64 protein-coding genes and 2 pseudogenes (1 of these 66 only partly in view) are annotated in these 57,361 nt (G+C 34.4%); 44 read left to right on the top strand and 22 right to left on the bottom strand.

Features of this window, described 5'->3' with window-relative positions; all coding sequences use genetic code 11:
- Window positions 1–310: 310 nt before the first annotated feature.
- A complete protein-coding gene (locus SCI76_RS05600; protein WP_221833608.1) occupies window positions 311–1,741 on the bottom strand; it encodes a sorbosone dehydrogenase family protein in 1,431 nt (476 codons plus the stop codon).
- A gap of 306 nt (window positions 1,742–2,047) precedes the next feature.
- Here SCI76_RS05600 and SCI76_RS05595 point away from each other — a divergent pair, with 306 nt between their 5' ends.
- Together SCI76_RS05595 and SCI76_RS05590 are read left to right on the top strand one after the other, a co-directional pair.
- On the top strand, window positions 2,048–2,422 hold the full coding sequence (locus SCI76_RS05595; protein WP_221833606.1) for a cupredoxin domain-containing protein: 375 nt from the start codon (window positions 2,048–2,050) through the stop codon (window positions 2,420–2,422).
- A gap of 252 nt (window positions 2,423–2,674) precedes the next feature.
- Window positions 2,675–2,836, top strand: coding sequence for a hypothetical protein (locus SCI76_RS05590; protein ID WP_328174761.1), 162 nt, complete (start codon window positions 2,675–2,677; stop codon window positions 2,834–2,836).
- Window positions 2,837–3,171: 335 nt separating this feature from the next.
- Here SCI76_RS05590 and SCI76_RS05585 read toward each other — a convergent pair whose 3' ends face one another.
- Entirely contained in the window at window positions 3,172–3,576 is a 405-nt protein-coding gene (locus SCI76_RS05585; protein ID WP_328174762.1) for a hypothetical protein, read from the bottom strand.
- Between the two features lie 254 nt (window positions 3,577–3,830).
- On the opposite strand from SCI76_RS05585, the gene SCI76_RS05580 reads away from it, so the two are divergent.
- The 7 genes from SCI76_RS05580 (at window position 3,831) to SCI76_RS05550 (ending at window position 9,324) form a co-directional block, all read left to right on the top strand.
- The gene (locus tag SCI76_RS05580; RefSeq protein ID WP_014460657.1) at window positions 3,831–4,148 is read left to right on the top strand and encodes a DUF3243 domain-containing protein; all 318 of its coding nucleotides are present in this window, start codon (window positions 3,831–3,833) and stop codon (window positions 4,146–4,148) included.
- Between the two features lie 445 nt (window positions 4,149–4,593).
- Window positions 4,594–5,289, top strand: coding sequence for a Na-translocating system protein MpsC family protein (locus SCI76_RS05575; protein ID WP_014460656.1), 696 nt, complete (start codon window positions 4,594–4,596; stop codon window positions 5,287–5,289).
- A gap of 177 nt (window positions 5,290–5,466) precedes the next feature.
- On the top strand, window positions 5,467–5,682 hold the full coding sequence (locus SCI76_RS05570; RefSeq protein ID WP_048018665.1) for a hypothetical protein: 216 nt from the start codon (window positions 5,467–5,469) through the stop codon (window positions 5,680–5,682).
- Window positions 5,683–5,821: 139 nt separating this feature from the next.
- On the top strand, window positions 5,822–6,511 hold the full coding sequence (locus SCI76_RS05565) for a Na-translocating system protein MpsC family protein (protein ID WP_033578617.1): 690 nt from the start codon (window positions 5,822–5,824) through the stop codon (window positions 6,509–6,511).
- A gap of 117 nt (window positions 6,512–6,628) precedes the next feature.
- Window positions 6,629–7,060 carry an ATP-binding protein gene (locus SCI76_RS05560; protein ID WP_168761367.1) on the top strand — a complete coding sequence of 144 codons (432 nt, stop codon included), beginning with the start codon at window positions 6,629–6,631 and terminating at the stop codon, window positions 7,058–7,060.
- A gap of 591 nt (window positions 7,061–7,651) precedes the next feature.
- Complete coding sequence (locus tag SCI76_RS05555) at window positions 7,652–8,914, top strand: glycosyl hydrolase family 18 protein (protein WP_028413826.1); 1,263 nt, start codon at window positions 7,652–7,654, stop codon at window positions 8,912–8,914.
- A gap of 74 nt (window positions 8,915–8,988) precedes the next feature.
- Window positions 8,989–9,324: a L,D-transpeptidase gene (locus tag SCI76_RS05550; RefSeq protein ID WP_013056432.1), complete on the top strand. Its 336-nt coding sequence runs from the start codon at window positions 8,989–8,991 to the stop codon at window positions 9,322–9,324.
- 147 nt (window positions 9,325–9,471) lie between these two features.
- Here SCI76_RS05550 and SCI76_RS05545 read toward each other — a convergent pair whose 3' ends face one another.
- The 3 genes from SCI76_RS05545 to lgt all read right to left on the bottom strand — a co-directional run bounded on the left by SCI76_RS05545 (window position 9,472) and on the right by lgt (window position 13,010).
- Window positions 9,472–10,431, bottom strand: a complete 960-nt coding sequence (locus SCI76_RS05545; protein WP_014460650.1) for an aldolase catalytic domain-containing protein — start codon at window positions 10,429–10,431, stop codon at window positions 9,472–9,474.
- Between the two features lie 471 nt (window positions 10,432–10,902).
- Window positions 10,903–11,949: a YeiH family protein gene (locus SCI76_RS05540; protein ID WP_221833600.1), complete on the bottom strand. Its 1,047-nt coding sequence runs from the start codon at window positions 11,947–11,949 to the stop codon at window positions 10,903–10,905.
- A gap of 245 nt (window positions 11,950–12,194) precedes the next feature.
- Entirely contained in the window at window positions 12,195–13,010 is an 816-nt protein-coding gene (gene lgt, locus SCI76_RS05535; RefSeq protein WP_048018669.1) for a prolipoprotein diacylglyceryl transferase, read from the bottom strand.
- Between the two features lie 243 nt (window positions 13,011–13,253).
- On the opposite strand from lgt, the gene SCI76_RS05530 reads away from it, so the two are divergent.
- The 5 genes and pseudogenes from SCI76_RS05530 to SCI76_RS05510 form a co-directional block, all read left to right on the top strand.
- Entirely contained in the window at window positions 13,254–13,823 is a 570-nt protein-coding gene (locus SCI76_RS05530; protein WP_028413823.1) for a MarR family winged helix-turn-helix transcriptional regulator, read from the top strand.
- An 86-nt stretch (window positions 13,824–13,909) separates the two neighbouring features.
- Window positions 13,910–14,938 carry a serine hydrolase gene (locus tag SCI76_RS05525; protein ID WP_310884333.1) on the top strand — a complete coding sequence of 343 codons (1,029 nt, stop codon included), beginning with the start codon at window positions 13,910–13,912 and terminating at the stop codon, window positions 14,936–14,938.
- Window positions 14,939–15,114: 176 nt separating this feature from the next.
- A complete protein-coding gene (locus SCI76_RS05520) occupies window positions 15,115–15,933 on the top strand; it encodes a mechanosensitive ion channel family protein (RefSeq protein WP_034264905.1) in 819 nt (272 codons plus the stop codon).
- A 227-nt stretch (window positions 15,934–16,160) separates the two neighbouring features.
- Window positions 16,161–16,922, top strand: coding sequence for a class I SAM-dependent methyltransferase (locus SCI76_RS05515; protein ID WP_168760619.1), 762 nt, complete (start codon window positions 16,161–16,163; stop codon window positions 16,920–16,922).
- A 58-nt stretch (window positions 16,923–16,980) separates the two neighbouring features.
- Window positions 16,981–17,130: pseudogene (locus tag SCI76_RS05510) on the top strand (stress protein); the annotation flags it as partial.
- Window positions 17,131–17,328: 198 nt separating this feature from the next.
- Here SCI76_RS05510 and speG read toward each other — a convergent pair.
- Window positions 17,329–17,853 carry a spermidine N1-acetyltransferase gene (gene speG / locus SCI76_RS05505; protein ID WP_013056444.1) on the bottom strand — a complete coding sequence of 175 codons (525 nt, stop codon included), beginning with the start codon at window positions 17,851–17,853 and terminating at the stop codon, window positions 17,329–17,331.
- A 175-nt stretch (window positions 17,854–18,028) separates the two neighbouring features.
- Between speG and SCI76_RS05500 the strand changes: the two genes are divergently transcribed.
- On the top strand, window positions 18,029–18,415 hold the full coding sequence (locus tag SCI76_RS05500; protein ID WP_243494454.1) for a DUF1565 domain-containing protein: 387 nt from the start codon (window positions 18,029–18,031) through the stop codon (window positions 18,413–18,415).
- Here the strand turns inward: SCI76_RS05500 and arsC are convergent.
- Genes arsC through SCI76_RS05485 form a run of 3 tightly spaced genes read right to left on the bottom strand, consistent with a single transcriptional unit; the run spans window position 18,388 to window position 20,499 of the window.
- Window positions 18,388–18,810, bottom strand: coding sequence for an arsenate reductase (thioredoxin) (arsC, locus tag SCI76_RS05495; protein WP_049163975.1), 423 nt, complete (start codon window positions 18,808–18,810; stop codon window positions 18,388–18,390). The two genes, SCI76_RS05500 and arsC, sit on opposite strands and share 28 nt — an antisense overlap.
- Window positions 18,811–18,834: 24 nt before the next feature.
- Window positions 18,835–20,133: an arsenic transporter gene (locus tag SCI76_RS05490; protein ID WP_243494455.1), complete on the bottom strand. Its 1,299-nt coding sequence runs from the start codon at window positions 20,131–20,133 to the stop codon at window positions 18,835–18,837.
- 18 nt (window positions 20,134–20,151) lie between these two features.
- Complete coding sequence (locus SCI76_RS05485; protein ID WP_154972799.1) at window positions 20,152–20,499, bottom strand: metalloregulator ArsR/SmtB family transcription factor; 348 nt, start codon at window positions 20,497–20,499, stop codon at window positions 20,152–20,154.
- A 404-nt stretch (window positions 20,500–20,903) separates the two neighbouring features.
- Between SCI76_RS05485 and SCI76_RS05480 the strand changes: the two genes are divergently transcribed.
- Entirely contained in the window at window positions 20,904–21,233 is a 330-nt protein-coding gene (locus tag SCI76_RS05480) for a metalloregulator ArsR/SmtB family transcription factor (protein ID WP_033578631.1), read from the top strand.
- 50 nt (window positions 21,234–21,283) lie between these two features.
- The gene (locus SCI76_RS05475; RefSeq protein ID WP_310884335.1) at window positions 21,284–21,718 is read left to right on the top strand and encodes an ArsI/CadI family heavy metal resistance metalloenzyme; all 435 of its coding nucleotides are present in this window, start codon (window positions 21,284–21,286) and stop codon (window positions 21,716–21,718) included.
- A 198-nt stretch (window positions 21,719–21,916) separates the two neighbouring features.
- On the opposite strand, the gene SCI76_RS05470 is transcribed toward SCI76_RS05475, so the two are convergent.
- From SCI76_RS05470 to SCI76_RS05460, 3 genes are all read right to left on the bottom strand, one after another.
- Complete coding sequence (locus tag SCI76_RS05470; RefSeq protein WP_048018678.1) at window positions 21,917–22,477, bottom strand: cysteine dioxygenase family protein; 561 nt, start codon at window positions 22,475–22,477, stop codon at window positions 21,917–21,919.
- 51 nt (window positions 22,478–22,528) lie between these two features.
- Window positions 22,529–23,458, bottom strand: a complete 930-nt coding sequence (locus tag SCI76_RS05465) for a DMT family transporter (protein ID WP_221833585.1) — start codon at window positions 23,456–23,458, stop codon at window positions 22,529–22,531.
- 260 nt (window positions 23,459–23,718) lie between these two features.
- Window positions 23,719–24,096 carry a helix-turn-helix domain-containing protein gene (locus SCI76_RS05460; protein WP_047751227.1) on the bottom strand — a complete coding sequence of 126 codons (378 nt, stop codon included), beginning with the start codon at window positions 24,094–24,096 and terminating at the stop codon, window positions 23,719–23,721.
- 102 nt (window positions 24,097–24,198) lie between these two features.
- Here SCI76_RS05460 and SCI76_RS05455 point away from each other — a divergent pair, with 102 nt between their 5' ends.
- Window positions 24,199–24,858 carry an MBL fold metallo-hydrolase gene (locus SCI76_RS05455; RefSeq protein ID WP_063247015.1) on the top strand — a complete coding sequence of 220 codons (660 nt, stop codon included), beginning with the start codon at window positions 24,199–24,201 and terminating at the stop codon, window positions 24,856–24,858.
- Between the two features lie 11 nt (window positions 24,859–24,869).
- The gene (locus SCI76_RS05450; protein WP_328180002.1) at window positions 24,870–25,676 is read left to right on the top strand and encodes a carbon-nitrogen family hydrolase; all 807 of its coding nucleotides are present in this window, start codon (window positions 24,870–24,872) and stop codon (window positions 25,674–25,676) included.
- Between the two features lie 138 nt (window positions 25,677–25,814).
- On the opposite strand, the gene SCI76_RS05445 is transcribed toward SCI76_RS05450, so the two are convergent.
- Window positions 25,815–26,858, bottom strand: a complete 1,044-nt coding sequence (locus SCI76_RS05445; protein WP_328180003.1) for a PocR ligand-binding domain-containing protein — start codon at window positions 26,856–26,858, stop codon at window positions 25,815–25,817.
- A 311-nt stretch (window positions 26,859–27,169) separates the two neighbouring features.
- On the opposite strand from SCI76_RS05445, the gene SCI76_RS05440 reads away from it, so the two are divergent.
- The 3 genes from SCI76_RS05440 (at window position 27,170) to recA (ending at window position 31,708) form a co-directional block, all read left to right on the top strand.
- Window positions 27,170–28,303 carry a glycerol dehydrogenase gene (locus SCI76_RS05440; protein WP_048018682.1) on the top strand — a complete coding sequence of 378 codons (1,134 nt, stop codon included), beginning with the start codon at window positions 27,170–27,172 and terminating at the stop codon, window positions 28,301–28,303.
- A gap of 1 nt (window position 28,304) precedes the next feature.
- Window positions 28,305–30,068 (top strand): dihydroxyacetone kinase subunit DhaK, encoded by a 1,764-nt coding sequence (dhaK, locus tag SCI76_RS05435; RefSeq protein ID WP_275211324.1) that lies wholly within the window; start codon window positions 28,305–28,307, stop codon window positions 30,066–30,068.
- Window positions 30,069–30,670: 602 nt separating this feature from the next.
- Window positions 30,671–31,708 (top strand): recombinase RecA, encoded by a 1,038-nt coding sequence (recA, locus tag SCI76_RS05430; RefSeq protein WP_221833580.1) that lies wholly within the window; start codon window positions 30,671–30,673, stop codon window positions 31,706–31,708.
- Window positions 31,709–32,059: 351 nt separating this feature from the next.
- On the opposite strand, the gene SCI76_RS05425 is transcribed toward recA, so the two are convergent.
- Window positions 32,060–32,533 (bottom strand): hypothetical protein, encoded by a 474-nt coding sequence (locus tag SCI76_RS05425; protein WP_028413794.1) that lies wholly within the window; start codon window positions 32,531–32,533, stop codon window positions 32,060–32,062.
- 203 nt (window positions 32,534–32,736) lie between these two features.
- Window positions 32,737–33,189, bottom strand: a complete 453-nt coding sequence (locus SCI76_RS05420) for a VOC family protein (RefSeq protein ID WP_407545084.1) — start codon at window positions 33,187–33,189, stop codon at window positions 32,737–32,739.
- Between the two features lie 284 nt (window positions 33,190–33,473).
- Between SCI76_RS05420 and SCI76_RS05415 the strand changes: the two genes are divergently transcribed.
- Window positions 33,474–33,977, top strand: coding sequence for a DinB family protein (locus tag SCI76_RS05415; protein ID WP_063247021.1), 504 nt, complete (start codon window positions 33,474–33,476; stop codon window positions 33,975–33,977).
- Window positions 33,978–34,675: 698 nt separating this feature from the next.
- Here the strand turns inward: SCI76_RS05415 and SCI76_RS05410 are convergent.
- On the bottom strand, window positions 34,676–34,807 hold the full coding sequence (locus SCI76_RS05410) for a VanZ family protein (protein WP_168761368.1): 132 nt from the start codon (window positions 34,805–34,807) through the stop codon (window positions 34,676–34,678).
- Window positions 34,808–35,123: 316 nt separating this feature from the next.
- Between SCI76_RS05410 and SCI76_RS05405 the strand changes: the two genes are divergently transcribed.
- Window positions 35,124–35,273: a hypothetical protein gene (locus tag SCI76_RS05405; protein WP_155404197.1), complete on the top strand. Its 150-nt coding sequence runs from the start codon at window positions 35,124–35,126 to the stop codon at window positions 35,271–35,273.
- A 333-nt stretch (window positions 35,274–35,606) separates the two neighbouring features.
- On the opposite strand, the gene SCI76_RS05400 is transcribed toward SCI76_RS05405, so the two are convergent.
- Both SCI76_RS05400 and SCI76_RS05395 read right to left on the bottom strand, forming a co-directional pair.
- The gene (locus SCI76_RS05400) at window positions 35,607–36,542 is read right to left on the bottom strand and encodes a cation diffusion facilitator family transporter (RefSeq protein ID WP_221833577.1); all 936 of its coding nucleotides are present in this window, start codon (window positions 36,540–36,542) and stop codon (window positions 35,607–35,609) included.
- A 453-nt stretch (window positions 36,543–36,995) separates the two neighbouring features.
- Window positions 36,996–37,721, bottom strand: coding sequence for a hypothetical protein (locus SCI76_RS05395; RefSeq protein WP_168760631.1), 726 nt, complete (start codon window positions 37,719–37,721; stop codon window positions 36,996–36,998).
- Window positions 37,722–37,906: 185 nt separating this feature from the next.
- Between SCI76_RS05395 and SCI76_RS05390 the strand changes: the two genes are divergently transcribed.
- The gene (locus SCI76_RS05390) at window positions 37,907–38,350 is read left to right on the top strand and encodes a hypothetical protein (RefSeq protein WP_063247023.1); all 444 of its coding nucleotides are present in this window, start codon (window positions 37,907–37,909) and stop codon (window positions 38,348–38,350) included.
- Window positions 38,351–38,659: 309 nt separating this feature from the next.
- Here SCI76_RS05390 and SCI76_RS05385 read toward each other — a convergent pair whose 3' ends face one another.
- The gene (locus tag SCI76_RS05385; protein WP_063247024.1) at window positions 38,660–39,130 is read right to left on the bottom strand and encodes a DinB family protein; all 471 of its coding nucleotides are present in this window, start codon (window positions 39,128–39,130) and stop codon (window positions 38,660–38,662) included.
- 188 nt (window positions 39,131–39,318) lie between these two features.
- Between SCI76_RS05385 and SCI76_RS05380 the strand changes: the two genes are divergently transcribed.
- The 8 genes from SCI76_RS05380 to SCI76_RS05345 all read left to right on the top strand — a co-directional run bounded on the left by SCI76_RS05380 (window position 39,319) and on the right by SCI76_RS05345 (window position 45,194).
- Window positions 39,319–39,576, top strand: a complete 258-nt coding sequence (locus tag SCI76_RS05380; protein ID WP_063247025.1) for a hypothetical protein — start codon at window positions 39,319–39,321, stop codon at window positions 39,574–39,576.
- Window positions 39,577–40,296: 720 nt separating this feature from the next.
- Window positions 40,297–41,007: a type II CAAX endopeptidase family protein gene (locus SCI76_RS05375; RefSeq protein ID WP_221833575.1), complete on the top strand. Its 711-nt coding sequence runs from the start codon at window positions 40,297–40,299 to the stop codon at window positions 41,005–41,007.
- A 216-nt stretch (window positions 41,008–41,223) separates the two neighbouring features.
- Window positions 41,224–41,883 carry a DUF3885 domain-containing protein gene (locus SCI76_RS05370; RefSeq protein WP_221833573.1) on the top strand — a complete coding sequence of 220 codons (660 nt, stop codon included), beginning with the start codon at window positions 41,224–41,226 and terminating at the stop codon, window positions 41,881–41,883.
- A gap of 202 nt (window positions 41,884–42,085) precedes the next feature.
- A complete protein-coding gene (locus tag SCI76_RS05365) occupies window positions 42,086–42,385 on the top strand; it encodes a hypothetical protein (RefSeq protein ID WP_221833571.1) in 300 nt (99 codons plus the stop codon).
- A gap of 744 nt (window positions 42,386–43,129) precedes the next feature.
- Entirely contained in the window at window positions 43,130–43,705 is a 576-nt protein-coding gene (locus SCI76_RS05360; protein WP_080968572.1) for an MEDS domain-containing protein, read from the top strand.
- A 328-nt stretch (window positions 43,706–44,033) separates the two neighbouring features.
- Window positions 44,034–44,513, top strand: a complete 480-nt coding sequence (locus tag SCI76_RS05355) for a site-2 protease family protein (protein ID WP_063247027.1) — start codon at window positions 44,034–44,036, stop codon at window positions 44,511–44,513.
- 249 nt (window positions 44,514–44,762) lie between these two features.
- Entirely contained in the window at window positions 44,763–45,035 is a 273-nt protein-coding gene (locus SCI76_RS05350; RefSeq protein ID WP_048018696.1) for a GlsB/YeaQ/YmgE family stress response membrane protein, read from the top strand.
- A gap of 33 nt (window positions 45,036–45,068) precedes the next feature.
- Entirely contained in the window at window positions 45,069–45,194 is a 126-nt protein-coding gene (locus SCI76_RS05345; RefSeq protein WP_255219823.1) for a hypothetical protein, read from the top strand.
- A 306-nt stretch (window positions 45,195–45,500) separates the two neighbouring features.
- On the opposite strand, the gene SCI76_RS05340 is transcribed toward SCI76_RS05345, so the two are convergent.
- The gene (locus tag SCI76_RS05340; protein WP_243494471.1) at window positions 45,501–45,686 is read right to left on the bottom strand and encodes a hypothetical protein; all 186 of its coding nucleotides are present in this window, start codon (window positions 45,684–45,686) and stop codon (window positions 45,501–45,503) included.
- Between the two features lie 950 nt (window positions 45,687–46,636).
- Here SCI76_RS05340 and SCI76_RS05335 point away from each other — a divergent pair.
- Window positions 46,637–47,908: a cation:dicarboxylate symporter family transporter gene (locus SCI76_RS05335; RefSeq protein WP_328180221.1), complete on the top strand. Its 1,272-nt coding sequence runs from the start codon at window positions 46,637–46,639 to the stop codon at window positions 47,906–47,908.
- Window positions 47,909–47,945: 37 nt separating this feature from the next.
- Entirely contained in the window at window positions 47,946–49,388 is a 1,443-nt protein-coding gene (gene aspA / locus SCI76_RS05330; protein WP_275211318.1) for an aspartate ammonia-lyase, read from the top strand.
- A 458-nt stretch (window positions 49,389–49,846) separates the two neighbouring features.
- Here aspA and SCI76_RS05325 read toward each other — a convergent pair whose 3' ends face one another.
- Window positions 49,847–50,158, bottom strand: a complete 312-nt coding sequence (locus SCI76_RS05325) for a hypothetical protein (protein ID WP_328180219.1) — start codon at window positions 50,156–50,158, stop codon at window positions 49,847–49,849.
- A 325-nt stretch (window positions 50,159–50,483) separates the two neighbouring features.
- Between SCI76_RS05325 and SCI76_RS05320 the strand changes: the two genes are divergently transcribed.
- The 5 genes from SCI76_RS05320 (at window position 50,484) to SCI76_RS05300 (ending at window position 54,561) form a co-directional block, all read left to right on the top strand.
- Window positions 50,484–51,604 (top strand): IS3 family transposase gene (locus tag SCI76_RS05320; protein WP_275211317.1). Its coding sequence is split into 2 segments (ribosomal slippage): window positions 50,484–50,733 and window positions 50,733–51,604, totalling 1,122 coding nucleotides; the frame shifts between segments, so codons are not numbered across the junction.
- A 204-nt stretch (window positions 51,605–51,808) separates the two neighbouring features.
- The gene (locus SCI76_RS05315) at window positions 51,809–52,174 is read left to right on the top strand and encodes a darcynin family protein (protein ID WP_048018706.1); all 366 of its coding nucleotides are present in this window, start codon (window positions 51,809–51,811) and stop codon (window positions 52,172–52,174) included.
- A gap of 743 nt (window positions 52,175–52,917) precedes the next feature.
- A complete protein-coding gene (locus tag SCI76_RS05310) occupies window positions 52,918–53,652 on the top strand; it encodes an alpha/beta fold hydrolase (protein ID WP_063247031.1) in 735 nt (244 codons plus the stop codon).
- A gap of 43 nt (window positions 53,653–53,695) precedes the next feature.
- Window positions 53,696–53,845 carry a hypothetical protein gene (locus tag SCI76_RS05305; RefSeq protein ID WP_155726308.1) on the top strand — a complete coding sequence of 50 codons (150 nt, stop codon included), beginning with the start codon at window positions 53,696–53,698 and terminating at the stop codon, window positions 53,843–53,845.
- A 50-nt stretch (window positions 53,846–53,895) separates the two neighbouring features.
- On the top strand, window positions 53,896–54,561 hold the full coding sequence (locus SCI76_RS05300; protein WP_063247032.1) for a hypothetical protein: 666 nt from the start codon (window positions 53,896–53,898) through the stop codon (window positions 54,559–54,561).
- Between the two features lie 115 nt (window positions 54,562–54,676).
- On the opposite strand, the gene SCI76_RS05295 is transcribed toward SCI76_RS05300, so the two are convergent.
- A complete protein-coding gene (locus SCI76_RS05295; RefSeq protein ID WP_063247033.1) occupies window positions 54,677–54,910 on the bottom strand; it encodes an alpha/beta-type small acid-soluble spore protein in 234 nt (77 codons plus the stop codon).
- A 284-nt stretch (window positions 54,911–55,194) separates the two neighbouring features.
- Between SCI76_RS05295 and SCI76_RS05290 the strand changes: the two are divergent.
- The 4 genes and pseudogenes from SCI76_RS05290 to SCI76_RS05275 form a co-directional block, all read left to right on the top strand.
- A pseudogene (locus tag SCI76_RS05290) lies at window positions 55,195–55,483 on the top strand (glutaredoxin domain-containing protein).
- Between the two features lie 579 nt (window positions 55,484–56,062).
- Window positions 56,063–56,173, top strand: a complete 111-nt coding sequence (locus tag SCI76_RS05285) for a DUF3006 domain-containing protein (RefSeq protein WP_231099182.1) — start codon at window positions 56,063–56,065, stop codon at window positions 56,171–56,173.
- 395 nt (window positions 56,174–56,568) lie between these two features.
- The gene (locus SCI76_RS05280) at window positions 56,569–57,195 is read left to right on the top strand and encodes a PadR family transcriptional regulator (protein ID WP_063247034.1); all 627 of its coding nucleotides are present in this window, start codon (window positions 56,569–56,571) and stop codon (window positions 57,193–57,195) included.
- Between the two features lie 83 nt (window positions 57,196–57,278).
- Window positions 57,279–57,361: the start of an MDR family MFS transporter gene (locus SCI76_RS05275; protein ID WP_063247035.1), read on the top strand. The gene runs 1,456 nt beyond the window's last position; the window shows 83 of its 1,539 coding nt (coding positions 1–83); its start codon is at window positions 57,279–57,281; its stop codon lies off the right edge, out of view.

Genomic DNA, 57,361 nt, shown 5'->3' with positions numbered 1-57,361 from the left:
AAGATCCATTTGGACCACTGCCCGATATATCAACTCTTACATGTAATATATAAAGAAATTAAGAGGGAGCACTAATAAGTCGCATTTATTTTTACAGAAATAGGTCGTATCCGTTAAGATAAGTTTCTTTATCTTTTTAAAGGTATGTACTGTAGCCCATAAAATGAATCTTTTATGGGCTTTATTGATTAAAGGCTTTTTTATTTTATAGAAAGTTCATTTGCTCATTCCTATAAAATAGCTACTGAAAAAATTAAGCTATAATTTTTTTGGGGGAAATCAATGCTTAGTCAAATTTTATAAATGTAAATCATGGAACAATTTCAAAAACAGTACCTTGATTAAAGTCAGACACTTTCATAGAGCCATAAACTCCTAAATAAAGCCTCGTTTGTTCCAGGTTCGTTCCCAAACTAACGTAGTAAGCTGATTGAGAACCAAAATTATAATCAATTTCCACAACCCTAAAATCATTTATCTTACAATCTGTACCTGCCTTGGTATAAGCTAAAACTCCTCTAACTGGAGATTGAGATTCTTTAACCTGGGCAATATCCGTAAACATAACGCTTCCTGTTAAGCTAGGGATTTTATTTCCCATATATGGCTGAACTCCTGTAAGGGAGGTCCCTCCAAATTTGTTTGGACGGGGATCTTTGTGAAAATAACTAGTTAAAGGCTGAAGACGTCTCGCTGAAGTTTTTACTGCTTCATTGTAATAAGCAATTATTTTCTCATCCAAGGCCGGATTTTCAGAACACCTTTTTATAAATGAAGTTGGAAAATCTCCTTCCCACCCCCGCCAGCCAAGGTTAATAAATCCTTCGTGACTGAGTTTAGCTCTCATTAAAGAAGCTTGAACAAGTTGAGAAACAGGTATTGGCCTATAATGAACAAATGAAAAAATCGACTCTACCACGTCTTGTCCAACATTTCCCACATATTTGATGTACTGATTATAAAATTTTTGAAATGAAATGCCGGTTATATTGCGAACTCCTTTGGCAATGAGCGCAAGGGTTTCCTGAATAGGTGAGGGGAGTTCACTAAAACGTGTGACTGCGGGTGGATTATGGATGAATGTATTCTTACTTACATCAATTTCAATTATTTTTCCGTAAATCTCCATATCATCCTGACTTAAATTAAAGGGGTCATATCCTGATCCGCCATCTCCAATTGTTAAGATAAGTTTTCCAGTTTCAGGTGAAAAGTTTAAGCTGTTAACACCATTATGATTAAAAAATGGTCTTCTTAAGTTAAGTAACGTCCGTCTTTTTTGAGGCTGAGCATTTGGTTGGAAAATCCATTCTTCCACTGTATCAATATGGTCATATTTAGTTTCTCTATTTATCCACTTTAGGTTTGAAGTTTTAGGATCACACGGGTTAGGCTTAAAATGTTCAGAAAGTGCACCTGGTCCTTGTGTTCCAGCTACTGAGTAATGAAGATAAAACAGACCGTTATAATGAAATTCTGGATGAAACGCTAGCCCCAGCAATCCCCGTTCATCATATCCCCCACGAGAAACACCTGGTTCAGACGTACCCAATTTTATGATTTGTGAGCCAATATCTAAAAAAGTCCGTATAGCTCCATTCCTTATGTAAAAGATCTCTCCTACTTGGGTTGCAATAAATAAGCTTTCAATTGAGTCACCGGGAAGTATAGCTGTTTTCAAAACGGTAGGTAAATTTATCTTACTAATAATAGGCCGTAAACTAACCTTAGCTTTTATCAACTAACTTGACACTCCTTTTCAATGTTTTCTCTTATAAGAATATGATTGAAACTGTTCTATTAGTATCAATACTATTTTATAAAGTGCTGCAATTTAATTGAGAGACCTAATCGAGAAGCTTCTTTCATAAAACTTATTTATTCCTGGGTACGCCTGCTATTTTCTTCTCTTAGTACTCACGATTCTCCTAACTATTTGTAGTTTCCAGAAATTGCGACTAAGGAAAAAAATACTTAATTTACAAAAAATATTAATATTATTTTATGAATTGGAAAAGAATATGGCTTAGGAAAGGAGTGATTGCAAATGTCTATGAAAAAGTGGATAACGGGATGGGTCATTTTGTTTGCGATGCTTATCGGTGTGATAAATTCAGGGGCACTCGGCGTTTTGGCTGAATCGGACATGGTAAGACAAAAAGCCATGGAGGTTCAGTTGAACGATGATTACTTTAATCCAGAAACCATCACTATCCCAAGTGGAAAAACGATAACATTGATATTGAAAAATAAAGGTCAGAAAGAGCATACCTTCACAGTGGAAAAACTCGGAATCGATGCTGAAGTCCAGCCTGGAAAAGAAAAAACCATTACCGTGAAACCACAAAATTCCGGTACGTATGAACTGATATGTAGGTATCATTTCAATAGTGGGATGGTAGGGAAAGTGATAGTCAAATAACAAGCAGGGCCAATCGGTCTCTGCTTTTTGAAGTGAATATAGCATACTTTCTTAGTTAACATAATAGATTTTAAAGGTGCAAATAAATCATTCACAAGTTCAAAAAAGTAATAAATATTAATTTGAAATATATACTAAATGAAGAAAAGGCACAGGAAAGTATGGAATAAAAACAGCATGTATATCCACATTATGAAAAAACGTATCCTTAATGCGCGATGAACATTGTTTAATTAAAAGGAGGAGTTTTATATGAGTAATAATCAATCAAATGATTTAGAACAGGTATCAGAGGAATTAGCTGATCTTGAGAAAGAGTTTGCAACAAAGCCTTCTGATCCTTATCCCCATAAGTATTATACTGGAGACACTTCTATAGTTTCTAATGCTGTGCCAGGAAACGATAAAGAATAAAAATTCCCCCTTATCTATTAATAGATAAGGAGAAATTTAGAGCATGTAAGCTTAAGCACTGTATTTTTCCAGAACCAAAATACATCTCATAAAAAGACAGTTATATTTCATCTATTATTTTGAATTAAAAGTAATCGCTTTCATTTTTTGCTTTCCCGAAATCATTTGATAGGTTATAATAAATATCTACAAAAATATTAAATGATATGTAAGTAACAAGCAATTACACCCTTAATATTTAACTAAACAGAAAAACTCCCTTAAGGCATTAGGGGAGTTTTTCTGTTTTTATGTATACTATATAAGGGTAATTTCACCATAATAATAGGACGAACTCATTTTTCAATTCTAACTAATGTTTTTTCTGGCATGTCAATGTCGTCGATGTCAAAGTAATGGATGTTTAACGTTAATTTCCTCTCTGGTTCTTCAGCTTCTTCTCCTACCCAACAACTATACAATTCAAAAAAGTCTCCTGACTTAAGATAGCGGTCCATCAATTTGCATAGTGCAATTAGTTTCTCTTTTGATTCTTTGCGCCTGCTCTTATTCATATATTCCGTAATCTCAATTCCCCAGTCACTTGCAACTTCATAAACATAAAGGGTAGTAAATTGGTGTTTCTTTATATTCAATCGATTTCTTTCATCTGAAAAGCAATTCCCAATAGTAACTAAATCATCTAATCCCTTATTAATAGGTAATTCTACGTTCGAACCTATATAAGTAGCTAAACTCATTTGTATTCACTCCGTTCCTCATCTAAATAACCCGTTAAGTTTTGTGGAACTAACCTAGGTTGTTAACATCCTAAGAAATACATCCTGTTATCAAAAAGGTGTTTCACTAAACTTTATTACAAATACTCGAGTTTTATTCAAGGTTTACTATTATTCTACTTAATATATGAATAGGCTGCGAAATGTTTATATACCTGTAAATGGGGGACTTACCATATAAGAACATTAATACTTAATTGGAAGGAGAATGAAAAATGAACAATAATACTGAAACCGTTGAAAATAAAGTAGAGGATAAACTAAATGAAATGAGTCAAGAGAAGAAAGACAACATCCTTTCTAGTTTTAACGAATTTAAAAGTTACTTAGGAGATAAAGTCACAAAAGGTGAGAAACTAGGGTTAAATGATAATCAATTAGCTCTAGCAGCTAAAAAAATAGCTGACTATCTCGCAACCCATGAGGAGCCACAAAATGAAGAGCAATACTTGTTACATGAGTTATGGAAAGTTGGAAACGAGGAAGAACAACATCATCTTGCTCATATGCTTGTTAAATTAGTCAAAGAATAATCTAAATCGATTATAGATTGCGTTTTGCCACTATTTAATAGAGGTTCAAGTGAATTCAATCCACATAGCAAAGAGCCACTTGCGTAAAATAAGTGGCTCTTTTTTCTCTTTCATGCTGCACCTCTTTTTATTTTTTAGTAGGTCCCTGCGATGCATCAATTAAAAGATAAAGCTATATTTCCCCAACAATAATTTGACTACATACTATAACTCACTTCATTGAAAACATCAGTACGAATCCAACGGATTCGTATTTTTCGGTGACATTCAAAATACGTACCAAGCAATAGAAAGAAGAGGTTTTGAACGTTTATAATTCGGTTAAACATGAAGTAACAAATTATTTTTTATTTATTCTGCATATTTAAATTATTCGTTCGTAATGGTACAATAAAATGATGGAAAGAAGATATGATGCTTCTTTCTTAATAAAGGATGAAGAAATATGGATATTAAGGCTCAGCAAACAAAATTGGCGAATAACTTGGGCAAATTGTTACGAGATAACTTTGGAAAAGGCCCCGAGGCTGTTCATGTTACGATTTATGAACCTTATGTTGTTATTTATGTCAGTGGCTTTGTATCGCCGATGGAACAAGTACTGTTAAACCAGAATGAAGAACTTCAGGTTATGACTACAAGAGAGCTTTTGGTAAAGACTCTTGAACCTCAAATCACTGGTCAAATTAAAGGGATTACAGACCTTGACATCCAGCACTTATATTATGATTGGAATTTAGATCATCACTCCGGAATTTTTGTGGGAGTTTGTCTGGACGATTTGAAAGCCGATTTGACTGAGGGTGACCCTTACCCAGGAAAACAAGCAATTCATGATCGGATTATAAAGATGAGTGAAATTGCACAAAAAGGGCCTGAGAAAATCTCTTCGTATAAATTAAGTGATCGTACATTGGTCATCGTAAGAGAAGGAATACTGGTGGCTATTGAAAAGCAGCTAATTTCGTTGGGTTTTGATGACACCTTACGCATCTCTAAACGCCCTTTGGAAAAAGGAATCTTACGACAAAACGATGACTATGATGAGATATTAAATGCAGACATTCTTGATATTTTTGTGGATTGGGATTTTGAAAAGGATAATAGCATTATTACTCTTATCTTAAAACCAAAAAATTAATGAGGCAGTAATGAATTGGACACATTGTGCCAAACATAAGCCGAGGAAGAAAAGCTCATACCTTTTCTTTTTCGGCTTATTTTTGTTGTTTCAAAAGAGTAAGTCCTTTTGTAACGGAATAATCCCCTAAAATAGCATCTGAAAATAGGATGTGCCAACAGAAAGGATTTGGTCGGTATGGCTGATAATCATGAGATTGTATTGTTTATAAAAGAGCTTCGTCGATTGTTGCAGGATTACCAAAAGCATGACAATGAATTTTACAAAGAAGAAATTAGCAAGGATATAATACTTTTAAGTACCATTATCTACGGAAGTAAAATTGGAATTTCAAATAAAAGAAGAATCTTTAAACATAGAAAATACAAAGGTAAACAGAAACCAATCTATTAAAAATGTACTAGTATGACTAGTTTACATTTTATAGAAAGTGAATTCTTATTACCTAAAATGATCTTATGATGAAGAAGGAGTTTTCATAAAACATCACGAATAGTATACCTTATGAAACTAGAAACTAGGTGCACCATCTATGGATAAAACGAAACTGGAAAAAGAATTAAGTAGTTATATGGGAAGGTTACTTCGTGAAAATTTTGGAAGAGGTCCTGGAGGTGTATTCACCGTCATTTCTCCTCCTTTTATAACCGTTTATTTTAAAGCCTTTTTATTACCTTTAGAAAAGGCTTTGCTAGACAAGGGACAAGTTATCTATGTTCAAAAAACACGTGATTTGTTGATGGAGACTTTAATTGAAGAGATAAAAGGATATATCCAATTAAATATACATTTAGATATTGAAGAATTTTATTATGATTGGAATTTAGAGCTGCAGTCTGGCATGTTTATCATGATCCATTCTGATAAAAATAACATAGTCAACCATTCCTATAAAAATCAGAAATTGCTGCATAAAGAAGTTGAGGAAGTGACTCAAAAAGCAGAAAAACTTCCTCAAGATGTTTCTTCTTATTTATTAGATCAGAGAACACTCCTTATAATCAGGGAAGGTATTATGGTAAATGTAGAGAAAGAATTAGTTCAATTAGGGTTTGAAGAAAACCTTACATTGGCTAAAAGAAATCTCGAAAAAAGGCTACTCCATGAGCATAGCCAATCATTAGAAGTAATTTTAGATTCAAAGGTAACAGATATACTAGTCGCATGGGATTTTCATAAAGATAAAAGTACAATTCTTCTGATTTTAAACCCAACTTCATAACGGCACTGATAAGCTAGGCACTGAACTAGATGTAGGCCAAAAAGAAAGGTTATCTAACCTTTCTTTTTGGCCTATTGTTTTTCCTCTCCTATTAAAATAAAGAAAGTGGTGATAATGATGCTATTTCAATCGGATGAAGGAAAGGAACCTTTAACTGTTGAGATACACACTGAAGTGGATATAGTAGAAGCGCGTCAGAAAGGACGGATGTTCTCTAACTGCTTAGGCTTCAGCACACTTGATCAAGCCCGAATTATTACGACTATTTCAGAATTGTCCAGAAATATATATAAATATGCCACGACGGGAAAAATTATAATGGAAATAATAGAGAATCAACTTGAAATAGGACTCAAAATAATAGCTATAGATAAAGGACCAGGCATTAAAAATATTCAACAAGCGCTAGAAAGTGGCTATACAACGTCAGGGGGATTAGGCGTTGGTTTATCAGGGGTAAAAAAATTAATGGACGAATTCACCATATCATCTCAAGAAGATTATGGCGTTAACATCGAGGTTATAAAATGGAAAAAAAGAAATAAATAAAAGAAACACAAGGTAAAAGGTTAAGAAAGAACTGACTTCCTCTTTACAAAAAACTCCTTTATTAAATAGGAGATAGCTTCTAAAAATATCATCCCCTGATGATCCTGCTCTAGGATACGGTTAAGATATTTCACATGCTTGAGTTGGTGCCTTCAGCATGTGCTTCTCCTCTATTAACTCTTAGCCGTAGGACAAAAATTTTTCTCTGCAGTAATCACAAGAAGCTTAGAAACATGAGAAAAAGGTGTGGGAAATTATGAACAATTCCATTTAATCTTTAAATGGAAGGAGCAAGCTCTCATGATAGAGAGCTTGCTCTTTTTATTTCTTAATATAATCCTATCTGACAAAAAACAGCCTGTTTCAAGTACACCAAAAACATACATTTATGATACATAGATTTTGAGATCATTTCTGGAACATTTCTACCCGTATTAGGGGCGCCATAGAGGGGGAGTGTGTAAAGAAGTTACCCCTTACTTAACTCAGTTATATAAACAAACAATCCTCATATACATTTATTGAATGGCTTCTTTAAACTTATCACGAAATAAAACATAATTCGATAAAGAGTACATAGGAGGAGAAAACATGTTTGTTTATATAGTTCAACCTGGTGATACGTTGTCTTCAATAAGCAGCAGATATGATTATCCCATTGCACAGCTCAGAAGTGTAAATGGGTTAGAAGAAACGAATATTGTTCCAGGTCAGGCCTTACTTATAGCTTCTTATGTATACACAGTTCAACCTGGTGATACAATGAGCAGCATTGCTAAAAAAGCTTATGTATCCTTAGAAGAATTAAAAAGGGTTAATTCTTCAGTTCATTATAATTATTTGCAGGTGGGAATGAAAATAAAAATCCCTAATATATCCAACTACATTGCAGGTACACTGCAATACTATGCTGTTCGAAATCCAGAATTAGATCGCAATTTAATTACTGATTTTGCAACTTATTCCTCGTCCATTTCTATTTTTGAATATCATTTTGGCAGCAATGGAGATATTATAAATAATTTAAACGATTTAGTAGCGATTGAAACGACTTGGAAAAACCGAGTTACACCGTTAGTTACGATTACTAATCTAACTTCTGAAGGATTTAGTTCTGATCTTGCCCATCAAGTTTTAAATAATCCTCAGGCAAGAAACAATCTTGTTAATAATATTTTTTATTTAGTATCTAGAAAAGGATACGGAGGGGTGAATATTGATTTTGAACGTGTAAAGGCCGAGGATAGAGATCTTTTTACAGGATTTTTACGTCAGTTGGGTGAACGTTTAAAACCTGCAGGGTACGTGTTGACCATAGCGGTTCCAGCCAAGACAAGCGAAGATATTCCTTGGTTAAAAGGGTATGATTACGGGGGAATAGGTGCAGTTGTTAACTATATGTTCATTATGGCATATGATTGGCATCATGCAGGCAGCGAACCAGGGCCTGTTGCACCTATTACTGAAGTACAAAGAACAATAGAATTCGCGATAAAAAGTATTCCTCGAAGAAAACTTATCATTGGAGTCCCGTTGTATGGATATAACTGGTCAATTCCTTACAGGCCTGGGACAGTAGCATCTGCTATATCAAATCAAAATGCGATTAAAACAGCGATGAGATATCAGTCGCCCATCCAATATTCAAAGGAGTACAAATCCCCATTTTTTCGATATAAAGATCAAGCGGGGCAGATGCATGAAGTATGGTTTGAAGATGTAAGAAGCATGAGTGAAAAAATGGTGTTAGTTCGTCAATTCGGCTTGCAAGCAATAGGAGCTTGGCAATTAACACTTGGATTTACGCCAGGGCCTTGGCTTTTAAAGAAATTTTTCACTATTAGAACGGTATAAATAGCAGTAGTCATTATGGATCAATCCAGAAAATTTCATGTATAGTAAATTATAAGAGGGTGGGGGGTTCTTCTATGGCAAAAAGGATAGATGTCTCAATAAAGCAGCATCAATTAAAACTATATGATGGAGCTAAATTAGTAAAGACATATCCTATTGCTGTAGGGAAAATGATTACTCCAACTCCAACTGGAAAATTTAAAATCATTAATAAAGATACGACCCCTCCAGCTGTATTTGGCCCCTTATGGATGGGACTGTCAAAGCCTACATATGGAATACACGGGACCAATGATCCAGCTTCTATTGGCAGAGATATGTCACATGGATGTGTCAGAATGGATAATGAAGATATTCTAGAACTTTCCTCTGCAGTTCCTATTGGAACGCCGGTTTATATACATAAATAATAGTTTAAGAAGAGCACGACTGTTTACATTTAGTTAATTGTCGAGATCGAGGGTATCAAAGTTTAAGGATATGCTATACAATCATGGGCTTTTTGTACGAAAACAAAAAAATACCCCGATTAACAGAGGTACTTTTAGCATTTTAACTTATTTTGATGCTGGAGACGTAGTAACTTCTGGAGACGTTACTTTGTCATAAAAATCTACGAATTTGTCACGATCCTCGCTATCACGGTAAGCCATAGCAACACGTGGATGTTCATTCAGCACACCAGAAATCATGTAAGGAATGATATAGCCCCATTCCCACTTTTGACGCATTTCAAGCATATGCTTTTCAATTACGCCAAGAATCGGCTTCATCTCATAGCTTGGTTTTGGTATGTAGCTAACAAGCAGCTCTGTGTTACAGTTACCAGCTGCACGGCCCATACCATAAACAGATGAATCAAGGAATGTAACGCCATTACGCATCGCAGTTAATGTATTAGCAAAAGCTAGTTGCATGTTGTTATGCGTATGGATCCCAAGCTGCTTGCTAGGAATCATGGCTTGGAACTTTTTCACTTGATGCTCGATATCGGCAGGGTCTAGGCTTCCAAAGGAGTCAACAATATACACAACATCTACGGGGCTTTTCTTTACCATTTCAAATGCTTCAATAAGCTGATTTTCCGGTACGCTAGATAGTGCCATAATGTTAAGTGAAGTCTCATAGCCTAAATCGTGGAACATTTTTATAAGCTCTAAGCCTTTATCTACTTCGCGAATATAGCATGCCACTCGAATCATATCTAACATACTTTGTTCACGCGGCAGGATGTCATTCGAATCTACACGCCCGATATCTACTAAAGCAGATAGCTTCGTGAACTTTTTCTCAGGGATAATTTCTTTGAGAAAGTTATCGTCAAGAAATCTCCATGGGTTGGGCTCAGTTGCTTGAAGAAGCTTAGGTGAATTTTTATAACCGATCTCCATATATTCAACGCCGGCTGCGCTTAGGCCGTTATATAAGTCTTGCACAAATTCAACGCTAAAATCCCAATTATTAATTAAACCTCCGTCACGAATGGTACAGTCTATAATTTTGCTATTATGTTCCATGGTATTTATTTCCTCCTATGTCGTCTATTTATGTATTTTTTTAAACTTTATCGCTTTTATGCTTTTAAGCACTAAACTCTCATATTGTGTTTATACCATGACTGATTCAAAGGCGTCAATGTATTTTCTAAATGTGTCTATGCTTTACTGTATTCCATGGGTAGAAGATGCTTTATCTTTTCATCCGCTTGATGCTCTTAAAACAACACCAAGTTCAGCACTACAACCCCTAGTATATACAAACACACCCTTTATTACATCACTACTTACTGCAATAAAGGGTGTTTTTTAATTGAAACCGTTTATTAAGGAGAGGAACTGCCATTAGTATCTAGTATAGGTTTAGATTTCTCTATAATTAATCCATAAATTTGGAAAGATATTTAAAACCTGAGAAATAAAAGACTTTTTCACATTAACAGTTGTATACGAAGTATTAGCTGTTACTTAATCATTTTAATTTACTGGTCTTTACATCGTCCAAAACGTAAGAAATGATAAGAGTATAGAGGTAATAAACATCGCAATCAACGGCTTTAATGCTTTTGTTCGAAGAGCCTTCATACTTACATTTAACCCTAAGCCGACCATAGCCATTGTTAAAAGAAACGTGGTTAGAGTTGAAATATCATTCATAATCGTTTTAGGTATGATAAGGTGCTTGCCTACGACATAACTTCCAAAAATACTCATGATGATAAAACCTATTAAAAACCAAGGAAATTCAATCTTCGTATCCTTTTCCATTTTTCCTGTTCGCTTCATCCAGTACATTAAGATAAAGCTTAATGGCACAAGTAAAAGCACTCTGCCTAACTTAGCCAACAGGCCAATAGCTAGGGCGTCGCGTCCAGCTGGTGCTGCAGCTAGAGCTACATGGGCAATTTCATGGAGGCCAACGCCTGACCAAATTCCATATTGTATATTTGTTAAATGTATATAAGGTCTTAAAATGGTATATCCAATTGCAAATAGAGTTCCCACTAAAGCGATAACACCAGCTCCGATAGCTGTATCTTCTTCTTTTGCTTTTACAATCGGAGAAACAGCTGCAATAGCTGCCGCACCGCATATTCCTGTTCCTATTCCTAAAAGAAGAGATAAACCACGATCAGCCTTCATCCATTTGGCTAGAAGAATTGTTAAAACAATCGCAAATACAGCCGTTCCCACATCGCGAAGTAGCATTCCTAGCCCTTGATGAATAACAACATCAATATTAAGTTTTAGTCCATATAAAACAATCGCATAACGTAACAGCTTTTTACAAGAGAACTCAATTCCAAACCTTATTTTTTCGGGGTATCCCCAAATTTGACGATAGATTACTGCCATTATAATTGAACAGGCTAGTGGACCGATATGATTAAATCTCGGGACTTTCGCTAATCCATAAGCAAGTAAAGCAAAAAGAAAAGTAAAAGCAATTCCTCCGGCCCATAAAGAAACATTAGATGACGTCCGGGCATTTGTTCGTAAGAATACAGTCCGCTTTTGGGCTTTATTTATATTTATCATACATTTCATCTCCAATATGAATTCTTATCAAGCACGGCTTCACACAAGAAGTGTATAATTTAACTATAAAAGACATTTTATTATTAGTAAAATATAGATAAATCATTATTAAGATTAAAAATATTAATAAACGAAACAAAAAAAGAGCAAGTTGATCTTCAGAGTTACTGAAAATCAATTTGCTCCTTTTGTATGTTTTTATCCTTTAATTCTTTAAAAAATCATTCATACAAAAACATATGTGCTTATGAGAGAGATACAGTCTTACTAGTTGCTAAGCCTTTTTTACGTCTATACCATAGCACGATCAAACTGCCTAGCACGCAAAGGAAAGAAACGAGCTGAGCTATTCTGATATGAGAAGTTAGCATTAAGCTATCTGTACGCAATCCCTCTATAAAAAATCGTCCTATCGAATACCATAGTAGGTAAGTAAGAAAGACTTCGCCTCTTTTTAACAAAGATTTTCTTAGTACGATCAAGACAAGAACACCTATTATGTTCCAAAGGGATTCATAAAGGAATGTAGGATGATAATAAGTTCCATTGATATACATTTGATTAACAATAAAATCAGGTAAATGTAAAGTTTCTAAAAACTGACGTGTAACAGGTCCGCCATGTGCTTCTTGATTCATAAAGTTTCCCCACCGGCCAATAGCTTGGCCTAATAATAAGCTAGGAGCTAAAACATCAGCCATTTTCCAAAAAGAAAGATTCTTTTTTCTGCAAAACCATATAGCTGTTAATACAGATCCAATAATTCCACCGTGAATAGCTATGCCTCCATGCCAAATTGCTATAATTTCGCCTGGGTGGTCTTTATAGTAACTCCATTCAAAAAGTACGTAGTAAATTCGAGCAGTAACGATAGCAATGGGTAGTGCTAGCAGAAGTAAATCAGAGATGGTTTCTGAAGAGATACCTCGTTTCTTTCCTTCTTTCGAGGCTAACAAAAAGCCTAAAAAAGCTCCTATCCCTATAATAATTCCATACCAATGGACCTCAAGTGGACCAAGGTGGAAGGCGATAGGGTTTAAAGGTTGTGTGTGTTGGTTCATGTTTTTTCTCCTTTACTTCATATCGGTTTTCTTACATTTTTTTAGAGTGATATTAAATTAGAGTGCCTTTTTAGTATATCTAATTAGATATAGAAAGGACAACTTTTGCTTACGAAAGGCCACTATTTCTTTGCCTGCTTTAGTGTAACAGAATAGTCAAAATTAAAATAAACAGTACATTGACATAATTACCAAAATATACTATTATTTTAGACAATATATTGTCTAAAATGGAGGGTTAATATGGATATTTATAAAGATCTTTTTTTAATGCAGCAAACTTACGCTACCTTATTTTCTCTGGCAAATAAAGTCCAGGTGAAAGGAGATCAGTCTCTTGAGCTCTTAACATCAAGACAGCATATGGCGATGGTGGCAATTGCTCATTTACCTGAAGATGAAACAACGTTAAATAATATTGCTAGAAAATTAGGAACCACAAAACAAAGCGTCAAGCAGTTAATTACCATTATGGAAAAGAAGGGGTATGTTGACGTGGTTCCTAGCAGTAAAGATAAACGTGCAGTTAACGTGAAAATCACAAAAGAGGGAAAAGAGGCGCTGCTTGTTGTTTCAGAAAAAGGAATTTTCTTTTTGGAAGACCTTTTTAAAAAGTTTTCAACCGAAGAGTTGGAAATAATGTGGAAGCTTTTAAAGAAACTTTATAGCTTTGACGGGGAAGAACATGATGGATTTGAAGAAGAAGGCAACATCAAAATGGATGAAGATCACAATGAATTACAGTTGAGAGTGATAAGGGAGCTTGAAAGTCGAAGAGTTCAAGCAATTGATAATATAAAAAAGAACTTATAAAAATAAATTTGATAGGCTACTTTACTTTGAAGCATATCGATCCTTTTAATGATTTTCGAAATAAAGGATAAGGGAGAGCACTCATTATGTTTGAAATCAGTGATGAAACAGTACGATTAATTAACAAGACCTGTAGAGGAAAAAAGAATTTGAAATTAACCGTTGGCTATTTAACGGACAACCAATATGTTATCAAAATTTATAATGAAAGCGGTGAAATTGACTCATCCGAAAAATACCATTATGAAATTGGTTCTATTACTAAGACTTTTACTATATCGCTGCTATCAAAATACATATCTGAAAACAAGTTGACACTAAACGATTCTATACGAAAGTACATAAAAGAACTTAAGGAAGACACGTATTATCCTACATTGCTCCGCCTCGCTACTCACTCTTCTGGATATTCAGGAAGCTTACCTTTAAATAAACGGGAATATTTTAAAATAATTTTTAATTTGATTTTTGGCGGAAGTGATTTGAATAAAAATAATCCGTTACATATGGATTTTAACAAAATGAAGATGCTGATTGAAAAAAGTAAATTAAAAGAAGTAGATTATTCATGGAAGTATTCCAATTTCGGTATATCCCTTATTGGATACGTGTTGGGAATGATATCGGGGAAGGGGTATTGGGATACTATGAATGACTTTCTTCTTAATGAGCTTGGACTAAAGGATACTTGTTTAGGCGCTTCAAACAATAATCTACATGGCTATGACCGCAAAAATAATGATTGTGGCAACTGGCAGTGGGACAAGGGGAATTTTATATCACCTGCGGGCGCAGTATCCTCAACCGCTGATGATTTACTTAAATACGCAAAAATAAATATGGATGAAGATAACCCATATCTGTCTTTTTGTCATAAAAAATACGCCAATGGAACAAAGAAGTTTGATATGGGTCTTGGATGGTTGCTTTTAAAGAAAAACAATAATGTGATATTGCACGGCGGTGGAACAGGATGCTTCAGCTCATTTTTAGGGATTGATAAAGAAAAGAAAGTTGCTTCCGTCGTTTTAGCTAATTATAGACTAAGTAGAAATAAGGATGAACATATAGGAATGTCTTTATTAGAAAGCCTCCAAAATTCAAAAGATATATAAGGATGGAAGACAATTTGAAAGACTGTCGCCGAATATGACCGACCTTCAAGAAGCATAGAATATGCTTCTTTTTTTGAGGAAACCGTGCTATTATCATTAAGGTTTGTAAGGAACCGAAGATTTTTGTCTTTCCGTACATTTTTTTGGTATAGTGTTAGAAATAAGGAGTGGGTAAGTTGGTTTTCACTGAATTTTTCCAGCAGTTTCCCGTAAAGGTTTTAACGGTAGGGCTGCTGATTGTACTTATCGTTTATTTTATTCGCAAATTCATTAAGCTTTTCTTTGATAAAACGAGCTTTTTAGATGAAAAACGAGAAGAGACGCTCATGCACTTTTCTAATCAGGTCACAAGAGTATTGGGGCTGGCTTTTTTCTTTATTTATGTGCTTAGCCATTTCTTTGACTTCGGAAAGATTCTCACTAGTTCGGTAGTGTTAGCCAGTGCCCTGGCAATAATCCTCCAGCATATCATCCGTGATTATATAATGGGACTGACTTACTTGTTTGAACGCCAGATCCACCACGGAGATTATGTTATTCTCAACGGAAACCGTCAAGGGAAAATAGAAGAAATTACGATGCGTTACTTAAAGATTCGTCAATATGACGGCTACCTCTATACCGTCTCATATAGCAACATTACGGAACTTCAGAACGGAACCCGAGGAAGACGCCGGGTAAATGAAAGTCTTATTCTCAACTATAGGCAAAACCCGGACGATGCCTTCAAAGTAATGGAGCAGGTAGCACAAACATGTAACGAGAAATATGGTCAATATTTGTTAAAAGATGTGAATGGAATTCCTATAGAGAGCTTTCAATTCAATCAAATTACTGAACTGAACGTAGGTTTTAAAGGTCACCAATATTCATTATCAGGACTTGTAAAGGAAGCTGATTTTGTAGAAGCGAGCCAAAAGGTACGATATGAACTCGCAATGGCTGCCTACAAAAATGACCTTATGATGGCTGAAAGCTTCGAGACAAGCCATTAAAAATAAAACTCGTACCTTGTTTATATACAAACTTTTATATTTAAGATATAAACACCCTTTTGATTTTTCAAAAGGGTGTTTTTTATTTTTAAAAATATCTATTAAGTACTTCTCTAGTACAGATTAATTATCTGAAACAGAACAAATTAATTAGTACATCTAAATTATTCTTCTAGTGACATGGTAAAATTAAACAAAGTACGTAAAAAGGTAAAGGGGGATTAACTATGACGCAAAAATCTAATTATACAAAAATCAACTCCGAAATGTGGGATGAATGGGCTTCAGCTGGAGGAGAATGGTCATTAGCTATTAATCATCAAGATTTTGTAGATGCAACTCAAGGTAATTTTGATATCTACTTAACACCTTGTAAGCCTGTTCCGCATAACTGGTTTATTCCATTTAAAAAAGCGAAAATATTGGGACTTGCTAGCGGAGGAGGACAGCAGTGCCCAGTCTTTGCAGCCCAACATGCGGAAGTTACGGTTTTTGACTACTCTGATAAGCAATTAGAATTAGAAAAAATGGTGTCCACTAGAGAAGGCTACTCTATTGACTTAGTTAAAGGGGATATGAGTAAGACATTTCCATTTGAAGATGAGACGTTCGATATGATTTTTAACCCTGTATCAAACTGCTATGTTCAAGATGTTGAACACGTTTGGCAAGAATGTTTTAGAGTTCTTAAAAAAGGTGGCGTCCTGCTATCTGGCTTTGCAAATCCTGCTCTTTATTTATTTGGAGAAGATGAGAAAGCATTACAAGTGGTTAATAAATTACCTTATGATGGAACTAAAAACACAGTAGAAAATGATGAAGAACTTATAAAAAATGGCGGTGTACAGTTTAGCCATTCATTAGAAACTCAAATTGGCGGACAGCTAAAAGCTGGATTCACCTTACAAGATCTTTATGAAGATCATCACCACAAGGGAAAAATCACCAAATATATGCCTTGTTATATTGCGACTAAATCTATTAAATAATAGTTGATTATCATGTTGAATAAGCTACCGCAACTTTTTCCAATTAGGCGATACCGTAGATTATGATGGTATTACGTATGGAGTCTGGATATTTGAAGAAGGAACATTTATTAATGAAGGTGATGGAGGTTATGATAACTGGGCCTTTAGAGGTTGGTTTGAACGCACAGGAGATGACGAGAAAACAGTCAATTTTCATAGACCTTAACTAAAGATAACATAAGACTCCCATCAGGGAAGAGCATATGAAGAGCCTTTACCGCCATGGTAAGGGCTCTTTTCAATATTTGAAAGCCTGAGACCGGATGTTTATAAGCATGCAGAATAGAAATTTGTATATCATCTACAGCTTAAAAAGAGAAAAGCTCCTGTTGCGTCTGAGCAGGAAGCTTATACTAATTCAACCTTAGTTTTTATTTTTGGTTTGTAAATATTCTTTTTGAAACATACACATTCTTATAGCGTTATGATAGCTTCCATCGACAAAAAATTCATCTTTTAACTCACCTTCAATAGAAAAACCGACCTTCTTATAGATATGAATTGCTTTTTCGTTTTCCTTGTCTACAATTAAGTAAAGTTTATGCATATTCAATACCGAAAAGGCATAATTCATTGCTAGATTTGTGGCAACCATGGCGTAACCATGACCTTGATATGTAGGGTCAATGATAATTTGAAACTCTGCTCTACGATGAATATAATCAATTTCGACCAATTCCACTAATCCAAGCATATCCCCGTCCTTTTCTAGTATGAACCGACGCTCACCTTGATCGTGAATATGTTTATCATATAAGTCCTGTAGCTCTACAAAAGCTTCATAAGGCTCTTCAAACCAATAAGACATAATATTTGCATCATTATTGAGTTCATGGACAAATTTTAAATCTTCTCTTTCCAAAGGACGTAACTTAAGTTCCTTATTCATTTCTCAAACCTCCATATTCTAGCATTACTTTAGCACTTTCCGTTTTAAATGTAAAAGTTGCTGTAGTTTTAAAAAATAACAAGACATAGTGCGATGTTTTACATATTTATTAAAAGAGCAATAGTATAATTTAAACATCTTGTAAGTGAAACTCATTAACTTTAAGGAGTATCTTATGAAAAAAGTAGTTGGTATTTTTCTTATTTTACTGTGTTGTATAAACCAAAGGGTTGAGGCAGCTAATCAGCCTTCAGTAGAACCTATACATCATGAGATCTACGTTTCTCCTACAGGGGACGACAAAAACTTAGGTACTAAAAGCAAACCTTTTAGAACATTAAGAAAGGCAAGTGAAGCAGCTCCACCCGGAACTACGGTTTACATCAGAGGTGGCATTTATTACGAACAATTAATTATTAGCCGTTCAGGTACTAAACAAGAGCCTATTATTTTCAGGAACTATAAAAGTGAAAAGCCCCTTATTAGTGGAGAAAAAATAAAGCAGTCTACACAAATAGACTGCTTCTTAATTAATTATTTACCTGTTTCGGCAAAACGCTGAATACGCTCACCAATTTCATCACGGACACGTTGAAAGAATGCCCATTTCTCTTCATCTGTTCCTTCTGCTTTTGCAGGATCATCAAATCCCCAGTGTTCACGCTTCACATGAGGAGGTGTTACGGGGCAATGATCAGCTGCATGGCCACATAATGTAACCACTAAATCTGCATTATTTAAAATTTCAGGATCAATAATATCAGATGTTTGGTTTGAAATATCAACACCAGCTTCTTTCATTGCTTTTACAGCGTTAGGATTTAATCCATGAGCTTCTAATCCCGCACTGCGTACATCCCATTCATTGTTATTTAGATATTTTTTTGCCCATCCTTCAGCCATTTGGCTACGGCAAGAGTTACCTGTACATAAGAAATAAAGTGTTTTTTTAGACATGTGTAAAATCTCCTTTATGATGTGTTAAGAAATAATTGATAACCAAATATATAAACCAACAAGTGTAATAAACAATGTTGGGATGGTTAAGATAATACCTGTTTTAAAATAAGTTCCCCAAGAAATCTTAACTCCTTTTGTCGAGAGAACATGAAGCCATAAGAGCGTCGCTAGAGAGCCAATAGGTGTAATCTTTGGTCCTAAATCCGAACCAATGACATTTGCATAAATCAGAGCTTCTTTAATCGTACCTGTTGCAGAAGTTGCATCAATGGCCAAAGCATCAATCATCACGGTTGGCATGTTGTTCATAATCGATGAGAGAATGGCTGCAATAAATCCCATACCAATGGTTGCTGCAAATAATCCTTGATCAGCGGTTGTTTGAATAAGGCTTGCTAGCACTTCAGTTAGCCCCACATTGCGTAATCCATACACAACAACATACATACCAATCGAAAAGAAAACAATCGCCCACGGAGCTCCTGCTAACACTTTTCTCGTGTGAACAGCCGGGCTTTTTCTTGCTATTCCTAAGAATAAAATGGCAATAATACCTGCGATAATAGAAACTGGAACATTGAAGAACTCACCAATAAAGTAACCAAGAACTAAAATAAATAAAACGATTCCTGATAAACGGAACATTTTCATGTCTTTAATGGCCTCAACAGGTTTCTGTAAATCATCTAGATTGTATTTCTTAGGGATGCTTTTACGAAAATACAAATACAAGACAGTAATACTTGCCAAAAGTGAAAATAAATCTGGCACAATCATGCGTGAGGCAAATTCAGAAAAACGAATACCAAAGAAATCAGCTGATACAATGTTGACCAAGTTACTTACTACAAGAGGTAACGATGTTGTATCCGCAATGAATCCACTGGCGATAATAAAAGGAAAGACCATTTTATCTTCAAATTTGAGTGCCCGCACCATAGCAAGTACGATAGGTGTTAGAATTAAGGCTGCCCCATCATTTGCGAATAATGCGGCTACTATAGCTCCTAGGAGGGATACATATACAAACATGCGAACGCCATTTCCTCCTGCAGCACGCGCCATATGTAACGCTGCCCACTCAAAAAATCCAATTTCATCTAAAATTAAAGAAATAATAATAACTGCAATAAACGTTAACGTTGCGTTCCATACAATTTGAGTTACATCCAGCACGTCATGGAAATCAACCACACCTGCTAAAAGAGCTATTACTGCGCCTCCACACGCTGACCAACCAATAGACAAGTTCTTTGGCTGCCAAATGACAAAAATCAATGTCACTAAGAAGATGAGGGAGGCTACTATAACTGATACCACTTTACAAACCTCCTACTATTAGCAACAACTAATGCGTAATCCTTGTTTTTCTAGTTCTTTTAATCGTCCATCTTCGCTTGGTAAAGATTCAAGTATATTAAGGACAAACTGATAATAGCCGGTTTCTTTATTTAATGAATAGAAAATCCAATGTCCTTGTCGTCTTTCCTTTACAAGTTCGATATCTCTTAATTTACGCAAGTGTTGGCTAATAGCCGGTTGACTTGCTTTATAAATTTCAACTAGCTCACAAACACAGCACTCGTTATTTTGGAGCAGTTTCATCATAGATAATCTTGTCTTATCGCCAAGCAGCTTCAGTATCTGTGCTGCTTTCTCCATTTCTATTTGTACTTTTACATCCAATCCAACTCACCTCCTTATTTTGAAATATAATTATATAAGTATTTTATTATACATTCAACAAAAATATACACTACTATTAAACAAAAAAATTTGATTAATGTCTTGATTTATCTAAATTTTCCAGATATGATGAATACATCAAAAAAAATTGATTTATAAAAGTGAGAGTGAAAGCAGTGAGAGTCAACAACTCTGGAAACTTATCGGTTACGTACTTTCGAGCCTATTTTCATTTAGTTATGAACACTCAAGGGATGAACTATAAGGAAGCACAAAGTCTAATCTTTCAGCGTTTTTTTCATCAAGATCCTACGTTAAGAGGGGAAACTACATACAGTAACTTTAAAAAAGCTACCGAGAGCTTCGAACTTTAAATCAAAAAAAATTGATGAAGGAGAATGACAATGGAAACAGTCAAGGAAGGAAAGCACCCATTTAAACAGTACGAACAAAAATTTAAAGCTCTTGCTGATCAAAAGAGATTAGAAATTATGTATGAGCTCTGCCAGCGAGGACAGACATGCGTATGTGATCTAACTGAATTCTTTGGGATGTCTCAATCTAAACTTTCCTACCACTTAAAGATTTTATTAGAAGCAAACCTCATCACAAAAGAAACAAAAGGGACATGGAGTTATTACGATTTAAATGATAAAGAGGTGAACCATCTCTTATCAGAAGAACTATGCTGCTTGTTTAGAAAAGATACAAGTAAAAGCGGCCCATGTTCTTAATTTACTACATTCCAAATAATATTATTTAGCATGCGAAGGAGGAAGTGTAAATGAAATATGTTCATGTAGGAATTAATGTAACGAATCTAGAGGCGTCCATTAAGTTTTATCAAAAGGTATTTGGCGTTCAACCTGTGAAAACGAAAATAGATTATGCTAAATTCTTGTTAGATGAACCCGGATTAAATTTCACCTTGAACGTACGTGACGATGTAAAAGGTAATCAAGTGAATCATTTCGGCTTCCAAGTAGAAACTCCTGAGGAGATTCATTCTCATAAATCACGACTAGAAAAAGAGGGATTCTTTGCTCGGGAAGAAATAGATACGACCTGCTGCTATGCTGTGCAAGATAAGTTTTGGGTAACAGATCCTGACGGGAACGAGTGGGAGTTTTTTTTTACGAAATCTGATAGTGAGGTTCATAAGACTGAGGATAGCGTTGGGGTGAATGAAAAGTCACCTGCCAGCAACTCATGTTGCTGATGCTTAAATGACAAAAAAGACAGGAAGAAGTAGACTCTTTCTGTCTTTTTTATTTAGCATAAAATCGATTATGTTTAGTGGAGTTTTCTTACTAAGACAGCTAACTGTAAACAAGAAAATCTCGTGATGTACGTCCTTTAACTCGACTAAACAGTTATTTTGTTTCTGTATGAGAAATATTCCAAGGGTCAACAAACATCATTCTTTCTTCTTTAATTGAATCTCTCTTACCTTTTGACGAAGATGATCTGGCCACCACGCTCCACAATCATCAGATACAATGCAAGCAGCGCATGTTTTGAAATCATAAACCATCATCTCCTTGATTGGGGGAGAGTAGAGATGAAGAGTAACTAGACCCGCGCCTTCAGCACTCTTCATCTTGTGCACACCTTTCTTGGGAGCAAAAAAAAGCTTACCTTTTCCCTGATGCTGAGAAAACAGCTCTTCTGGCATTTGGTTTTCTTTAACTTCGTAAACCGTATTTATAGTTGTACCATTTACTACTTGAATCCATCCATGCGAATGACCGTGATCGTGAGGAGCACACTCTATTGCTGACCAATTCATAACAAGTAATTCCACTTCGTCATTTTGATAGAGAAGCTTTCTATAGTATGGCTTGTCTTTTGCTGACTGCAATAGTGGTTTTAAATCATTAAAGTTTATATCTAAAGCCAAAAGAGCCTCTCTCAGTTCCAATTTGGTAGGGGAGTCCAAGTTATCTAAAATATGCTTTACCTGTTCAATTAAGCTCATACACGCATTACCTCCTTATGAGCAGCACAAATTTTTGGTTTTTCTGCATAGCTACAATTTTTTGTTTCTCCACGGCAAGTACCTTAAAAAAGTTAGTAGTCTTCCATTGGCTACAATCACTCCCACTATAATTATGACTCCTCCTAATATGCTGACGGGAATAATCTTTTCTCGTAACAGTAAAACAGCTGTTATCAATGTCGCTACTGGTTCTAAATAAAGGAACAGAGATACCTGGGACGCCTCTAAAACCTCTAATGCCTTTGCCCAGTACCAATAGGCAACACCTGAAACGAATACACCGAGAAATAATAAATGAGCCCACTCCACGCTTGTTAAAAAAGGCATGATCTCCCAGCCTTTATTTCTTACGAGAAAAGGAGTCGTTAGAGTAAATCCTATTAAACACATATAAAACGTAACAACAAGAGAGGGAAGTTGGATATCCAGCTTTTTTAATAGGACAGAATAGATTGCCCAGTTTAACGTACTTAAAATCATTAACAGGTAACCGATATTAACCGGAAGCTGAAGTGAATGCTGATTGCTAGAAGTGGTCACCAGTAGAACGCCAATAATAGCTACAATAATCCCTGATGCTTTTAATAACGTCATCTTTTCATGCAAAAAAAATACGGAGAGAATGACCGTAAATACAGGAGAAAACGAAATAATCCACCCTGCTGCAGAAGCATTTATTGTGAGAAGTGCTGTTGCCTGAATAACTTGATGAATGAATACTCCAAGGATACCTAACACAATCAAATGAGGAATATACTTAAGCGGAATGTTTAATGGATATCTCTTTAGCACTAATAATACCAATAAAAAAAGTGCCCCAATTCCAAAACGAAGAACAAGGAGTGTGTATGGATCTAGTTTATCTAAAACAGCTTTGGTAGAGACAAAGGAAATTCCCCAAAAACTAATAGACATTATTGCATAGAACGAGGCAGCAAATTTAACCTTTGACGCAATCATAGGATCAATTTTCCTTTCAACAATAAAGGTATCTTTTATTAACTAACATATGCCTTTTCGAAAGGAAAATGAAAAAAATCATGCCATTCTAAAAAAATAGTAGAAACTTTAGTATTTGTATCGTTATCACTATCTCTTAATCTTCATTAAAATAGCTATAGATGTTATGTATAGAAAACTAAATTTGGGAGTTTATAGCCATGTATAGGCTAAATTCTAAAGAGTCTGTTACCAAAAATAAAAATGCCAACTCTCCTTAATTATTGAGACTCTTTTATTCCTTCTTCCTGCTTGCTTATATAAGCATTGCCCCATTTCTCTAAAGATTTAAGTATTGGGATAAAACTTTCTCCAAGCTCTGTTAAATAATATAAAACTCTTTTAGGGTTATCGTTTGTTTCTTCTCTTTCTATTAATCCGTCTTTTTCCATATCGCGAAGCTGGAGTGTAAGGATGCGCTGAGTAATACCCGGTATTTCACGGCGCATTGCATTATAATACATAGGTGACTTTGATAACAAAGACAAAATAATGCCTTTCCATTTACCGCCCATAATGTGCATCGCTAATTCAATTGGACAGGCTTGCTTTACAGTTAACGTACAAGGGCCGTATTGATCGCTTTTAAACTCTGACATTTCCTCACCTCAATGGGGAGTAACAAATTTGTGCCTTCTTGTTACTCCTATTTTTTCTGATTACACTTATAATATCAAATAAATCAGAAGAAGGTGTATGAATTGGAATTTGTTCAAATCTCTGAACATGTTTATAGACTCACTTATGAAACCCTCGTTGGTATTCGAGTTAAGATCAATACATGGTACATAGTGGATGGTGAGGATGTTTATCTCATCGATACCGGAATGGAAGACTATGCATATGCGCAGTTGAATGCAGCAAAATCTTTAGGTATTCCCAAGAGTATCTTGCTGACACATGGCCATTTGGATCACATTAATGGTGCCAAGTATTTAAAAGATCATTTAAATATTCCTATTTACGCACACGAAATTGAAACGCCTTTTATCAATGGCGAAAAACCGTATCCAAACAAGGCAGAAAAAGAAACAACAGGCGTAGAACATCAAGTTGAAAGTTTAAGTGACAATATCATTAAAACGTTACCCGTAGACGTATATCTAACACCCGGTCATACCCCGGGACATGTCATATACCATCATAAAGATGACAATGTGCTGCTAACTGGAGACTTATTTTTTTCTAATGCTGAATCCTTACATCCACCGATTCGAAAGTTCACAGTTGATATGGATGAAAATATTAATAGCGGGCGAATTATAGATAAAATTAAACCCTCTATTATTTCTTCTTCACATGGCGAAGATGTCAAATACAGCAATGATTTATATTCTATTTATAAATTTATCTATGAATAAGAGGGAAAAACATGAAAATACAATTATTTCAAATGGAGATTATTGAAGGAGAAGTTAAGCAAAACGAAAACCGTATTGTATCCTTATTTGCAGAAAAGCTGGATATAGATACGGAAATTGTTGTAATACCTGAAATGTGGAATACGGGTTATGATTTTAAAAATGTAGCAGAAAAAGCTGATATTGACTTACAGAGAGCTTTTCCTTTTATCCAAAGTTTAGCAACTAAACATCGAGTGAATATCATTGCAGGTTCAGTTTCGAATAAAAGGAATGGAAATATTTATAATACAGCCTTTGCAGTATCAAAAACGGGCGAACTGCTCTATCAAAAAGATAAGATACATCTTGTGCCGATGTTAGATGAACATCATTATTTAACAGGTGGAGATGAAGTACCGGAAATATTCAAAATTAACGGTATCAAAACTAGTCAAATTATATGTTACGACTTACGTTTTCCAGAAATTACACGCTATCCAGCGTCTCAAGGTGCAAAAATTATATTCTACGTTGCACAATGGACTACCAAAAATATAGATCATTGGAAAACACTATTGAAGGCAAGAGCTATAGAAAATGGTGTATACGTTATTGCATGTAACAGCGTGGGAAAAGTGAATCATAAAAATCATGTTGGCAACACCTACGCGGGACACTCAATGATCATTGACCCAAATGGAAACATTATAGAAGAGGGGAGAGACAAAGAAGAAATCATAACAGCAGAAATCCATATACAGAAAGTTACAGAACAACAAAAAAACATCCCAATATTTGAAGGCCTGAGACCCAATGTTTATAAGCGTGCGGAATAGAGATTTATATATTATTTATAGCGTAAAGGCCAGCACATGACTGTGTCTCATTGCTTTTCCATACTGAAAAGCACCCTTTTTAGAATACTAGTATCAGTATGGAAAAGTTATATGTTTCTTACGTCAGGACTGAAAACTCTACATCTTTTCTTGATAATATTTCCGATAGACGTTAGGAGTTATATTTTCATATTTTTTAAATGTCTTGATGTAATATCCAGGATCATTAAAACCTAATTCATCGCTAATCTGTGCAATAGACAAATCCGTTTCTTCTAATAATTGCTTGGACCACTCTATTTTTTTGAGCGAAATAAAAACAGAAAAATTCATACCCGTTTCCTTGGTAAATATACGGCTGAAATAACCTGTGCTAATGTGACATAAATCAGCCATCTTTTGCTGAGATATTTTTTCTCTTTTATGTTTATAAATGTAGTCAAAGGCTGGCTGTAATACTTTGTTTTTACAAACTAAGTGATCGTTAATAGACGTTTTTACATAAGCATTAGTAACTGTGTTGGCTAATTCCTTTTTTATATTTTGAATATTATCTAGAGAATAACCGTAAGAAATATCTTCAGTAGAAAGGTCTTCTTTTACTGGAGCCATCTTTTCATATACTTCTAAAATCAAATTTTTATTCATAGCTTCCTCTACAATGTAGTTACAAAGCCTATATAACATTTGAGCAGCTTCGTTAATTTCTGTATAGGATAGAGTAGGAATAGAATCATATAGACGCTGTATTTCTTCATTATTATTTAACTTCTGTTCAAATCCCTTTGATGGAACAGTAAGCATTTGTTCCAATTGAGGATGTTTGTCACCATCCTCAATTTTTACTTCTCCCGCCATGATAGCGCCTACATATTTATCATCAATTATAATGGGAATGGCAATATCGACAATATTCCAGTGGCATAAATAGATATAAGGAGCATTGGTTCTAACTGCCTCTAATCCTCCCCGCGCATCGCACTTTTCACAAAGTTTTGCCGTATCAGGATTTTTACGCATAGTCTCACAAAATGGACGTACACCACTGTGTTGAGAAATGGGCACTCCTTTATAGTTAACCGTAACAATCGCTAATTTTGTAACAAGCGCAAGTGAATCTTGAAGATTTCGCCATTTCTTTAAATCTAGTATTTTATCTAAATTCATGTAAGTAGTTTTCAATGATGTTTTATCTCCCTTGCTTCTACTTCCCGTGTGGTAGTTTGTATTACCTACTTGAGAATACCTTTATTTTATTCCTGAGTTTGTAAAATAAAAGAGTGTTCAGCGATAAAGGTAACCTCTTTTCAACGTGAACTTGGTAGTATTTTCACCTAAAATAATGTCATAATAATACCATATTAAATGAAGAGAGCAAAAAAATACGATAAAAAGTTGTAAAAACTCGTCATTTAAGACTAATGTAATCTTACACAAAAGATAGTAAAATTCCGATTGTAAGGGATTACAAAGTTAATTAGGAGGTTTTATTTATGAGAAAAGCATTTATTAGTCCTTCAAAATACATTCAAGGTGAAGATGAGATTTTAAATTTAGGTTATTTTGTGAAAACATTTGGTACCTCTGCACTTTTAATAGCACATCCTGAAGATATTAAACGTGTACAAGGCAAATTAGATGCAACAGCAGAAAAATATGGTATTACATTTTTTGAAGGCGGATTCAATGGCGAGTGCTCCAGACCAGAAATTTCTAGATTGCAGGAAATAGCAAAAGAAAACAACTGTGATTGTACAATTGGTTTAGGTGGCGGTAAGGCAATTGATACGGCAAAATGTGTAGCAGAGGGAGAAGGGTTAATTATCGTCCCAACAATTGCTGCTACGGATGCACCTACAAGTCATTCCGCAGTTATCTATACACCAGAGGGTGCTTTTGATGATTACGCATACTTTAAGCAAAGCCCAAGTGTTGTATTAATTGATACAACAGTCATTGCTAATGCACCTACTAGATTCTTAGTATCTGGTATGGGGGATGCGTTATCTACTTATTTCGAAGCAAGAGCAACAGCACGTTCTTTCTCTAATGTAAATGCTGGATTACCTTGTGGAGTGCGTGAGGACTTATGTGCACCAGCAAAAGGTACAAATGCAGCGCTAGTTTTAGCAGAACATTGCTACAACACTCTATTAGAGGACGGGGTTAAAGCAAAAGCAGCAAGCGATCATAATGTTGTTACTCCAGCCTTAGAAAACATTATTGAAGCCAATATCTTATTATCAGGATTAGGGTTTGAAAGTGGTGGATTAGCTGGAGCACATGCCATTCATGATGGGCTTACTCTTTTAGAAAGTGCGCACCACTACTTCCACGGTGAAAAAGTAGCTTTTGGTACATTAGCACAATTGGTATTGGAAAATGCGCCAACTGAGGAAATAGAAGAAGTGTTAGATTTCTGTTTAGCAGTAGGACTCCCAGTTTGTCTTGCTGATATTGGAGTAGAACAAATTACACAAGAAGAGTTAATGGAAGTAGCTAACAAAGCTTGTATTCCAGAGGAATCTATTTATTCTATGCCATTCCCTGTTACTCCAGAGTCAGTAGCTGCAGCTATCCTTGCAGCAGATCAAATTGGAAATGATTATAAGAAGAGGTTGATATAAGATGAAAAAAATTATTAATAAACCAGAAGATGTCGTACTTGAGATGTGTAAAGGGATGGTTCTAGCACATCCGGAACTGAGTTTAATTGAAAAATATAAAATCATTAAAAAAGAACAAATTAACAAAAATAAAGTAAGCATAATTAGCGGGGGCGGCAGTGGACATGAACCTGCTCATGCTGGGTATGTCGGGAAGGGTATGTTAGATGCAGCAGTTTGTGGTGATGTATTTGCCTCACCTTCTCAAATACAGATTTATCAAGCCATTAAAGAAACTGCTAGCGATAAGGGAACTTTACTCGTGATTAAGAACTACAGTGGTGACATGATGAATTTCAAGAATGCTGCTTATCTAGCTGAAGAAGATGGAATTCAAGTGGATTATGTAAAAGTAGATGATGATATCGCTGTACAGGACAGTTTATATACAGTTGGAAGACGTGGAGTGGCTGGTACTGTTCTTGTCCATAAAATAGCAGGTGCTGCAGCAGAACGCGGATATGATCTATCAAAAGTGAAAGAGGCAGCAGAAAGCGCTATTGCGAATGTTAAAAGCATTGGTATTGGATTAACTTCTTGTACAGTTCCCGCTAAAGGAACTCCTACTTTCGAGATTGCAGAAGATGAGATGGAATTTGGCGTTGGCATTCATGGAGAACCTGGTATCCGTCGTGAAAAAATTATTTCAGCAGACGAACTTGCAGAGCGCATGGTAACGGCATTATTAAAAGAAATAGGGATAGAAGATGGAAAAGGAGAAGTGGCTGTCCTAATTAATGGATTTGGAAGCACACCTCTTCAAGAACTGTATTTATTAAATCATTCTGTCATTCGTGAATTGTCACGTAGAAAAGTAACGATTGCAAGAACGTTTGTCGGAAACTATATGACAGCCATTGATATGGCCGGTGCTTCTATTTCGATTATGAAATTAGATGAAAACTTAAAGAGTCTCCTATCTGAAGAGTGCGATACTCCTGCGTTAAAAATCAAAGGTGAAGTACCAGCTGTCACTTATGATGAAATCATCGGTAGCGTAGAGGCCCCGAAAGTGTCTTATGAGGTGCAAACCAACAAAGAATATTCCGTAGTAACGGAAAATCGATTGACGTTGAATAATATTATTTTTATGGTAGACCAAATGAGTGAATGTATTATTAGAAATGAAATACCGTTTTGTGAATTAGATTCCCATGCTGGTGACGGAGACTTTGGTATGAGTGTTGCTAAAGGATTCAAACAATTGAAAGCTGAATGGCACGAAATTCTAGAAAATAAATCAAATGATATTGGAAACTTTCTAGAGGCATGTTCCATTGTTATCATGGAGCACTGTGGCGGGGCATCAGGGCCTATTTGGGGATCAGCATTTCGTGCGGCTGGAAAGAACACTGAATCTAAAACCGAACTGACTTTAACAGAATTTGCTGAAATGATCCAAGCGTCTGTAAAAGGCATTCAAGCAACAGGAGAACGTTCTTTTGGGCGTGGAGCTGTTGTAGGAGATAAAACTTTAATCGATGCTTTAGTACCTTATGCAGATACGTTAACATCAAGTGCTGCTGAGGATGAAAGCTTGAAACATGCTCTTGTCAAAGCAGCAGAAGCTGCTGTTGAAGGAGCAAAATCAACTGAACAGATTGTTGCACGTATGGGGCGTGCTGGTACGGTTGGAGAAAGAAGCCTTGGTTATCCGGACGCAGGTGCACATGGATTAGGTGTAATTTTTACTGAAGTAGCTCAAGTAATGCAAGAAAAACAGTAAAATTTGGTATTATCTCCTCTAAGTATAGTGTAAAGAAATTACTCTTTGAGAGTGAGGGTTACACTATATTTAGTGGGGATTTTTTTATGGGGCACAACAACAAGTTTTTGCAACCGAGTTTAATTTAGATGTAGTAAAAATGCACAATAACCAATAGTATTTCAAGGATAAAAAAGAAAAACATAAAGTGAACGAGCCCTTGATTATCAAGGGCTCGTTTTTAGCATGTCTCCCGGAATAATGTATACAAGAGAATGAATTGTTTTTTGTTCCTATAATAAGGATTATTTTATAGATTAAAGTTTCAATAACTATAAATATTAAAAGCATAAACCTACTTTTTACAAAAAAGATATTTCTTTGGCTGGTTTGTACAAAACTTTCTCCTTTACAACTAGATGCGTTTATTGTATGATTACACAATAGGAACATTTGTTCGATATTAAGGGTTTAGAGATAAATAAAGGAACAACAGAATAAACCAAGACAGTTAAACACAAAATTTTCTCGCACGGAGCAAAAACATTTGAGCCAATCCTTATTATTTATCCATATACATTGTCGTTTACTGTAAACGTACTAACAATCGGAGGTTTTAAATTATGAATGATAAACAAGCAGCACTAGATATGGCTCTAAAACAAATTGAAAAACAATTCGGTACAGGATCAATTATTAAGATGGGAGAAGGCACACATACAAAAGTTGAGGCATCTAGCTCAGGCTCATTAGCTTTAGATATCGCTCTTGGAATTAATGGTTATCCAAAAGGAAGAATCATGGAAGTGTACGGACCCGAAAGCTCAGGTAAAACAACAGTTTCCTTACATGCGATTGCAGAAGTACAAAAAAATGGAGGTCGAGCTGCCTTTATTGATGCTGAACACGCACTTGATCCAGTTTACGCAAGAAAACTAGGTGTAGATATTGATGAGTTACTGTTATCTCAACCAGATACTGGTGAGCAGGCACTTGAAATTGCTGAAGCATTAGTTAGAAGTGGTGCTGTAGATATTATTGTTGTTGACTCAGTAGCAGCATTAGTTCCGCAAAAAGAAATTGAAGGGGAAATGGGAGATTCTCATGTAGGTCTACAAGCTCGCTTGATGTCTCAAGCCCTTCGTAAACTATCTGGAGCAATTAATAAGTCTAAAACCATTGCTATCTTCATCAATCAAATCAGGGAGAAAGTAGGCGTTATGTTTGGAAATCCGGAAACAACGCCAGGTGGAAGAGCACTAAAATTCTATTCTTCCGTTCGTCTTGAGGTTCGCCGCGCTGAACAACTTAAACTGGGAAATGACATAGTTGGTAACAAAACAAGAATTAAAGTAGTCAAAAATAAGATGGCACCTCCTTTCCGCATTGCTGAAGTAGATATTATGTATGGAGAAGGTATCTCAAGAGAAGGAGAAATCTTAGATATTGGTTCTGAAGTAGATATTGTTCAAAAGTCTGGATCTTGGTTTTCTTATAATGGGGAACGTTTAGGGCAGGGACGAGAAAACGCTAAGGTTTTCTTAAAAGAAAACCCTGAAATCAGAGAAGAAATTAGAAAAAACATTATTGATTTTAAATATGGTAATACTGACAACGAAAATGATATTGATAACGATAGCGATAGTGAAAACGAAAGCTAATAAAAGCTTAAAATGCCTTTCCCGGCAGCTTCAAGCCCATCCATTTCACTGATTTCACTTCATTATTTTGGTCATTTTATGCGATTTATAGTAGGCAGCAGGGAGCTGATATTTTCTTAATTCAAAAGGAGCTTGGCCACAGTAATCGTAAAATAACGGAACGTTATCTAGCAAAGGTTTTGCAGAGAAAACAAAAAATTGGGCTACTGTGGAAGGAACAAGATTTCTAATTGAGATACTGTTGTCTAAAGCGCTATACTAGACTTTTTATTGCAATCTTTTTAAACAGAAAAATTCTTATAGCAAACAAACAGAACCCTATTTAATTAAATAGGGTTCTGTTTAATTAGATCAAGGTCTATGGAAGTTGACCGTTTTCTCATCGTCCCCCGTGCGTTCAAACCAACCTCTAAAGGCCCAGTTATCATAACCTCCATCACCTTCATTAATAAACGTTCCTTCTTCAAATATCCAGACCCCAAACGTGATACCATCATAATCTACGGTATCAAAATATTGTACACCTTGTAACTGGTCGGAATTATAACCTTGACTTAAATTCATTACTATCACATTATACTGCTGACCCGATTCAAAGAAAGCTTTTTCCATCGCTCCCTTAACAAAACCACTTCGATTGTCGGCAGTTTTAGCCGCATCTGCAATGGCTTGTCCTATGGCTACTGGATCAATCGCTACGTCTCCTCCAACTTCTGCAGCTTCTGCGGAGCCAGCAGAACCTCCTAAATTCGGTAGAGCTAATGGCGTCGCTAACATAGCTAAACCTACAGCAGAAGCTACAACAGCTTGTTTCGCTCTTCTCATTTGATCTCCTCCTATTTTAGTTGATTCTTAGAACAAATACCCTTTTTATGAATATTAAAACAAAAATTCCATAATTAAGTATATATAGGGGGCAAAAAAGTAAAATAAAGGTTTGAAAAAACCTGAAAATAATCTCGATCTATTGAAGATTCAGATAGGTTAAATGTACATTTCAGTAAAGACTTTTATAAAACGTCACTTACTTATTTGTTACTGAGTTGCTCTGCCAAACCGATTAAAAGTCCTTCTATTCCACGAATGTAGCAGAGACGATACGAGTCTTCGTACTGAACCACTTCGCCAACGAGCTGAGCGCCATATCTAGTAAGTCTGGAGACCATTTCGTCAATGTCTTCAACAGTGAACATGACGCGTAGATAGCCGAGAGCGTTTACAGGAGCATTCCGGTGATCTGATATAGTAGGTGGGCTGAGAAATTGCGAAAGTTCAATCCGACTGTGACCATCCGGGATAACCATCATCGCAATCTCTACACGCTGAGAACCCAATCCCGTTACGCGGCCACCCCATTGACCTTCGACGGTGGCCCGCCCTTCGAGACTCAAGCCAATCTCCTTAAAGAAAGAAATTGCGTCATCAAGGGATTCTACAACGATGCTGACATTGTCCATTCTTAGTAGGTTGTTTTTTTCCATAGTTTTATCTCCTTATGTGTAAAATTTTATTATCTGTCCATTTTCATAATCATTCTATTTAAAAGTTACAAATTCCTTTCAAACAAAACATTCCTATCCTGTCACTAGGCCATATTTGTTGTATACTTTATATTTTTTGTAGAAAAATGATCTATTTGTCATTAATACACGAAGTACTTTATCATTTACTTAACTAATTAATGAAAAAATGGGTGTAATAATAATTCTAAAGAGTGTATAGTAAAGAATAATTTTTCATTATATGTCTGAGAGGTGGGATTGTTATGGAAAAGCTAGAATATGAATGGGTAAAACAAGCACGACAAACTTTATTAGAGCAGTGTAGAGAATTGAGTGAAGGTGACTTGACGAAAGAGTTTGCATTTGGTTTTCAAAATATTAGAGATTCTCTAGTTCATGTGGCAGGTTGCTACCATGCTTGGTTAGGTTCTTTTGTGCTTTCAGAAACATCATCACCACTATTCACAAAAGAAGTAATTAATACTATGAAAATAGACGATATTCAGCATTATTTTCAACAGGCTGATAGATATGTAGAAAAAGTATTGGAGCAATTCACAGATAGATTTGATGAGTCTATCGAAAAAGAACTTGCTTGGAGAGCAAACAGTGGTTTTGTAAGAAAGACACCTCGTCAATTGCTTACCCATTCAATTACTCACGAATCACATCATAAAGGACAAATTGTAGTTATGTTACGTCTATTAGGGCATACACCTAAAAATACGGACATATTGGGATTACCTGAAAAAGAACCTTTCAAATAATAAATTAAGAAATCATTTCACGAAGAGCATATTTGCAGTCCTGGCTTATATTTGGATGTTCCAAGAGGCCGTGATCGGGCTTCCTGAAATTGTGCAAAACATCTCGCGTGTGCTGGATATTGGTGAACGTGTTGCTGAAGGCGTTCACAGCTAGAATCACAAAAATTTAACCAACCATCGTTGTTACGCTATCCACTAAATTATTGTTGTTGTCTTTTCAGAGAAATAAATCCATAAATATAAGTTGGAGGGTTTTAATGAAAAAAAATATTTCTTCTAATGGGCTCTGAGGAAAAGGTATCTTCTTATTTCATCTAGATAACGGAATGAGCGTTAAATTCAGTGGTATTTAGTAATATCAAGTTGGGAAAATTTGTAGAAAAAAACTATTTTGTCGTCACTAAGTGTAAATAGTAAAAAATAAATAATAAATAAAATACTTTATCAATTACTTAACTAAAAAAACTTAAGTAAGGTTGCTTTTTAAAAACAGAGTCATCACAATGTTTATTTTTAAAGTTATATGTATATGAATCTACAAATCTGGCCAGACTAATAACGTATTCCCAACAGAACAACCTCCTGTACAGGAGGTTGTTCTGTTTTATAAATTATATACTTAGTTACCATCAACCAGCTTATTGGAACAAAAAGGGCATCTATCTATATAGTCGCCCTTTTTTATTTTACTGGCTTGCTTATTTTATTAAAAGAACCACATAACTTATAACTGTTCCAAACATATTAAATAGAACATCGCCTATATCTAAGCTACGTCCCATGAAATATTGAATAAATTTAATTAAACATGTAACAGATAAATCTAAGATTGTTACTTTTTTTACTTAACGAAACTTTCTTGATAGGGGTTTATTTTTATAGAATCCTTCAAAAAGGTTGCTATAGACCCACTTGAACTTGCTTTGTTAGGATAAAAGAGAGAAAACATTATGGAGTCCCGTAGTAGATATCTCCATTCTCGCAAATTCCATCTTGGGAGTAGACGCTGCTCATAATATAACAGCTAAAGTAGAGAATACATTAGCATAAGAACACAGTATAGAGGGTGCTAACTTATATGTGGAAACAAGCCAAATAGTAAACATGCCAATTAAAACGAATACATAAAGGGAAGGAATTAATCATATGGAATTAGGATATAAGAAAAACATACAGCTTAAAGATAGAGATTTAAAGTATAAAATAAAAGATAGTGAGGAAACAATTGAATTGATTGTTTTTATTGCACTTTTAAGTGTGATTTTTATTATTAATACTTTCTTTAAATTCTTCTAGTCTTTTTTACATGTGATTGTATGAAAAGATATAGTATGTATGTCTGGACGTGCATATTATAGTAAAAAGCCACCTTTACTTCAAATAATAGATGGCTTTTTATTTTATTAACGATAATAATTTCTTTAACACTCTGCAATAGATTTGAATATTTTGTTCGTGAAAATATATCTTTTTAAAAACACAAAAACTCATTCATAATGTAAGAAAGAGCTGGGAAATAATAATTCGTAAAAATGAGTCATGATTTTTTTGTCTGTTGACCTATACATTTAGTTTATTATCGACAGCAATATTCTTCAGGGTTTACACATATAAAAACACCAAATTGTATTAGTAATGACCTTCACGTTTGGTGGTAGAGCAAATAGCTGAATCATCATGAGGGTGCTCTTCGTTTTCTAACTGGATAGTCGCATGCTCAATTTCTTGATGTTGAAGTTTGGATTCAATTTCTCTTAATATGACCTGACTTTCCAGGAAACTTATTTGATTATTTAACACCACATGACAGGATAATGCATTTTTCCCACTAGTTATACTCCAAACATGTAAATCGTGGACATTTAGTACACCTTTAACTGCATGAATTGTTTCCATTACTTTTTCTAAAGAGATTCCTTTCGGTGTACCTTCCATTAAAATTCCTATTGTCTGCTTTACAATTTTCCATGCGCCCAAAGCAATTAATAATGCAATAAGAACACTTAGGATTGGATCTACGATATTCCAGCCAGTGAATAGGATAATAAGTCCTCCGATAATAACTCCTGCCGAAGCCATTGCGTCCCCAATCATATGAAGTACGGCGCTTTTCACATTGATGTTGTCTTCCTTCCTTAAGCCAAGACCTAAGTAAAGGTTCATGGCTAAACCAACAGATGCACTAATGAACATCCATGTACTTCCCACTGGTTGAGGATCCTTAAAGCGATCAATCGCTTCGTATAGTATGACAACAGCAATAACAATTAACGTCATGGCATTAATAAAAGCAGCTAGTATCCCTGAACGGTGATACCCGTAAGTGAAATTTTCCGAAGCTGGCTTTTGGGCTTGGTGCATAGCAAACCACGATAGCCCTATGGCTGCAATATCTGTAAGTACATGTCCAGCATCAGAAAGTAGGGCTAAGCTGTGTGAAATGAATCCTCCAATTAATTCGACTACCAGGATAATTAAAGTAAGAAAAAATGCTAATTTCATTTTCCCAATCGGAGCATGGGAGTGAAATACATCTCCGTGGTCGTGATTGTGGTTGTTTCCCATAAAAATCTCTCCTTGCTGCAAAAACATGATCATTGTTTGAAAAAACGTTATTTCTCTTGTTCTGGATTTCACTAAAAGTAGTTTATTCAAAAAACTCAATGGGTGGATCTTTAAATCCCCGAAAGCCTTATATACTAAAGATTCCTTTTAAGACAGTAGATACAGAATGTTAATTCTTTTATGATGGGATGGTGCTTTTAAGTTCTGGGAAACCCTAACAGAAGCTTCATCATTTAAAGATTTAATTTGACCATTTGTTTTAGTATTTTCAACTTCATCAAAAATCATTTATGTCACTCAAAAGCTGTTTCCAAATCAATCTCATACTTCTTTTTAACAAATCAGAAAAAAATCGGATCACGACTTTTGAATTTCTTATGTAATATGATTAATCTTATAAGAATAAAAAAAGAGACCTTATAAATTAAGATCTCTAAAATTTTCTATATAAGTTTAATGACTATGAAATAGTGAAAGGGAATAGTGATAAATATAAATAATTAGTACTCCTAGCGATATTAATAGCCATACATGTAGGTTTCTGAAGTGACTAATGGCCTTTCCTATTATTTCATGAAAAATAACAAAAGATAGGGTGCCAATTGCTCCTCCGGTAGATAAGGCTTGTATTTTAAGCGAGGAAGCTTGTACATTTTCTCCAAGTAATAGACTCCCACCCAAAGATAGTGATAGAAGGACTATAATGAATAAAAAGAAGACGTTAGGTATTTTTGCTATGGAGAGCACCGTCATCAGGGCCATACCCTCTGGAATTTGGTGTAAGAGGGTAGCTACGAATACGGAAGTTGACTGATGTAGATCTGTTATCCCAAAGGTAATTCCTGTAATAATATTATGAAAAAAGATTGCAGCCGTTAATAAAATAAGTGACTGAAAAGGTGAAATTGCACTATTTGTTTTATGCAAAAAGAGGTCAATGCATAGCATAACGATATATCCTGCTACGATGCCTAATAGAACGCCTTTTAAATCATACAGATGCGATGTGGAAGGAAGGATATCAAAAAATAACAACCCTAATAAGATTCCTCCACATATCGCATACATAAACTGAATTCTACCTCGTGACAGGTGACTAACTAATTTAAGAAGTCCTCCACCTACTAATAAACCCATTAAAGAACCTAAAGTAAATAAGGTATTTATTTCTATATGCATAATTGCTACTTCCTTTCGGCTATATGTTTTTTTTCAACTAACCTATTCAAAGGAAGGGCAATCATACCTATGTTTTATAAATGGTTAAAAAAATAAAATTACATGATATTAACTTGGGAGTGATTTTTAGGTGAATCACTAATAAAAACGGACATACTAACGTTATCTAAAGAAGAGGTGTTACTATGGAATCTCCTTTTGAAATGATAACCAACGTGGACAAGGTCGAAAATGCTTATTATATCGAAGTGAAGCCAGGTGAGTACAATGCAAAGTATTGGAATAAAGAATCGGTCTATTTTGCTGATGAAGCTTTTGCTTATTTCTACACCACGATTTGCAAGTATGTGCCACAGTATCAACCTACCCAAGTGACAGAAATCAAAGCAGAAACATGGCTGAGAATCAGTAATCAGCTGCAAGAACTCGCGTATTTTTTGAGCACCAACCCGCCTATGATTAAACTAAAGAAATGGATTGATTTTAGCAAAGTGGAGGAAACGTACAAACAGTTTGATCATCACAAAAACCAGTACATTCGTGAGTTAATTAACATGATTAACGAATTTACAGTGTGGATAACAAAGGTATGTCAAACACACTCGTATATCACCATTTTGGGCACTTAATGGGAATTGACATTGCTTATTGTAATCTATAAGCTATGCAGAAAGTGAAAGAATTTCTCAAAACGAATATGGCATATTGGATGGAAACCTGAAAAAGAAAACGCGTTAGGTTTCTAGGGACTGGATAATGTCAAATTAATTGGAACTTTTTTATCGACAGCAAGGCACTTTATAATATCTTCAAGCGGTGTATAGTGAAAATTTCACTATATGTCTCAGAGTTGAGATTCTAATGAAACAGTTAGAATCTGAAATGCTGATTATGTTAACTGGGTTTGTATATGTGGTATACATAAGCGCTTAACTTGTTTAATCCCAGACTTTAGGACGATCAACTCCCATTGTTCTTAAATACTGTAAGAGTTGTCCTGCGTGTACGGACTCATGATAACCTATACGCAATAACATATCACCTAAAGAACGAATATAGCCTACATCTGAACGATCTATTTGAATATATGTTAAATCCTCATCTGAAAAGGTACTTATCATCTCTAGAAATTGTTGATGGTATATGTCTGCAAATTCCAATTCACTTTTTACACAAATCAATGGTTTTTTTTCAAAAGGAGAGTCAAATTCTTTTAAGCTACCCCTATTTTTAATAGCTAGATGATAATAATATTCTGACTCTAAGACATGTCGAACCATCTCTATGCATGTCATGGCTTCTTTATCTGGCTTCCAATCCAATTCAGTTTGAGGAATTGCTTCCCATATCTTTATGCTTCTTCTTCTAATCTCTTTTATGTTTAATAATATGATTTCGGTTGTGCTCATGCTTTCTTCCCCCTTTTTATCTTCTTAGATAATTTTACCAAATCAAAAAGAGAAACATCTAATTATTTCAAATGTTTATGGTTCTTATAATAGGTTTTATGTTAATTAACTCGGCATATTGTATTCATTAATTTATCTTCTCTTATAGTGTGTTAAAATGTAATTATAAGGAAAAAGGGGATGTTTATATGTTTACAGTGGGAATTGACGTTAAGAAAACAGAAAAAGAATTAATCATAAAATGGCAACTTGCTAAATTTAATATTGCACTAGAAGATATTATTGAGATTACGGAAGACGATACGTATGGAGGTAAAGCAGTTGATGCAATCCGCATAGGTCCTCCATATGGAACAACTGATCGAATTTTTATTAAAACTAAGAAGCAAAATTACATACTTTTCACTACAAACAGGGCGACAATCATAAACAGAATAAACTCATAATCGATAGTTTTTATGTATACATAATGGCCATATCTAACCACAGATGTGGCTATTAATATTTAGCTTCACTACCAATAAAGTCCATTATATTAATTACAAATCAAATATCTTATGTATTTTTATTTACTTTTAAATACTTTGTAAAGTAAGCAGCGAGTAATAGTAACATCATATTAACAACCCAACTTATTGTACCGTTATAATTTAGCCACATCGATAAAAAACAATTAATGGATATGATATAAAAACATAAACTGGAGAGAATTTCTTTAGGTTGAAAACCTACTTTTTTATTCTAGCTCTTAAAATGAAAAAGTAGAGCACAGTTGTTAGTACTAAAAGCGGTATTACTACATGTAACAAATAAAATACACTCCTATTTCTTTATTAATCCTTTAAAGGGTCATTTTACCATATAGTTGAATCTGCGCCAATAACGTGGTTTATAAAAACTAGAGGTATAAAAAAATTAAATAGAACTTAAAAACAAAAGAACCTACCTTTTGGGAGAGGGGGGAACTTCTTTTGCTCATTAAATAGGAACCCTAGACAGTTGTCTCAGTGTTAACACCTGTCTTCTGTTAATATTCAATACAAAAATGGTTACAGTATTAATTGTTTACAATTGGAAAATAAAACATAATTTATTCTAATTACTAAAAATCACAATGTTATAATAAAATGGGTTTGAAAATATTTAACAACTAAGAGGGGATAAACATGATATTTCTTACTCTGTTTTTACTATTAATTATTGTAGGGTATCCAGTATGGGACTATTTTTATTTAAAGAAAATAAAAAGCAATCAACTAAACAAATGGAGAATGTACGGGGAAATTGTTATTACTCAATGGATATTGGTCATCATATTTCTAGTCTATTGGTTTTTGACTAAACACACGTTTAACAACTTATTTTCTATTAAAAAACCTTTATTTTCTTTAGATAAAGATTTTTTACTGTCTGCGGGAGTGGGGGCAGGAATTAGTATTATAATGATTGTTTTTATGATTTCCTTTTCCAAAAATGCTAGAGAGAAAATTTCCGAAGGATTAAGTGATGAGAGTATTCAATTTCTGTTGCCATCAAACTTCAAGGAAAGGCTGTTTTTTCTTTTGGTAGCAGTTACAGCAGGAGTTTGCGAAGAGATTATTTTTCGTGGCGCAATGTTTCATTATTTCGACCACCTCCCTTTTCATTTATCTACCGTTGCAATTGGAATTATTTCAAGTCTGTTATTTGGAATTGTTCACCTATACCAAGGCTGGAAAGGGGTACTATTCACTTCCTATTTAGGTGGCATTATGTTTTTTCTTCTTGTGGGGACAGGCTCTTTGTGGGTTCCTATCGCACTACATTTCATTATTGATTCGAAGTTTGTCTTTTTGCCTAATAAAAAGAGACCTTCAAGTGTAATTAAAGAAAATTAAATCACTATTATCAAGAGATACTTGAATAAATTATTATTCAGGTGTTTTTTTTATTACTATTCATTTCTACCTTTAAATTGAGTATTGAAGTTTCATAAAATTTCCTTTTTAATGTGTTCTGAGAACAGAATTTATAAAGAGAGCTTTTTATATCGTATATAAAGAATTCACTTAGAAAAATGTTAAAATAAAATCAAAAACCACGGAGAAAAATATATGAACCATGATATTCTACACTCATTTTTAGAAAAACATTTTGAAAGACTAATATTAGGCCCTTCTCTATTTTATTCATGGAAAAATAGCATTCGTTTTGAAATATCGGATCCTTTGATACCTTATTATAAGAAGGAACATTTAGAGCAAGCATTTTATCGTTCAATCCGATTATTTGAAGCAGTATTTGAGGAAGAAGATGAGATTCTTCTTGTTACGGATGTACACTCCATAAAAAAAGATATCTTCCTCCAAAAAAGACCTTTAAACGTATATTTAAAATACATAAAAAATAAGGAAAAGCTATATCAATTAAGTCATCATCCTTTACCTAGTGTATTTGATGAGGCAGATGATCAATCTGTCACTCATCGATTTGCACTTTCTTGTAAGAAACCAGAACTAAAATATGTACAACTCTTAAAAGCTATTTGTTATGAAGACTTTGATCATCCATCTAGCATACTTAAAAACAACCCACAAAGTGGTTATGATATTTATTTTGTTAATCTTTCTAAAGAAATCATTTTTCATTTGTATGATGATCGAGGTTGTGATTTATTAGCCTCTAATAAAGAATCTATAAAGTTTCTTTATGAAGAATATAATTATTGGATTTTAGATTATGACCGGGAAGAAATAGATCTTTTATTTAAATAAAAACATTATTAAATGCAGAGTCACTGAACGAAAGGTTACTATATATGCGTAACAAAGGATCTGTTCTAATAAAAAATGACAACCAACTAAACCATGCAGAATTAGCACAAATAGCATATTGGAAACCAATTACTGTAGGGGAAGTTCTTTATAACTACTGGGATTAAATTTTCACTAAGAAGAAAAGAATGGAGATATAACGATGGATTCAAGAAAAGCTATGTTGATGGAAATGCAGAAACTTATACATGAATATTCGCAAATGGGTAACCAACTAACTAATATTAATAAAGAACTCGTTTGGCAGGAACTAAACTTAACAGATGAAGAAGCCCTAAGTTTAAGTAGCGAAAATTTATCGCCAGCATCAATAAAAGCAATTGAAAAAATAGTTAAGGATAATATGATGGGCTTATTTCATGATTTTATGTGTTTAGTAGATGGCGTTTCAGATCCGAATGAAATTGAAATTGATAACGATGGAGTCTGGCTAGGTCTTTAAATAAAACCAAAGCACTTATTACCTGAACAAGAATTGGAAGATGAACATAGTGAATTAATGCTACATGACGAGGTTTATGATAGTTATTGGAACTGGAAAGACCAATTCGGGGAAAATGATGATAAAAACGGATAATACATTACTTAAACATCTACTTATGACCACTTCTGTTATGACCCTTATGATGTTTTTAACGATTGTTCTCCTCCCCGAGATATGGCATCTATCTAAAAATTATATGATCGCGATAGGAATTTATTGGGATAGGGGGAATACGTTATTAGTCTGACCAGATTTTTAGATTCATATACATATAGCTTTAAAAATAAATATTGTGATTAAATCTCCGAGTGTAAAATAACCTCATCTTCGTTCTATTATTAGTTAAGTAAACATTAAAGTATTTTAGTTATTATTAAAGTTTTATTATTTACACTTAGTGACGACAAATATGAACTTTTTATACAATGTGTGTAATAGTTAACGATATTTTTAATAAAATACGTTAGATGTTACTTCTATAGAAAAGGGGTCGCAGGAAGAAGAGTTTTTTAGTTTATGCATATTTTTATACATCGTTGATTTAACAAGGTTTCTCTTTGAGACAGAGCTTAGAAAAGTGTATAAAAAGCGCACCTTCTGTATGTGGTTTTATTTATTTGTTTGAAAATTCAATAAGTTACCACTATATTTTGTTTACATAATCCTAGTATAATGAGAGAGCGAGAAGAAAGAAGGGGTTATGTGTTGAAAAGTAAAATGAATCAGTTGTTTGCAGAACAAAAGAGTATTCATATACTGTATTCCTACGACCAGCAAGAAAATTATATACGACAAGTTGTAAGTTATATCCAAGAGGGGATTTTTGCTGGAGATTGCATTCTTCTTATTGAAAATGACCGTTTTTATCCTTTTATTCATGATCATTTGAAAATACTATTGACCACAGATCAAATGAAAATGATACATCGTATAAACAACTTTGATTTCTATTATTCAAGTGGTAGCTATCACCCTCCCGCCATTCTTAATTATTTTAATAAGAGCGTTCAGCCCTACTTAGAAAATAAAATTTCTTTCAGGTCATGGGCACATGTAGAATGGAGCACAATGGAAGATCCTTTACATCTAATCGAAGATTTTGAAAGAATAGTGGATAGTGCGGTGAATAAACTCTCATTCCCATTGATTTGTGCATACAAAGGAGAGAGAATGCCAGAGTATCTCAAAACTATTCTGATGGAAACACACCCTTATGTTCTCATTGAAGGTGATTTAATTACGTCTAAACAATACCGGCCATTAACTGATTTGGAATAAAGATAAAAAACGCTTAATCGATCATACTAAGCGTTTTTTATTTTTAAAGAAATCAATGGCTCCTTTTCATCCATTCAGTTTATTTACCACTATAAGCTTTTTCCTCGTATTCTTATGTCTCTTCAGGTTAGTTTTTCTATTTCGAGGTAGCTCTTTTTATTGTAAAGAAAGTCCGGTTTAATTATTTAGTTAACCTAATGGAAATCATAAATACAAAGAATAGAAAAGCATCATTCTCTTATACAGCCCTCATAAAAATACCGGTTTTGATAGGCAAAAATGTGGAATATCAAATGTAAGATTATTTTAAGAGGAAAGGGAGACAGGTATGTTTGGATGGAGTGATATGCCGAAACTATTATTTTCTTTTTTGATTGTCATTCCACTTGTGTCTGTTATTCACCAACTGGGGCACTCACTTATGGCTATCATTCTAGGAGGAAAGGTCGATTTTACCATTGGACAGGGGAGAACGATTTTTAGGTGGAAGAAAATTAAAATAAAATCTATTTATTTTTTGCACTCCTTTTGTATTTACGAAAAATTAAAGTATGATAACCGTTTTACTCATGCTTGTGTTTATGCTGGAGGTACCGTAGCTAATGTAGCGTCTATCCTTCTTGTGTATGGTTTAATTATGTTGGGTGTTCTCTCAAAGAATCTCTTTTCTTACCAATTTGTTTATTTCTCTATTTATTATATTGTTTTCTCGCTCTTACCCTTTGAATATTCAGAAACGAGTTTAAGTGATGGGCGAGCTATCTATGATGCATTAAGATATGGAAAGATAACGTGTAATCCGGATTAACAAAGGAAAGAAAAATGGCTAATTAAAACTGGACGTCCACAATGCGTATTAACGCGGCAACGGTACTGAAATAGATACTGATTAGTAATCAAGTCGTAATTCTTTAGATACTATGATGTAGCTACTGCAGTAAGTAAGGCGTAGATGGTTATATACGAGAAAAACTCTGATCAGGAAAAAAATAACAAGATTAATGAGTTTTAGTGAGGGGTAAAGTTAACTAAATAATTTAAAAGGAGGGAAGTAGTAATGGAGATTCTATGGATGCTAATTGTAGGTGGAATTATCGGGTGGCTCGCCGGTTTAATTACAGGACACGACGTTCCTGGAGGTATTATTGGTAATATTATCGCTGGCTTTATTGGTTCTTGGTTGGGCGGCCTTATCTTGGGAAGTTGGGGGCCAGTCATTGGCGGTTTTGCAATTATCCCAGCAATTATTGGATCAATCATTTTAGTATTAATTGTAAGCTTTCTTTTAAGAAAAATGGGTCAAAAAAAGAATCATGGTCATCATGTATAAAAATTGAAAAAACTTAAATTGGAGTGATTAAAAATGAGAGAAGAAAATAATTCTATGCTATATGATTTTGTTGAAGGTAATCAATTTGAACTAGATTCTTATCTTACTTATTTATTCGATCAAATTAATAATGATAGCGAAATTCTGTCAGAAGATTAATGAGATTACAGATATTTTATTGTAAAGAAACAGACAAAAAAACAATAAATCAAAATATAGTATAAGCGACCTTAGTAACTTTGTTTACAGTATATAGGGTCGCTTATTATTATGGAAAATATTTAAAAATAAAGTGCAGATATGCTTCATTACTGCAGTAGGTCAGGCGTAAACGGCCCTAGAATCTGCGCTTTTTTATAGGTTAGGGATTAGCTTCCTCACTTAAACTGAAGTATCTATTACTCAACCTTATTAAACATAAACAAAAGGCCCCTTTAAATTCTGAAGGGCCTGGTTATCATATATTTATATACTCTTCTTCATGCCACATTCTCTACATTCATGTAAGAAAACGCCACCTTTTACGGAGCTTTTGAAGTAAGCTGAGTTACAGTGATCGCAACGGCCACTAACCTTATTCGGAAATTCCACATAGTCATACACTTTATCAAAATCGATTTCTTGCTCTTTTATTTCTTCCAGGTTGATCATTCTTTTCTATTTGACTTTTATTAGATTAACACAATTAGGTCTATATAAAAGGTGTATGTTAAAATTACTTTGTTTTTTCCATAACAGTTCGTCGTTATTAAAATATTATTTACTTCTATGAGACCTGTCTAAATAAAATGTACGCGAAATGAATAATAATTTTCTTGATTTATCTGTCGTATATAAATATAATGTAACTGAAGTACGCAAAAAGAGAACATGAAATTAAAAATATACTTTTCGTTATTATCATTTTTTTGATTCCATTCATTACCTATATACAAGAAACGCATGTTTATTATAATGAGATTACAGTATGAAGAGGCTGAAGGAGATACCCCAACTTAATGCTGTAGTTTAGTTAATTAAGTTACACTTGAAATAAATCCTAAATTCCTTTAGCTTTCAGAGAAGATATATGTAGTTACTACGATTGAAATTTTTGAAAGCGATATCATTTAATTTGAAGAAAAACATTTTAAGAGATTTAATTATTTTAACAAGTTATAGAGATATCTAATGTTATGATTTCCTTATCTCTAAATAAAAGAAGAAGATATTTCTTTATCTGAAATGAAGGGATAATAGATTAAGGTACTCTTGTCTAACATTCATATAAATCTAGTAACAGTCACTTCTAGGTTTATATGAATGTTAGACAATAAACAGGATTTCAAAAGGTTAAAAGGATAATAGAAAATCTCTTTATAAATGATACTATATGCTCAGGTATATAAGGTGAGCCGAAAAAGTGTATTTTACATTAAAGATTTTGAAAACGCTTTACTGAAGGGGGGAGTTAATTTCAAATTATATGATTACCATTTATTTTAAAGATTATTTACACATTGGACTTATTTTTAATTATTGTCTTTTTTTATAGACGCTAGCCTAAGCATAGGCTCTCTTTAAGTGTTTTAATGAACTGTAAATTGAAAGGGGTTACAACTATGAAGAAATTGGGATTAGCTACACAAATATTTATTGGACTTGCGTTCGGGATTGCTATAGGCGCTATTTTTTATGGAAATAATACAGCGATGGCCACTCTTCAACCTTTAGGAGATATTTTTCTTCACCTAATCAAAATGATTGTTATTCCTATCGTTGTATCTGCACTAATCGTATCTATAGCTGGTGTAGGTGATATTAAAAAGCTAGGAAGACTAGGTGGAAAAACCATTCTTTATTTTGAAATTGTTACTACGATTGCATTAGCAGTGGGCTTATTAGCCGCAAATTTATTCCACCCAGGTAGTGGTATAGATATGGGAAACCTTGAGAAAGGTGACATATCCAAATATGAAGAAACATCTAAAACAACTGAGAGTGCAGGTGTAGCAGCTCAAATCGTTCATATTATCCCAACTAATATATTCCAATCATTAACTGAAGGAAATTTATTAGCGATTATCTTTTTCTCAGTCTTATTTGGTCTAGGAGTTGCAGCAATTGGGGAAAAAGGTAAACCAGTTTTAAACTTTTTTGAAGGCGTACTAGAATCCATGTTTTGGATGACAAACTTAGTTATGAAATTTGCTCCATTTGGGGTATTTGCTTTAATTAGTTTGAATGTCGCGAAGTTTGGAATCGGTTCATTGATTCCTTTAGGAAAGTTAGTACTCGTTATATATCTGACCATGATTTTCTTTGTTTTTGTAGTATTAGGTATTATTGCAAAGATGGCTGGAACTAATGTTTTAGTCCTTATAAAAATCTTAAAAGATGAGTTGATTTTAGCGTTTACAACCGCAAGCTCTGAAGCAGTATTGCCAAGGTTAATGACTAAAATGGAGAACTTTGGTTGTCCGAAAGCTGTCACATCATTTGTTATTCCGACAGGATATACCTTTAACCTTGATGGATCATCCATTTACCAAGCCATTGCTGCCCTTTTCATTGCACAAATGTATGGGATTCATTTATCTTTCGTAGAACAAATTACACTTTTACTTGTGTTGATGTTGACTTCTAAGGGAATGGCAGGAGTTGCGGGCGCCTCATTTGTTGTTGTATTAACAACATTGGGATCAATGGGATTACCTCTAGAAGGTATGGCATTCATTGCTGGTATTGATCGTATTTTAGATATGCTTCGTACATCTGTCAACGTAGTAGGTAACGCATTAGCTGCTATTGTGATGTCTAAGTGGGAAGGCGGATTCGACAAAGAAAAAGCAAAGCATTATACAGATTCTATTAGAAAATCGGACGTAGCATAAAAAAATTTCTTTTTATGTAAAGAAGGAGATCAATGTTATGACAAATATAGAAATACCAGAAAAACAAAATGTAAGAATTGAAAAAGATTTCCTAGGAACAAAAGAAGTTCCTAATTATGCTTATTATGGGATTCAAACTTTACGTGCAGTTGAAAACTTCCCAATAACAGGATATCAAATTCACCCAGAACTTATTAAAGCATTAGGGATCGTTAAAAAGGCTGCTGCTCTTGCTAACATGGAAACAAAAAGGTTATATGATGGGTTAGGTAATGCAATTATTGAAGCAGCAGACGAGGTTATTGAAGGGAAAAGAAACAATCAATTTATTGTTGATCCAATACAGGGCGGTGCGGGGACCTCAATGAATATGAATGCAAATGAGGTTATTGCAAATAGAGCTTTAGAGTTACTTGGTCACAAGAAAGGTTCTTATTCCGATTTAAGCCCTAATAGTCATGTAAACATGTCACAATCAACAAACGACGTATTCCCAACTGCTATCCATATTGCAACGCTTAATCTGTTAAATAAGTTACTGAAAACAATGAATTATATGTACAGTGTATTTCAGAAAAAGGCAGAACAATTTGATTCTATTATAAAGATGGGACGTACTCACCTACAGGATGCGGTTCCAATCCGTCTTGGTCAAGAATTTGAATCATATAGTCGTGTTCTTGAGCGCGATATGAAACGTATTAAGCAATCTTATGGACATTTATATGAGGTTAATATGGGAGCAACTGCAGTTGGAACGGGTTTAAATGCAGATCCACGTTATATCGAAAATGTTGTAAGATATCTAGCAAATATTAGTGGTTTACCACTTAAGAAGGCCAATCATCTTGTAGACGCGACTCAAAATACAGACGCTTATACAGAAGTCTCCGCTAGCTTAAAAGTTTGCATGATTAATATGTCTAAAATTGCGAATGATATCCGATTAATGGCGTCGGGTCCTCGTGCAGGATTAGCTGAACTTATATTACCAGCTCGTCAACCTGGTTCATCTATTATGCCTGGAAAGGTCAATCCTGTCATGCCTGAAATGATTAATCAAGTAGCTTTTCAAGTTATAGGTAATGATCATACAATTTGCCTGGCATCGGAAGCAGGTCAGCTTGAACTAAATGTGATGGAGCCTGTTCTTGTATTTAACTTGCTTCAGTCAATCAGTATTATGAATAACGCATTCCACGTCTTCACAGACCATTGTCTAAGAGGCATTGAAGCAAATGAGGGACGTTTAAAAGAGTATGTAGAAAAAAGTGTAGGGATTATTACAGCCGTAAATCCACATATCGGATATGAAGTAGCAGCACGAATTGCTAGAGAGGCTATTTTAAATGGAAAGTCGGTACGAGAACTATGTTTGCAATATGACGTATTGACTGAGGAGGAGCTTGAGTTAATTTTAAATCCCTATGAAATGACGAACCCAGGCATATCTGGCAGCTCTCTTTTTGACAGAAATTAATTTTTAACAGCTTGCTCCATATTAAGTTTATCGTATAAGCCACCTACTTGGGATATCCCTAGGTGGCTTATTTTCGGTATAAACGTCTAAAAATACCACATGCCATTCAAACCAGGCTATTTTTTATAGTCCAAGTACTACCTAAATGCTTTTCTTCATGGCACACTCTCGACGTTCACGTAGACGAATTCAACTTTTTATAGAACTTTTGAAGTAAGATAAATTGCAGTTATCGCATTGGACATTAACTTTATTCGGAAATTCAGCATAGTCGTAAACTTTATCAAGGATGATTTTTTGCTACTCTTTCTCTTCTATAAAGTAAAAAAGCAGTCCTTGAGTAGTTAAAGAACTGCTTTTTTACTTTATTCTATAACGAAGCTAACTCTTTCTTCTTCGTTCTCATGTGAAAAATAATTTCAAATCTGTATAGTAGAAAGGAATTTATAGAAAAGCTGTTAGGATTTATTTCCTTTAAATATGATCTTTCTTTTCTCCTGTTCAATCCGTTTTAACCGTAGTTCTATCTTTTTATCTAACGCTCTATATAGTATTTCGCTAGTTGCACATATCAAAAATAAGATTAGAGTAATAATTGCAGCCTGTGGTACATGAAAATAGAAACAAAGTACGACTACAAGTAGGGACATGGCGTAAATAGAGTTGGTTACCCATCTTCTACTTCTATAAGCTTCTAGGTTTCTCTCAAGTAATTCTTTTTGCCCTTCTTCTTTTTTTGTATCTTTTAAATGATGGTATGTAGAATTCATCGCTTTTTCTCCCCCATAAAAACTAATTGTAAATTATCTCTGTATTAAATATCCTATATGTTTCAATTAAGGAAAAATATGAGGTTTTTCCTTTTTTACATTATATACGAACAGATGTTCTTTTTCGATAAAAACTCTAAAGTTTTCCCGAATATGGATATCGCCTCTACTTCATCTTTCTACATTTTATAATGTAGGGGTCATTTACATAGTCATCCTTATTAAGCTTTAAATAAAAACCCACTGGGTGGATAGGCTACACTCAGTTGGACAGAATTTTTAAGGTCAAGTAGACTACAGATAACATACTAAAGGAGCATCTACAATGACCAGAAGAGAACGTCGAACATTTACAAAGAAATTTAAACAACAGATGGTGCAGCTGTATCAGAACGGAAAACCAAGAAAAGAGATTATTCATGAATATGACTTGACTCCTTCGACTTTAGATAAGTGGATAGAGCAAAGTCAAACATCTGGTTCGTTTAACGAAAAAGATAACCTGACCGAGGAACAAAAAGAACTGATGGAGCTTCGCAAACGAAATAAACAATTAGAAATGGAGAATGATATTTTAAAGCAAGCCGCGCTGATACTAGGACGAAAGTAAAAGTGATTAAAAATAACCAACACAAATACTCGATATCAGCAATGTGCAAAGTCCTACAACTCCCGAGAAGTACGTATTATTATGAAGCGAAGGAGCGTCCGACGGAAGATGACGTTACCTCTGCCATCATAGACATTTCCCATGCCAATCGTCAGGTTTATGTGACACGCAAAATTAAGTATGAGTTAAAGAAACAAGGGAAAGTTGTCTCAAGACGCCGCATTAGCCGCATCATGAAAGAGCAAGGTTTAGTTTCTATCTACACAGTCGCTCAGTTTAAACCATGTTCTACTGAACCAAATGAATCCGAACAAAAAAACAAATGGAACCGACGGTTCAAGCAAGAGAGAGTGTTGTCCGTTGTCGTCAGTGATCTCACGTATGTAAGAGTAGATAAAAAATGGTCTTACATATGTGTATTTGTCGATCTCTTTAATCGAGAAATCATTGGTTATAGTGTAGGCGCCAATAAGGATGCCCTCTTGGTTTATCGAGCGTTTGCATCCATAAAAGCAAATCTTCATCAAATTCAGCTCTTCCATACGGACCGAGGGAATGAATTTAAAAATAACCTCATAGATAAAGCACTAGAGACATTTACAATCGGAAGATCGTTAAGCATGAAACGTTGTCCATATGACAATGCGGTCGCTGAAGCCACCTTTAAAATCATTAAAACGGAATTTGTGAACGGGCGAAATTTCGCTAGTCTAGAAGAATTAACAAGGGAATTACAAGACTATGTCCATTGGTTTAATCACTTGCGTATCCACGGAACCCTTGATTATATGAGTCCTATTCAATACAAAATGAAACACCTTAAAAAAACTGTCTAGTTTAGTTTTAACATACCAATGGCAACAGATTAAAAGAAAAATGATGTTAATTTTCATTAGAGCATTTAAAAGAGCCTAGTAGGGGTCCTTCTCTATTTAACTTATTCGAGTATTTAAATGGTAAAGAAAACTAATTTTACCATTAAATACTAAAAGGTAGTATAATTACATTGTATTTCTGGTGAATCTAAAGGAGATAATAAGATGAAAAAAAACAACTTAAATCATGGCATTATAATTTTATTAGAGTTTTATCCTACGTGGTTAGCATTAACACGTGAAAAAAGAAGAGAGCTTGCGGAAGATTTATATTCAATAATTGAAAAGTACAATGAGAATGTTAAAGTGAAATTCTTTGACGCGGATGCGTTTGGAGACGGTACTTATACCGATTTCATCTTTTGTGAAACATCAGACTTAAAAATGTATCATTTTATGTGGGAAGAAATCCGTGATACATATGCTTATTCCAATGGCTACTTTAAAATTAAAAAAGTGATAATGGGATTACAGAATGCCTACCAAAAATTCGAGGAAGAATCCTTAGAAATGAGGCCTGAACACAGATAGAACCTTATTGTAATAAGAGAGAAATCGAGTATTTTAGGCTTTCTTCATTTATTTAGCAGCATATTTGCTCCAACAACAAAAGCAGTGTAATTTCAATCGTGAAATACGCTGCTTTTATACGCACATTTTCTTGTAGTGATCCCCAAAAATAGAATATCCTATTTTTCAGATACAACATTTACAGATTCCATGAAGGGCTTCATTAAGCGTATACAGCTTGTATTAACGCAGTAACGTTACTGAAATAGGTGATGAAGTTAAGATTCTTTAGATACTATGTAGCTACTGCAGTAATCTTGTCTGTCTAATCGGAAAAGAACAAAGAACCCTTACCGCAGTAGGTAAGAGTTAGCCAATTATGTAAGAAGGAATGAGTTTTTATATGCTGTATCTATTCCTAATAGTCCACCTTTTGCATAAAGTAAATGAGAGTTCAGAAGCTTCCCTAACTATTGAAGATAAATGTGATATTTTAGTGAGCTCTTGAAGTAAGCTGACTTGCAGTGATTGCAACAGCTCCTAATCTTATACAGAAATTCAGCATACTTCTCTTATTTCAGATCAAAATATTTCCAAAATTAAACTAGTTGATTAATTAACCTTCTGGTATATATAATTAAATATATAGTGCTACTTAACTTGTAAGGTTTCACCTAACTCTCACTAAGTCCTTAGAATAAAAACATAAATAGAAATGGGAATTAGTTGTAAAAATTCAAAGGAGTACGAAAGGGGATACATCTATGAAGAAAAAAGTGACGTATTTTTTCATTGGTCTCGTTGCAATAATCATGGTAGGTTTTCTTGGTTTCTTTACATGGTCACAACAAACGTATGAACCATCTCAAAAACTTTATACACTTGTGAATAAAAAGGACATTAAGTATGAAAACGATTGGATTATTTTTAACTCGAAAAATAATAATCAAGTGGGAATTGTGTTGTATCCTGGAGCAAAAGTAGAACCGGAAGCGTACAGCTATTACGGTAAACAATTAGCAAAACAAGGTTATTTAGTGGCTATACCTAATGTGAACTTTAACTTTGCATTATTTGACTCTAATAAAGCACAGGAGATAATAGATGCTCACTCCTCTGTCCAAAAATGGGTTGTAGGTGGTCATTCCTTAGGCGGGGTTACTGCATCTAAATTTGCTTATAATTATCCTAAAGAAATTGATGGTGTGTTCTTGTTAGGTTCTTATCCAGATGAAGGAACTGATTTCTCAAATAAGAATCTTCCTATGCTTTCAATTTATGGTGAAAAAGATGGTTTATCAACCGTAGAAAAAATTGAAGATACAAAGCATTTATTGTCCCAACAAACAACCATGCATGAAATAAAAGGTGGTAATCATGGTCAATTTGGCATTTATGGAGCACAGAAAGGTGACTCTAAATCATCTATATCTGTAAAGAGACAACAGAACGAAATGGTTCGTGTTACTTCAACATGGTTAAAAGAAAATATTAACTAATTAATGGTTTGTTATAAGAGAATTTTGTTGAAGGGTGACTTTTATGAATTCAATAGATCTTTTAATCAAAGCCTTAAGAGCAAAAAACATTCCAGTTCAAAAGGTAAAAGTAAAAAATAATACGCGCAAGGAGTGGAAAAGTTGCCAATTGCTAAATGAACAAAAGCAACTTTGGGATGTGACACTAAAATAAATTATAAGACTTAGCTTTTAGTTTCGACTTAAATAATCAAGGAGAAAAAAATGATTGATACAATACTCTATTTTCTGTTTAGTATTTGCTATTTAACGTTGCTGATTTTAAGCATAAAGCTTATTAAAAAAAGAAATGTATCCTTTTATATGGTATTTCTACCTCTTGTAATAGTTGGTTTGATTTACGATAATATCATTATTTTTGTGGGATCATTTATTGGGGAAGGTAATGTACTCCTTCTTCTTAGTATGTTTCGCTTTTGGTTCCATGCTTTATTCACGCCTACTCTTTTACTTTTTGCTTATGGAGTAGCTAAACAATCTAACCTTCAATGGGTTAACAAATTTATATTCAAAATCATCTTCCTAATGAGTACACTTGCTCTTATTAGTTATGAGATTATAGAAACGATTAATAAAAATCCGGAGGTATTACGCGAGTATGGCATTGTTCGATATACTCTTGTAGGAGCCTCTGGTCCACCTTTAATGGTTATTATTGTGGCATTCATTTTACTTGTTGTTGGAGTTTCTCTCTATCGCGAAACACGATGGAAGATAATGATGATTGGAGTAGCTCTTATGGTTGCAGGAAGTGCTATACCCATTAACCTTCCAAGTACAGCTATAATAAATATCTTTGAGCTATTCTTTATTTGTTCTTTATTTTTAACTCAGCGTTATGTTACTTTTTCAATACATGATAAAGATTAAATTGATGTCTTTTATTCTTATGAGATGCTTCATTTAACAAAATCTTTATTTTAAAATGTAAGTATATATGTCTAATTTTAATAAGGAAAAAGAAGAATGGATACCCATTCTTCCTTCAGCCATCATTATAAAATTGTCTTAGAAACATCCCCCTGCCAAGCGGTTGTTCAGTCATTTGTACAAAACGTTTTGTGATTTCGCCACCTATTGATTCGTTTGCAGGTGCAGTTGTATTAGCACCAAGGTTTACACCAAATTCGCTCGCGATTTCATATTTCATTTGATCGATTGCTTGTTCAGCACCGTATACTAATAATTCGTTGTTGTTGCTGCTTTTGTTGTTTGCCATGTAGGAGAAAAAGGATGATAAAACAAGAATATCAAGTAAGCAGGAAGAACACCGTAGATTGCCAGCCTCTTGTTTGCAGCCGTAGTAAGACGAGAATACATTAAACAGATAGATAAGTTATGCTACAATAGAGATGGGAATAATACGTGAATCATCTAATGTATTCAACGTAGCGAAAAGCCACTTGTAGTATACAAGTGGCTTTTACTTATTAGAAATCTATATACTTTTATTTACATTGATTAATTAAAGATTGAAAAATACATATAGACGAGGTGTGAAAAATGATTCATCTATATACGACAACCAGCTGTATTTCTTGTCGAAAAGCAAAGGCTTGGCTTGAGAAACATCAAATTGATTATATTGAGAGAAATTTATCGTATGAACCTATTACAGAAGATGAAATTAAGACTATTCTTAGTATGACAGAAAAGGGTACAGATGAAATTATTTCTACAAGATCATAAAATAATGCAAATTGGATATAAAGAAGAAGAGATAAGAGCTTTTATTCCTCGGAAACTTCGTTCTCTCACGATGACAGAACAGGCAGTAATAGGTGATTATTAGAGGGTAAAAGAGGAGCGATTAACGGATGCCTTACGTTTTAAAGTAGTTTGTAATACAAGGTCTCGTCAGTGTAATAGAGTAAATATTTCTAATTCTAAAAATAAGTCAACACAACTACATTTACATTTACATAATTAGGAGAAGGGTAAAAATCACTCTCCTTTTACTATATAAGCTCTATACTTAGATACTCTTCTTCATGCTGCAATCTCGACATTCACGTAAGAAAATGCCACCTTTTACCGAACTTTTGAAGTAAGCTGAGCTGCAGTTGTCGCACCTACCACTGACCTTATTATCAAGACTTAAGTTGAAAAAAGATAGATAAATAAAAGGTTTTTATATATTTTATACGACTAATATGTAATGTCTCTTTTTATTCAACTCATGAATCTAGTACAATGATGATAAGCATAAATTAACCGTTTAGTAGCGTTTTTAAGGCTTTATCAATTTCTCTTCTCAAGTAGTGAACTTACTAAAAAATTCTAGAGCAAGTATTCTCCGAACAGACCAAAGTGATACAATTATTATCACTGGTGATGGAACATCTTATTCTGTTAAAAAATCGAGGTAATTATGAAAAAGATAAAAGGTATTATTGATCGGTTTGAAGAGGGATTTGCTGTTGTGGAAATCAGAGGCGAGACAAAGGACTACCCTAAAGATATCTTCCCTCGAGATACATAAGTTGGGAACGTGGTTTATATCATCGGAGACAAAGTTGAGGTTGATAAAAGCGAAACGAAAAAACTCTCAAAAGAAATTGAAGACCTAATAAATGAGGTTTGGGAAGATTAAACGCTCTTACTAATTGTATACAAAGTTATATAGATATCATGTGATTCAAAAAGCCGAGAGTTACCGTTTCGGCTTTTTTGTTATGACATATTACGGGAACTGTTTATTTACATAAAACCATTTAAGGCTTGAGATTTAAGTACATCATACATTCTTTTGGAAATAAAAAAACATTAAGTCAATTAGTTAGGGATATATTTTAGGAACTGATAAATCTATCTCCGTACTTATTGGATTTATCTCACTCTTGCTTTAGTAATGTTATTAATAGTAATATTATAACTATGAAAAATAAAATTAAAAAATCACCTCTTGCTTTAGCTATACTTTGTCTCCTCGTTGAAGAGCCTATGCATCCATATCGTATGCAACAGCTTATTAAAGAGAGAGGAAAGGATGAAGTTATTAACGTTCGTTATCGAAATAGCATCTATCAAACCATTGATCGTTTGCATCGCGATAGAGCGGTTGTCATTCAAGAGAAAAAGCAGAACGAAGGGAGACCAGATTTAATTGTTTATGAAGTAACAGAAGAAGGGAGAGAAGCTGCGTACGAGTGGATAAGAGAAATGCTTTCTACACCCAAACAGGAATTCTTAGAATTTCCAGCTGCTATTTCTTTCCTCCCTCTTTTAACACCTGAAGACGCGAAAGAGCAACTTCAAAAAAGAGTGCTGGCTTTAGAGCAAACATTAGCTTACGTAGAAAAACAGATGGAAATAGCGACAAGTAGGGGGATTCCACGCTTATTCTTACTTGAGGTGGAATATCAGAGAACTATGTCACTAGCTGAGTTAGAATGGATCCAATCTACCATCGACGATATTCAAGATGAAAAATTAAAATGGGATTGGGAATGGTTACGCGAGATATCGTTATATCTTAATTCTAAAGAAGAACCAGTGGACTAGCCTTGGCTGGTGCTTGTTCAGTTATTTAGAATTTACACACTTTCAGAATTTATTGTGTTACAAAAGGAGAAAAATGATTAAATATGAATGCAAAACAAGGTAATTTAAAGCTAGTGCTGGCAGGTCTTTTGCTAGCAATTTTAATGGCGTCTATGGACAACACCAT

The organism is Priestia sp. HNGD-A6 (assembly GCF_045784335.1).
Lineage (GTDB): Bacteria > Bacillota > Bacilli > Bacillales > Bacillaceae_H > Priestia > Priestia zanthoxyli.
Note: the sequence above shows the minus strand (reverse complement) of the source record. Positions and strands in the feature narration are given on the sequence as shown.

Coding starts and splice junctions, on each gene's coding strand:
- SCI76_RS05595 (WP_221833606.1), top strand. CDS start 2,048: ATGTCTATGAAAAAGTGGATAACGGGATGGGTCATTTTGTTTGCGATG.
- SCI76_RS05590 (WP_328174761.1), top strand. CDS start 2,675: ATGAGTAATAATCAATCAAATGATTTAGAACAGGTATCAGAGGAATTA.
- SCI76_RS05585 (WP_328174762.1), bottom strand. CDS start 3,576: ATGAGTTTAGCTACTTATATAGGTTCGAACGTAGAATTACCTATTAAT.
- SCI76_RS05580 (WP_014460657.1), top strand. CDS start 3,831: ATGAACAATAATACTGAAACCGTTGAAAATAAAGTAGAGGATAAACTA.
- SCI76_RS05575 (WP_014460656.1), top strand. CDS start 4,594: ATGGATATTAAGGCTCAGCAAACAAAATTGGCGAATAACTTGGGCAAA.
- SCI76_RS05570 (WP_048018665.1), top strand. CDS start 5,467: ATGGCTGATAATCATGAGATTGTATTGTTTATAAAAGAGCTTCGTCGA.
- SCI76_RS05565 (WP_033578617.1), top strand. CDS start 5,822: ATGGATAAAACGAAACTGGAAAAAGAATTAAGTAGTTATATGGGAAGG.
- SCI76_RS05560 (WP_168761367.1), top strand. CDS start 6,629: ATGCTATTTCAATCGGATGAAGGAAAGGAACCTTTAACTGTTGAGATA.
- SCI76_RS05555 (WP_028413826.1), top strand. CDS start 7,652: ATGTTTGTTTATATAGTTCAACCTGGTGATACGTTGTCTTCAATAAGC.
- SCI76_RS05550 (WP_013056432.1), top strand. CDS start 8,989: ATGGCAAAAAGGATAGATGTCTCAATAAAGCAGCATCAATTAAAACTA.
- SCI76_RS05545 (WP_014460650.1), bottom strand. CDS start 10,431: ATGGAACATAATAGCAAAATTATAGACTGTACCATTCGTGACGGAGGT.
- SCI76_RS05540 (WP_221833600.1), bottom strand. CDS start 11,949: ATGATAAATATAAATAAAGCCCAAAAGCGGACTGTATTCTTACGAACA.
- lgt (WP_048018669.1), bottom strand. CDS start 13,010: ATGAACCAACACACACAACCTTTAAACCCTATCGCCTTCCACCTTGGT.
- SCI76_RS05530 (WP_028413823.1), top strand. CDS start 13,254: ATGGATATTTATAAAGATCTTTTTTTAATGCAGCAAACTTACGCTACC.
- SCI76_RS05525 (WP_310884333.1), top strand. CDS start 13,910: ATGTTTGAAATCAGTGATGAAACAGTACGATTAATTAACAAGACCTGT.
- SCI76_RS05515 (WP_168760619.1), top strand. CDS start 16,161: ATGACGCAAAAATCTAATTATACAAAAATCAACTCCGAAATGTGGGAT.
- speG (WP_013056444.1), bottom strand. CDS start 17,853: ATGAATAAGGAACTTAAGTTACGTCCTTTGGAAAGAGAAGATTTAAAA.
- SCI76_RS05500 (WP_243494454.1), top strand. CDS start 18,029: ATGAAAAAAGTAGTTGGTATTTTTCTTATTTTACTGTGTTGTATAAAC.
- arsC (WP_049163975.1), bottom strand. CDS start 18,810: ATGTCTAAAAAAACACTTTATTTCTTATGTACAGGTAACTCTTGCCGT.
- SCI76_RS05480 (WP_033578631.1), top strand. CDS start 20,904: ATGGAAACAGTCAAGGAAGGAAAGCACCCATTTAAACAGTACGAACAA.
- SCI76_RS05475 (WP_310884335.1), top strand. CDS start 21,284: ATGAAATATGTTCATGTAGGAATTAATGTAACGAATCTAGAGGCGTCC.
- SCI76_RS05470 (WP_048018678.1), bottom strand. CDS start 22,477: ATGAGCTTAATTGAACAGGTAAAGCATATTTTAGATAACTTGGACTCC.
- SCI76_RS05465 (WP_221833585.1), bottom strand. CDS start 23,458: ATGATTGCGTCAAAGGTTAAATTTGCTGCCTCGTTCTATGCAATAATG.
- SCI76_RS05460 (WP_047751227.1), bottom strand. CDS start 24,096: ATGTCAGAGTTTAAAAGCGATCAATACGGCCCTTGTACGTTAACTGTA.
- SCI76_RS05450 (WP_328180002.1), top strand. CDS start 24,870: ATGAAAATACAATTATTTCAAATGGAGATTATTGAAGGAGAAGTTAAG.
- SCI76_RS05440 (WP_048018682.1), top strand. CDS start 27,170: ATGAGAAAAGCATTTATTAGTCCTTCAAAATACATTCAAGGTGAAGAT.
- dhaK (WP_275211324.1), top strand. CDS start 28,305: ATGAAAAAAATTATTAATAAACCAGAAGATGTCGTACTTGAGATGTGT.
- recA (WP_221833580.1), top strand. CDS start 30,671: ATGAATGATAAACAAGCAGCACTAGATATGGCTCTAAAACAAATTGAA.
- SCI76_RS05425 (WP_028413794.1), bottom strand. CDS start 32,533: ATGAGAAGAGCGAAACAAGCTGTTGTAGCTTCTGCTGTAGGTTTAGCT.
- SCI76_RS05420 (WP_407545084.1), bottom strand. CDS start 33,189: ATGGAAAAAAACAACCTACTAAGAATGGACAATGTCAGCATCGTTGTA.
- SCI76_RS05415 (WP_063247021.1), top strand. CDS start 33,474: ATGGAAAAGCTAGAATATGAATGGGTAAAACAAGCACGACAAACTTTA.
- SCI76_RS05405 (WP_155404197.1), top strand. CDS start 35,124: ATGGAATTAGGATATAAGAAAAACATACAGCTTAAAGATAGAGATTTA.
- SCI76_RS05400 (WP_221833577.1), bottom strand. CDS start 36,542: ATGGGAAACAACCACAATCACGACCACGGAGATGTATTTCACTCCCAT.
- SCI76_RS05395 (WP_168760631.1), bottom strand. CDS start 37,721: ATGCATATAGAAATAAATACCTTATTTACTTTAGGTTCTTTAATGGGT.
- SCI76_RS05390 (WP_063247023.1), top strand. CDS start 37,907: ATGGAATCTCCTTTTGAAATGATAACCAACGTGGACAAGGTCGAAAAT.
- SCI76_RS05385 (WP_063247024.1), bottom strand. CDS start 39,130: ATGAGCACAACCGAAATCATATTATTAAACATAAAAGAGATTAGAAGA.
- SCI76_RS05380 (WP_063247025.1), top strand. CDS start 39,319: ATGTTTACAGTGGGAATTGACGTTAAGAAAACAGAAAAAGAATTAATC.
- SCI76_RS05375 (WP_221833575.1), top strand. CDS start 40,297: ATGATATTTCTTACTCTGTTTTTACTATTAATTATTGTAGGGTATCCA.
- SCI76_RS05370 (WP_221833573.1), top strand. CDS start 41,224: ATGAACCATGATATTCTACACTCATTTTTAGAAAAACATTTTGAAAGA.
- SCI76_RS05365 (WP_221833571.1), top strand. CDS start 42,086: ATGGATTCAAGAAAAGCTATGTTGATGGAAATGCAGAAACTTATACAT.
- SCI76_RS05355 (WP_063247027.1), top strand. CDS start 44,034: ATGTTTGGATGGAGTGATATGCCGAAACTATTATTTTCTTTTTTGATT.
- SCI76_RS05350 (WP_048018696.1), top strand. CDS start 44,763: ATGGAGATTCTATGGATGCTAATTGTAGGTGGAATTATCGGGTGGCTC.
- SCI76_RS05345 (WP_255219823.1), top strand. CDS start 45,069: ATGAGAGAAGAAAATAATTCTATGCTATATGATTTTGTTGAAGGTAAT.
- SCI76_RS05340 (WP_243494471.1), bottom strand. CDS start 45,686: ATGATCAACCTGGAAGAAATAAAAGAGCAAGAAATCGATTTTGATAAA.
- SCI76_RS05335 (WP_328180221.1), top strand. CDS start 46,637: ATGAAGAAATTGGGATTAGCTACACAAATATTTATTGGACTTGCGTTC.
- aspA (WP_275211318.1), top strand. CDS start 47,946: ATGACAAATATAGAAATACCAGAAAAACAAAATGTAAGAATTGAAAAA.
- SCI76_RS05325 (WP_328180219.1), bottom strand. CDS start 50,158: ATGAATTCTACATACCATCATTTAAAAGATACAAAAAAAGAAGAAGGG.
- SCI76_RS05315 (WP_048018706.1), top strand. CDS start 51,809: ATGAAAAAAAACAACTTAAATCATGGCATTATAATTTTATTAGAGTTT.
- SCI76_RS05310 (WP_063247031.1), top strand. CDS start 52,918: ATGAAGAAAAAAGTGACGTATTTTTTCATTGGTCTCGTTGCAATAATC.
- SCI76_RS05305 (WP_155726308.1), top strand. CDS start 53,696: ATGAATTCAATAGATCTTTTAATCAAAGCCTTAAGAGCAAAAAACATT.
- SCI76_RS05300 (WP_063247032.1), top strand. CDS start 53,896: ATGATTGATACAATACTCTATTTTCTGTTTAGTATTTGCTATTTAACG.
- SCI76_RS05295 (WP_063247033.1), bottom strand. CDS start 54,910: ATGGCAAACAACAAAAGCAGCAACAACAACGAATTATTAGTATACGGT.
- SCI76_RS05285 (WP_231099182.1), top strand. CDS start 56,063: ATGAAAAAGATAAAAGGTATTATTGATCGGTTTGAAGAGGGATTTGCT.
- SCI76_RS05280 (WP_063247034.1), top strand. CDS start 56,569: ATGAAAAATAAAATTAAAAAATCACCTCTTGCTTTAGCTATACTTTGT.